Source organism: Pseudooceanicola atlanticus (genome assembly GCF_000768315.1).
In the GTDB taxonomy this organism is placed as follows: domain Bacteria; phylum Pseudomonadota; class Alphaproteobacteria; order Rhodobacterales; family Rhodobacteraceae; genus Pseudooceanicola; species Pseudooceanicola atlanticus.
Map to the genome: position 1 here is coordinate 54,909 of NZ_AQQX01000010.1, position 54,539 is coordinate 109,447.

Genomic DNA, 54,539 nt, shown 5'->3' on the forward strand with positions numbered 1-54,539 from the left:
CAGACCATTCTCACGGGCCGCATCGGCCAGTGCCTTGATCTTGCCGTGGTACAAGAAACCACCGCGGTCGAAGTAAGCTTCTTCCACGCCGGCTTTCTTGGCACGTTCGGCAATCGCCGCGCCGACCTTGGTGGCCGCCTCGACGTTGTTCTTGCCGAAGATACCCAGGTCCTTCTCGAGCGAGGATGCGGACGCCAGGGTGACGCCGTTCACATCGTCGATCAGCTGGACGCTGATGTTCTTGTTCGAACGGTGAACCGAAAGACGAACGCGGCCTGCGTTCACCTTGCGGAGTTTGTTCCGGACGCGCAGGCGGCGCTTCAGGAACAGGGAGCGTTTGCTTGTAGCCATCTGTCGCGTCCTTACTTCTTCTTGCCTTCCTTACGGAAGATGTACTCGTCCTTGTACTTGATGCCCTTGCCCTTGTAGGGCTCCGGCGCGCGCCATTCGCGGATATTCGCCGCGACCTGGCCCACAAGCTGAGGGTCGGAACCCTCGACGATCACTTCCGTCGGCTTCGGGGTCGTGATGGTGACACCCGCCGGAATGGCGAAGTCGACATCATGGGAGTAGCCGAGGTTCAGCTTCAGCACGTTGCCCTGAACAGCGGCACGGTAACCGACGCCGTTGATCTCGAGCTCTTTCTTGAAGCCGTCGGAGACACCCTGGACCATGTTTGCGACCATGGTGCGGGACATGCCCCACTGCTGACGGGCGCGCTTGGACTTGCCGCGCGGCGTCACGGTGATGGCGTTGTCTTCCTGCACGATGGTGACATCGTCCGTGGCGGTGAAGCTGTGGGTGCCTTTCGGCCCCTTCACTTCGACGGTCTGGCCCGAAATCGTCGCGGAGACGCCAGAGGGCAGCTCGACCGGACGTTTACCAATACGAGACATTGCAGACCTCCTTAGAATACGGTGCAGAGCACTTCGCCGCCAACATTCTGGCTGCGTGCTGCTGCATCCGACATCACGCCCTTGGACGTGGAGACAATCGACACACCCAGGCCCTGACGGACCTGCGGGACGTCCTTGACACCCATGTAAACGCGACGGCCCGGCGTGGAAACACGCTTGAGTTCGCGGATGACGGGGGTGCCTTCGTAGTACTTCAGGCTGATTTCGAGGGTCGGGTGACCTTCTGCATTCGTGCCTTTTTCATAGCCGCGGATGTAGCCTTCGTCTGCCAGCACATCCAGGACCCATGCGCGCAGCTTGGATGCCGGCGTGGAGACGGTGGATTTGCCGCGCAGCTGGGCGTTGCGGATACGGGTGAGCATATCGCCGATAGGATCGTTCATATCACAGCCCTCCTTACCAGCTCGATTTCACGAGACCGGGGATCTGGCCGTTGGAGCCCAGTTCCCGCAGCATGATCCGGGAGACCTTGAGCTTACGGTAGTAAGCATGGGGACGGCCGGTCAGCTGGCAACGGTTGTGAAGACGGGTCGGGGACGAGTTGCGGGGCAGCTCGGCCAGCTTCAGGGTGGCGCGGAAACGCTCTTCCATCGGCTTGGACTCGTCGTTGATGATTTCTTTCAGTTCGGCGCGCTTGGCAGCGTATTTCTTCACCAGACGCTCGCGCTTTTTCTCGCGCTCAACCATGGATTTTTTAGCCATAACTCTCTCTCCCGCGTCAGCTGTTGAAGGGCATGTTGAAGTGCTTCAACAGCGCCTTTGCTTCCGCGTCGGTTTTCGCGGTGGTGGCGATCACGATGTCCAGACCCCAGACCTCATCGACCTTGTCGAAGTTGATTTCGGGGAAGACGATATGTTCCTTCATGCCCATGGCGTAGTTGCCACGGCCATCGAAGGATTTGCCCGAGACGCCACGGAAGTCGCGGATACGGGGCATGGCGATGGTGATCAGGCGATCCAGGAATTCGTACATCCGGTCAGCGCGCAGGGTCACCTTGGCGCCCAGCGGCATGTCTTCGCGGACGCGGAAACCTGCGATGGATTTCTTCGCCGTGGTGATCAGGGCCTTCTGGCCGGCGATCAGCGTCAGGTCTTCCTGAGCCGACTTGGCCTTCTTGCTGTCCTTCACCGCTTCGGCGCCGCAGCCAATGTTCAGGACGATCTTGTCCAGGCGCGGGATCATCATGTCGTTCGTGTAGCCGAATTCCTCTTTCATGGCAGCACGGATGCTGTCGTTGTAAGCGGCCTTCAGACGCGGGGTGTAGTTCGCGGTATCAAGCATCGATCACGTCCCCCGTGGTCTTGGCGAAACGAACCTTCTTGTCGCCGTCCATCTTGAAACCGACGCGGGTCGGTTTGCCGTTGGCGTCGACGAATGCCAGGTTCGAGATGTCGATCGGCAGAGCCTTGGGCAGACGCCCGCCCTGCTGGGTCTGGGTCTGACGGGTGTGACGAACGGCCATGTTGATGCCTTCGACCACGGCCTTGCCATCCTGCGGCATGACCTTGGTGATTTCGCCGGTCTTGCCCTTGTCCTTACCGGACAGGACGATGACCTTGTCACCCTTGCGGAGTTTCGCAGCCATTACAGCACCTCCGGAGCAAGCGAGATGATCTTCATGAAGTTCTTGGCACGCAGTTCGCGCACGACCGGCCCGAAGATACGGGTGCCGACCGGTTCACCTGCGTTGTTCAGGATGACGGCGGCGTTGCGGTCGAAGCGGATGGAGGTGCCGTCTTCACGACGAACTTCCTTGGCGGTGCGAACGACGACGGCCTTGCGGACGTCACCCTTTTTCACACGGCCGCGCGGAATGGCTTCTTTCACCGAGACAACGATGATGTCGCCAACCGACGCATAACGACGGTGGGAACCGCCGAGGACCTTGATGCACTGAACCCGGCGAGCACCGGAGTTGTCAGCGACATCCAGATTGGTCTGCATCTGGATCATTTGGTTTCTCCCGACCTTTGGGGAGGGCTGCAGCGCCCTTGTCCCCCAGGGTTTCGATTAAGCTGGATCGTCGACGCCTCAGGCGTTGATGACTTCCCAACGTTTGGTCTTCGATTTCGGTGCGCATTCCTGAATGCGGACCTCATCACCTTTCTTGAAGGTGTTGTTCTCATCGTGAGCCCGGTATTTCTTGGACTTACGGATGGTCTTTTTCAGAACCGGGTGCGTGAAGCGGCGTTCCACCGACACGGTGACGGTCTGGGCGTTGGCGTCAGAAGTGACGACGCCGGACAGGATACGTTTGGGCATCTGGATCTTCCCTTATTCGGCAGCCGAAGCGGCTTTTTCGTTCAGCACGGTCAGGACGCGGGCGGCCTGACGGCGCGCGGCACGCATACGTGCGGGGTTTTCCAGTTGGCCAGTGGCCTGCTGAAAGCGCAGGTTGAACTGCTCTTTCTTCAGATTGGCCAGCTCTTCACGGAGCTGGTCCGGGGTCTTATCGCGGAGCTCTTGCGCGCTCATATCTCTTTCCTTTCAACATCACCGGTAGGCCCCATAGCGCAAAGCGCCGGGTCACCCTGATTCCGGTGGAGTCATGATGAGGGGGCCGTTTACGCGCGATCCGCCAACAAAGCAACCCCCTTGCTGCCACGAAGCCTTTCCACCTGCATTCCAAAGGCCGGAGGCCGTCCGATGAGCGGGTTTCGGCGGTCAGAGCAGCTCGTAAAACTGGGATTGCAGCCCTTCGGACGTGCGATGGCCATGGCAGACCGCACGGATGTCTTTCAGCCAGGCATATTTCTGCGAACAGGTCTCGAAGACCGGATTGATGACATAGCTGGTATCGGATGACCGGTGGAGGTTGCCCTGTTCCATCAGGGCGACCTGTTCGTCGGTGACCATCTGGTGACCGGTGAAACTGATATAGATCAGCGCATCGTCATCCGTGCGCAGCAGGATGCGGGCATCGAATTCAAGCCGTCCGCCGGGGCAGATGGTCACCCAATCCCCGCAGGTCGGCAGGACGGTTCCGCGCAGTCGTTCCCCTTCGAAGGAGCCGCCGCGAACGCTGTAAATCAGACGCCCCGTGTTGCCTTCATCCCGCAGGTCCATTGGCGGCGGCGCATCCGTGAACATGTCGAACAGCAGCCTGGTGCCGTGATCCTTCATTTACCACTCCTCTGCCCCCCGATTCATTAGTTATTCCCACTTATAGTTAAAACTGACCGATATTCGATCCTCTTCGGACATACTCATCGGAACTTCGTGGCGTAACCAGCTTTCCCACAACAGGACGTCCCCGGGAGCGGGGGCGATGTAGACGAAGGGCTTGAGCTCTTCGCGAGCATTTTTCACCCGCGTGGGCGCCGCCATCATCATGGGCAGGCGCGGATCCTCGAGCTTGAGCGCGGAGGCCCCGTCGGGCATCGCGACATAGGTCGTCCCCGAGATCACCGAATGCGGGTGGATATGGCTGGAATGGCTGCCGCCCTCGGGCAGGATGTTGATCCAGAGGTCTTCAAGCTGCAGCTGCTTGTCACCCAGATCCAGCTGACAATGTTCTGCAAAGGCGGCGACATGCTGGTCGAGCGCCTTGACCACATCGGCGAAGATCGGGAAGCGCCAGGGCAGATCGGTCAGCGAGGCGTAGGAGGTGTAGCCGGGATAGCCCTGTTCCTCGCACCAGGTCTGGCCGGCCTCGTCGTCCTCGGCGATCGAATAGCAGGAGGCCTCCAGTTCATCGGTATCCACCTTCGGGTCGAAATCCGAAAGGCGCGCATGGTAAAGCGGCGTGGCGAAGAGAGACTTGAATTCGGGCATGGCGGCCTCTGCTGCGAATGGCGTTTGTGCCGCTCTAGCCGGTTTCGCGCCGCGATGCGAGGGGGCTAGGCGGCCCCCTGCCCCGCCTTGTCCGACGTATCCTCGCGTTCGGCCCAATGGGCGGCGATGCTGGGCAGGCTGGTTTCGATCCAGTCCGCCAGGTCGCGCACCTTGGCCGCGGCCTCCAGCCCAAGGGGCGTGAGACGATATTCGACATGGGGCGGGACCACGTCATATTCGATCCGCTCCACCAGCCCATCCCCTTCGAGCCATTTCAGCGTCTGGGCCAGCATCCGTTCGCTGACCCCGCCGATGCGCCGGCGCAGGGCGCTGAAGCGCAGGGTTTCAGCTTCGAGCGCGATGAGGACCAGCACGCCCCAGCGGCTGGTCACATGTTTCAGCACGTCGCGGGACGGGCAATTGGCGGCCAGCAGGTCGCCCTTTTGCAAGCGGGCGGAGAGGGTTTGAGGATCTTTTTCCATACTTACATTTCTGTGCGTACTTACGATTGATTAGTGGTCAATATATATCGGCGGTCGATCAGGAAAACAACGATCAGATCAAAGGAGAACAAACATGACCATCGCAGTGACCGGCGCCACGGGGCAACTGGGCCGCATCGTCATCGAGAAACTGAAAGCCAAGGTCGACCCGACCAGCATCGTCGCGCTGGCCCGGTCGCCGGAAAAAGCCGCCGAGCTGGGCGTGGAGACCCGCGCCTTCGATTACGACCAGCCCGATCAGCTGGTCCCGGCGTTGCAGGGCGTCGATACCCTGCTGCTGATCTCGGCCAGCGAAATCGGCAAACGCGTGCCGCAGCACCAGGCGGTGATCGATGCCGCCAAGGCCGCGGGCGTCGGCCATGTCGTCTACACCTCGGTTCTGCATGCGGATGCGTCGGAGCTGAGCCTGGCGGGCGAACACCGCGAAACCGAGGCCGCGCTGGCCGCGTCCGGTCTGGACGTCACGCTGCTGCGCAATGGCTGGTACACGGAGAACTACGGCGCCTCGATCCCGTCGGCGCTGGAGCACGGCGCCTTTGTCGGCAGCGCGGGCGACGGGCGCATCGCCTCGGCCACGCGGGACGACTACGCCGAGGCCGCAGTCACCGTGCTGACGGGCGACGGGCACAAGGGCAAGACCTACGAACTGGCCGGAGACAGCGCCTACACGCTGGCCGAGTTCGCGGCAGAGCTGTCGGCCCAGACCGGCAAGGAGGTGCCTTATGTCGACATGCCCGAGGAGGAATACGCCAAGGTTCTGACCGGCGCGGGCTTCCCCGAGCCGATGGCGGCGGCCTTTGCGGGCTTCGACACGGCAGCGAAGAACGGCGCGCTCTACGACAATGGCGGGCAGCTGTCGTCGCTGATCGGGCGCCCGACCACGCCGCTGAAGGACGCGATCGCGGGGCTGCTGTAAGCCCTGCGCCCTCTCCGGCCTGAAACCGAGGCCCCTATAAAGAAAGACCCCCGCAGCCTGGGCTGCGGGGGTCTTTTTGTTCTGATCGTGGAAGACCGGGCTTACCAGTCTTCGCGAACCACGACGCGGGTCTTGATCGGAAGCTTCATCGCGGCGAGGCGCAGGGCTTCGCGGGCGATGTCTTCGTTGACGCCGTCGATTTCGAACATCACGCGGCCCGGCTTGACCTTGCAGGCCCAGCGGTCGACGGAACCCTTACCTTTACCCATACGAACTTCGATGGGCTTGGCCGTCACGGGGACGTCCGGGAAGATACGGATCCAGACACGGCCCTGACGCTTCATGTGGCGCGTCATGGCACGGCGTGCGGCTTCGATCTGGCGTGCGGTGACACGCTCGGGCTGGGTCGCCTTGAGACCGTAAGTGCCAAAGTTCAGATCCGAGCCACCCTTGGCGTCGCCCTTGATCCGGCCTTTGAACTGCTTGCGGAATTTCGTGCGTTTCGGTTGAAGCATCTTTCTGTCTCCTTACCGGTCGCGGCGACCGCCGCCCGCTCCGCGGGGGGCCGGACCATCCTGGAGCTCTTGCGCACGGCGATCACGCGCCTGCGGGTCATGCTCCATGATTTCGCCTTTGAAGATCCACACCTTGATGCCGATGATGCCATAGGGCGTTTCGGCTTCGGAATGGGCGTAGTCGATATCCGCGCGCAGGGTGTGCAGGGGCACACGGCCTTCGCGGTACCATTCGGTCCGTGCGATTTCGGCACCGCCCAGACGGCCAGCGACGTTCACCCGGATACCCAGGGCGCCCATGCGCATGGCGTTCTGCACGGCACGCTTCATCGCGCGGCGGAACGAAACACGACGCTCCAACTGCTGTGCGATGGATTCACCGACCAGAGCGGCGTCGAGTTCGGGCTTGCGAACTTCGACGATGTTCAGGTGCAGTTCGCTGTCGGTCATCGCGGCGATCTTCTTGCGCAGGACTTCGATGTCCGCGCCTTTCTTGCCGATGATGACGCCCGGACGCGCGGTGTGAATGGTCACACGGCACTTCTTGTGCGGACGTTCGATGATGACGCGAGCGACGCCGGCCTGCTTGCACTCTTTCTTGATGAACTCGCGGATCCGGATGTCTTCCAGCAGAAGATCACCGAAATCCTTGGTATCGGCGTACCAGCGGCTATCCCAGGTGCGGTTGACCTGAAGGCGCATGCCGATCGGATTGGTTTTGTTACCCATTAGGCTTGCTCCTCGATCTGACGCACCTTGATGGTGAGTTCCGAAAACGGCTTCACGATGCGGCCATAGCGGCCACGTGCCCGGGGACGGCCACGCTTCATCTGAAGGTTCTTACCCACATAGGCCTCGGCGACGATCAGTTCATCGACGTCCAGGTTGTGGTTGTTTTCGGCGTTCGCAATCGCGGACTGAAGGCATTTCTTCACGTCCTCGGCGATCCGCTTTTTCGAGAAGGTCAGGTCCGTGAGGGCCTTGTCCACCTTCTTGCCGCGGATCAGTGCGGCGACCAGGTTGAGTTTCTGCGGGCTGGTGCGAAGCATGCGCAGTTTTGCCATTGCTTCGTTGTCGGCCACGCGGCGGGGGTTTTGTGCCTTGCCCATGACTTACTTCCGCTTCGCTTTTTTGTCGGCAGCATGCCCGTAATAGGTACGGGTCGGCGAGTATTCACCGAATTTCTGACCGATCATGTCCTCGGACACGTTCACGGGAACGTGCTTCTGGCCGTTGTAGACGCCGAACGTCAGGCCCACGAACTGGGGCAGGATCGTCGAACGGCGGGACCAGATCTTGATGACTTCGTTACGCCCGGATTCGCGCGCCGCTTCGGCTTTCTTCAGCACGTAAGCGTCGACAAAGGGGCCTTTCCATACAGAGCGAGACATAGCTTAGCGCCCTTTCTTCTTAGCGTGCCGCGAGCGGATGATGAGCTTCGAGGACGCCTTGTTCTTGTCGCGGGTGCGTGCACCCTTGGTCGGCTTGCCCCAGGGCGTGACCGGGTGACGACCACCCGAGGTCCGACCTTCACCACCACCATGGGGGTGATCGATCGGGTTCATCACGACACCACGGACGCTCGGGCGGATGCCCTTGTGGCGGTTGCGGCCGGCTTTACCGATGTTCTGGTTGCTGTTGTCGGGGTTCGACACGGCACCGACGGTGGCCTTGCATTCCTGACGGACCATGCGCAGCTCACCGGAGCTGAGGCGGATCTGGGCGTAGCCACCGTCACGGCCGACGAACTGGGCATAGGTGCCCGCGGCGCGTGCGATCTGACCACCCTTGCCGGGCTTCAGTTCGATGTTGTGAACGATGGTACCGATCGGCATGCCGCTGAAGGGCATGCAGTTGCCCGGCTTGATGTCGACCTTTTCGCCTGCGACGATGCTGTCGCCGACGGCCAGACGCTGGGGCGCCAGGATGTAGGCCTGTTCGCCATCTTCATACTTGATCAGCGCGATGAATGCGGTCCGGTTCGGGTCGTATTCGATCCGCTCGACGGTGGCCGCAACATCAAATTTGTTACGCTTGAAATCGACGATCCGGTAGAGGCGTTTCGCCCCACCCCCGCGGCGGCGCGAGGTGATCCGTCCGGTGTTGTTCCGGCCGCCCGATTTCGTCAGACCCTCGGTGAGGGATTTGACGGGGCGTCCTTTCCAGAGCTCCGAACGGTCGATCAGCACCAGCCCGCGCTGGCCCGGCGTCGTCGGCTTATACGACTTGAGTGCCATGCTTTCTGTCTTCCGTTTAGCAGTGCCAGGCGTGAGCGCCCGGCTATGTGTGAGGCCCCCCGAAGGTGACCAATAGAGGGCCCCGAAGGTCCCCGGTTCGTATGGTCTGACGACCAAAAGCAGAGCCCCGGACGAATCCGGGGCTTTGCGGATGGGGTCGTTTAGAGTCACTTGGGGTTCAGGTCAACCCCGTCAGCACCAGATCGCACTGCAAGACCACCGCCTGCAAAAAGGCCCGTGCCGCACCCCGCGCGAAGGCCCTAACAGAAAGCCCCCGCATCGCTACGAAGAGCTTTACCATTTTGTTTGGCGGGGGTTATCCCAATATCCCCAAATGTCGGTCGATACGTCGATCGAATTAACCTGTTCAAGGGTGACATAAGCATTCTTGATTTCCTTACGTGTGCCCATACGGCCTCGGAACCGCTTGGTCTTGCCTTTAGTGATGGTCGTGTTCACGGCAATCACCTTGAAACCAAAGAGCGCCTCAACGGCTTCATGATCTGCGTAGCTCTAAGTATTGACACATTCCAACACATCCCGAAAAATATTTACATGATAACTTTCCACTGAGGGCACAAAGAAATGGGTCGAAAGAACCAAAACCTACTCGAAAAGGTTGGTATTATTTCAGGAATTTTATTCAGCTCTCTCGCGTTTTATCAGTCTATCAACTCCCAAAAACAATCCGAAAGAGCTCTGGAACAGGCTGTCTCTGCCACTTCCTTTGCTGCTTGCATTGAAAAATCGATATTAGAAACTGTCGCGGTGCGAGAGGAACTTTTTGCAGCAGTCGAAGTTTTTCGACTCAACCAAAATGCGTTCATGACATATCAACGCGAATTAATGAAAGACTACGTTTCTGGTCGACAACAAGTAACAGACCTTGAAGCGAACCGTTCCGCGATAATAGAATTATTGCTGCACATGGAGACACTACAAGACCTTAAGTCTGAGATACCAAAAACCGTTAAGCCGATTACTCAAGAAAGAATTCTCAAGATAATTACGGACGCCAATACTGAAAACTTGGAACAAGCAGAATTCTTAGACGGGATTGAAGATGCATATCAGGAAATCATAGAAATATTGAATGTCGAAATATCAGACAGCACGCAGAACAGATCTGAAGAATGCACCGCTTAGCTTAAAAACCATCGAATTAACGCAATATGCTCCAGAGGGCATCCAGAAACGAAAAAGCCCCCCACATTGCTGCGGGGGGCCTTTGAACTCTGGCGGTGAGGTCGTGCCTCACCCGGTCGGATCAGAGACCCGTGGACACGTCGATCGTGTTGCCCTCTTCCAGCGTGACATAGGCCTTCTTGACCTTGTTACGCTGACCCAGGACGCCACGGAACCGCTTGACCTTGCCTTTGGTGACGGTCGTGTTCACGGCCTTCACCTTGACACCGAAGAGAGCCTCGACGGCCTCTTTGATCTGCGGTTTGTTCGCGTCGACCGCCACTTCGAAGACAACGGCATTGGCTTCGGAGGCCATGGTTGCCTTTTCGGTGATGACCGGCTTGCGGATCACGTCGTAATGTTCTGCCTTCGCGCTCATTTCAGTCGAGCCTCCAGTGCTTCGACACCCGCCTTCGTGATCACCAGGGTGTCACGCTTGAGGATGTCATAGACGTTGGCGCCGATCGAGGGCAGCACGTCCAGACCGTCGATATTCGCGGCGGCCTTGGCGAAGCCTTCGTTGACAGCGGCGCCGTCGATGATCAGGGCACGCTTCCAGCCCAGAGCCTTGACCTGCTTGGCCAGGGCGTTGGTCTTGCCTTCGGATTCCGCGGACTCGATGATGACCAGAGAGCCTTCCTTGACCTTGGCGGACAGGGCATGCTTCAGGCCGAGCTTGCGGAACTTCTTGGGCAGGTCGTGGCCGTGCGAACGCGGCGTCGGACCCTTGTAGATACCACCCTTGCGGAAGATCGGAGCGTTGCGGTCACCGTGGCGTGCGCCGCCGGTGCCCTTCTGGCGATAGATCTTCTTGGTCGAATAGGAGGTCTCGGACCGGGTCTTGACCTTGTGGGTGCCCTGCTGCGCGTTGTTACGCTGCCAGCGGACCACACGGTGCAGGATGTCGGCACGCGGTTCCAGGCCGAAGATCTCGTCGCCGAGATCGACGGAACCGGCTGCGGAGCCGTCCAGTTTGATCACGTCGAGTTTCATTCGTCGCCTTCCTTCTTCTCGGCTTCGATGTCAGCCTCGGCTTCTTTCAGAGCGGCTTCCTCGGCGGCGGCGGCTTCTGCGGCGGCTGCCTCTTCGGCGGCTTTGGCTTCGGCTTCGGCCTGGGCAGCAGCTTCTTCAGCGGCCTTGCGGGCTTCTTCAGCGGCGGATTTCAGAGCGGCGGGCAGGATCGCGTTCTCGGGGAACGGTTTCTTGACCGCATCCTTGATCGTCACCCAGCCACCTTTGGAGCCGGGAACGGCGCCCTTGATCATGATCAGGCCACGCTCGCTGTCAGTCTTGACGACCTGCAGGTTCTGCGTGGTGACGCGCACGGCGCCCATGTGACCAGCCATCTTCTTGCCTTTGAAGACCTTGCCGGGATCCTGACACTGACCCGTGGAGCCGTGCGAACGGTGCGAGATCGACACGCCGTGGGTAGCGCGCAGACCACCGAAGTTGTGACGCTTCATGGCACCGGCGAAGCCCTTACCGATCGAGGTGCCGCAGACATCGACGTACTGACCTTCGAAGTAATGGTCAGCCGTGATTTCCTCACCGACATTGATCAAGTTATCGGGATCGACGCGGAATTCCGCGATCTTCCGCTTGGGTTCGACCTTTGCAGCGGCAAAGTGGCCGCGCATCGCCTTGGAGGTCCGCTTGGCCTTGGCCGTGCCGGCGCCCAGCTGGACGGCAGTGTAGCCATGGGCATCAGCGGTCCGCTGAGCGACGACCTGCAGCTTGTCCAGCTGAAGAACGGTCACGGGGATCTGCTTGCCGTCTTCCATGAAGAGACGGGTCATGCCGACTTTTTTTGCGATGATACCGGAACGCAGCATGTTCAGTTGCCTCCCTTACACCTTGATCTCGACATCCACGCCGGCGGCGAGGTCGAGCTTCATCAGCGCGTCCACCGTCTGCGGGGTCGGATCCACGATATCGAGCAGACGCTTGTGCGTCCGGATCTCGAACTGATCGCGGGATTTCTTGTCGACGTGAGGGCCACGGAGAACCGTGAACTTCTCGATCTTGTTGGGCAGCGGGATCGGGCCACGAACGGTAGCGCCGGTGCGCTTCGCCGTGTTCACGATTTCCTGCGTGCTGGTGTCCAGGACGCGGTAATCGAATGCCTTCAGCCGGATGCGAATGGTTTGACCTGACATGTCAATTCAGCCTTCTTCGGCGTTTGAGTTGAGAGGAAGAAACAGGACCACCCTGCCCCTTCGTCGAACCCTTTATTGGATGGAGCCCCGGTTGAACGGGGCTCCGGTATTCAGAGGGGCGCTTGATGCGCCCCGGCGGGGTGCCGATTACTCGATAACCTTCGAGACAACGCCCGAGCCCACGGTCCGGCCGCCTTCACGGATGGCGAAGCGCAGCTGCTCTTCCATCGCGATCGGGGCGATCAGTTCAACGGTGAACTTCAGGTTGTCGCCCGGCATCACCATCTCGGTGCCCTCGGGCAGCTCGACGGTGCCGGTCACGTCGGTCGTCCGGAAGTAGAACTGCGGACGGTAGTTCGCGAAGAACGGCGTGTGACGGCCACCTTCATCCTTCGTCAGGATGTAGGCTTCGGCTTCGAACTTGGTGTGCGGCTTCACGGAACCCGGCTTGCAGAGAACCTGGCCACGCTCGACGGCTTCACGGTCGATGCCGCGCAGCAGGGCGCCGATGTTGTCGCCGGCTTCACCGCGATCCAGCAGCTTGCGGAACATTTCCACACCGGTGCAGGTCGTCTTCTGCGTGTCCTTGATGCCGACGATTTCCAGTTCGTCGCCGACGTTCACGACGCCACGCTCGACACGGCCGGTCACGACGGTGCCGCGGCCCGAGATCGAGAACACGTCTTCGATCGGCATCAGGAACGGCTGGTCCACGGCGCGGGCCGGCTGCGGGATGTACTCATCCACGGCCGCCATCAGTTCGCGGATCTTGTTCTCGCCGATTTCCGGGTTGTTGCCTTCCATCGCCGCCAGCGCGGAGCCCGCGATGATCGGGATATCGTCGCCCGGGAAGTCGTATTCGGACAGCAGCTCGCGGACTTCCATTTCCACCAGCTCAAGCAGTTCCTCGTCGTCCACCTGGTCGACCTTGTTCAGGAACACGACCATGGCAGGGATACCCACCTGACGGCCCAGCAGGATGTGCTCGCGGGTCTGCGGCATCGGGCCGTCAGCAGCGTTCACGACCAGGATCGCGCCGTCCATCTGGGCGGCACCGGTGATCATGTTCTTCACGTAGTCGGCGTGGCCGGGGCAGTCGACGTGGGCGTAGTGACGCGCGTCGGTCTCGTATTCCACGTGGGCGGTCGAGATCGTGATGCCGCGGGCCTTTTCTTCCGGCGCGCCGTCGATCTGGTCGTAGGCGCGGAAGTCACCGAAGTACTTCGTGATCGCCGCCGTCAGCGTCGTCTTGCCGTGGTCAACGTGACCGATCGTGCCGATGTTGCAATGCGGTTTGCCGCGCTCAAACTTTTCCTTTGCCATGATAGGCTCCCTTTTATTTTGGTGACGGGTGGGTGCACCCGTCTGACGGTTTGGGGCGGGCGGCCAGCGCCGCCCCGCCGCTTATGCGTATTTCGACTGGATCTCGTCCGAGATGTTCTGCGGGACCGGGTCGTAATGCGAGAACTGCATCGTGAACTGCGCGCGGCCCGAGGACATGGAGCGCAGGTTGTTGATGTAGCCGAACATGTTGGCCAGCGGCACGTTCGCGTCGATCGCGATCGCGTTGCCGCGCGGCTCCTGACCGGAGACCTGGCCACGACGGGACGTCAGGTCGCCGATGATGCTACCGGTGTATTCTTCCGGCGTGATCACTTCGACCTTCATGATCGGTTCCAGCAGCTTGGCGCCAGCCTTGCGCAGACCTTCACGCATGGCCATCCGGGATGCGATTTCGAAGGCCAGAACCGAGGAGTCCACGTCGTGGAACTTACCGTCGATCAGCGCGACCTTGAAGTCGATCACGGGGAAGCCGGCGAGCGGACCGCTGTCCATGACGGACTGGATGCCCTTTTCGACGCCCGGGATGTATTCCTTCGGAACGGCACCGCCAACGATGCGGGATTCGAAGGAGTAGCCTTCACCTGCCTCGGTCGGCGAGATGATGAGCTTGACCTCTGCGAACTGACCCGAACCACCCGACTGCTTCTTGTGGGTGTAGGTGTGCTCGATCTCGTGGGAGATCGTTTCGCGATAGGCCACCTGCGGTGCACCGATGTTGGCTTCGACCTTGAATTCGCGCTTCAGGCGATCGACGAGGATGTCGAGGTGAAGTTCGCCCATGCCCTTCATGATGGTCTGACCCGATTCCAGGTCGGTTTCCACGCGGAAGGACGGGTCTTCGGCGGCGAGGCGCGCGAGGCCCTGGGACATCTTCTCCTGGTCGCCCTTCGTCTTGGGCTCGACCGCGATCTCGATCACCGGATCCGGGAAGGTCATCGTTTCGAGAACGACCGGCGCCTTGGCGTCGCACAGCGTGTCACCGGTGGTGGTGTCCTTCAGACCCGCCAGCGCGATGATGTCGCCTGCGAAGGCTTCTTCGATCTCTTCACGGTTGTTGGAGTGCATCATCATCATACGACCGATGCGCTCTTTCTTGCCCTTGGTGGAGTTCAGGATCGAGTCACCCTTGTTCATCACGCCGGAATAGATCCGGGTGAAGGTCAGGGAGCCGACGAAGGGGTCGTTCATGATCTTGAATGCCAGGCCGGCAAACGGCATCGAGTCATCCGCGCGGCGCGGGATGTCACGGGTTTCCGTTTCGTCATCGGGGCTGAAGCCCATGTAGTCGACGACGTCCAGCGGCGACGGCAGGTAATCGACAACGGCGTTCAGCAGCGGCTGGACACCCTTGTTCTTGAACGCGGAGCCACACAGAACCGGAACGAATTTCAGGTCCAGCGTACCCTTCCGGATCAGCTGGCGCAGGGTCGGGATGTCGGGCTCGTTGCCTTCCAGGTATTCCATCATCGCGTCGTCGTCCATTTCGACGGCGTTCTCGATGAGTTTACCGCGCCATTCGTCGGCGAGCTCTTTCAGCTCGTCGCGGATCGGCTGACGGGTCCAGGAGGCGCCCAGGTCTTCACCCTTCCAGGTCCACTCTTCCATGGTGACCAGGTCGATGATGCCTTCCAGCTCGTTCTCGGCGCCGATCGGAATCTGGATCGGGGCCGGGATCGCGCCGGTGCGGTCTGCGATCATCTTCACGCAGTTGAAGAAGTCGGCGCCGATCTTGTCCATCTTGTTGACGAAGACGATACGCGGAACCTTGTACCGGTCGGCCTGGCGCCAAACGGTTTCGGTCTGCGGCTCGACACCGGCGTTGGCGTCCAGAACGGCGACGGCACCGTCGAGCACGGCCAGCGAACGTTCGACTTCGATGGTGAAGTCGACGTGACCGGGGGTGTCGATGATGTTCATGCGATACTTGGTATCGTAGGTGCCTTCAGCGGTCGGATCTTCCTGCCACTGCCAGAAGGTGGTCGTCGCAGCCGAGGTGATGGTGATCCCGCGTTCCTGCTCCTGCTCCATCCAGTCCATGGTGGCCGCACCATCGTGCACCTCACCGATGTTGTGAGACTTGCCGGTGTAGAAGAGGATCCGTTCCGAGCAGGTCGTCTTGCCGGCGTCGATATGCGCCATGATACCGAAGTTCCGGTACCGCTCGAGGGGATAATCGCGTGCCATGTTATGCAGCCTTTGGTGGAAGAGTTAGAGGAAGGGTTACCAGCGGTAGTGGCTGAACGCCTTGTTCGCGTCTGCCATCTTGTGCGTGTCTTCACGCTTCTTGACGGCGGTACCGCGCGAATTGACGGCATCCAGAAGCTCACCGGCCAGGCGCTCTTCCATGGTGTTTTCGTTACGCGAACGCGACGCGGTGATCAGCCAGCGGATGGCCAGAGCTTCGCGGCGCTCGGGACGCACTTCGACGGGCACCTGGTAGGTGGCGCCACCAACACGACGGGAGCGAACCTCGACCGACGGTTTGATGTTGTCGAGTGCTTCGTGGAACAGCTCGACCGGGGCGCGCTTGACCTTGGCTTCGATGCGGTCGAGGGCGTTGTAGACGATCTTCTCTGCGACCGACTTCTTACCGTCGACCATCAGGTTGTTCATGAATTTCGTCAGAACCCGGTCACCATACTTGGCGTCGGGCAGGATTTCGCGTTTTTCAGCGGCGTGACGGCGGGACATCTCTCAGGATCCTCTTACTTCGGACGCTTCGCGCCGTACTTCGAACGACGCTGCTTACGGTCTTTGACACCCTGGGTATCCAGGACACCACGCAGGATGTGGTAACGGACGCCGGGAAGGTCTTTCACACGGCCGCCGCGGATCAGGACCACGGAGTGTTCCTGCAGGTTGTGGCTTTCACCCGGGATGTAGCTGATGACTTCGTAACCGTTGGTCAGACGCACCTTGGCCACCTTCCGCATAGCCGAGTTCGGCTTCTTCGGGGTGGTGGTGTAGACCCGGGTGCAGACGCCGCGTTTCTGCGGGCACTGTTCCAGGTGCATGGATTTGGAGCGTTTCACTTTGGGCTGCCGGGGTTTCCGGATCAGCTGTTGGATCGTTGGCATCGGGCGTCGTTCCCCATTCTCTCACATATGCGTGCACCCCGTGGGTGCGGTTTCTCTTGTCTTCACGCTGCGCGCGTCCACGCAACGCACAAAAACCGCATGCGTCCCCTCGTTCGCGGGGAACGACGCGGCGGGTTTTACAGAGGATCGGGGCGTTGCAACCCGGATCTTGACCACTTCGATTCGATAGGCGGCGGGGGCACCCCCAAAGCCGATTGGCGCGCGTATACGGGGAGTCGATTGGGTTGTCAACATACCCTTACCCGCCGGCTTGCCGCGTGTACGGACGGGTGCAATACTCTGCCCAACGGCCGGTCGCAAGCATCTTCGGGCCAGAGGCACCGGCGATCCGCGTCGGGCAGAAAGGGCAAATCATGCAGGTGATAGGGCTGTGCCGCTTCTCCTACCCCGCGCTTGGCGGGTTCCAGGTGATGCATGACAGCGTCGGGGACCGCTCCGCCTACCTCTATGATCCGGCCAGGATGGAAGAACGGTTCCGCTATTTCGAAGCCTTCACCCTGCCCTCCCTCCGGGCCCAGACCGATCCCGATTTCACCTTCGTCATCGTGGTGGGCGACAACCTGCCCGTCGAGGACGGCAACCGGCTGTTCGACCTTGTCGAGGATATCCCCCAGGTCGTCATCCAGGAACACGCCCCCGGCCCGCATCGCGATGTCATGAAGGAGGCGATCAACGCGGTCCGCCAGCATGACAGCGCAACCCTGCAATTCCGGTTGGACGATGACGATGCCGTGGGGCGTGATTTCGTCGCCCGCCTGCGTCAGGAAGGCGAAAAACGCGCCGACGCCCTGAAGGGCAATCGGCATCTCGCGATCGATTTCCGCAACGGATTCATCGCCGCGCCGGGGCCGGAGGGCATCCATGCCATGTCCACCGCCAGGAAGTTCATGACCGCGGGCCTCGCCGTTGCCTTCGAACCGCGGGTCCGGTCCACGGTGATGAACTACAGCCACGTGAAGCTGGGCCGCTTCATGTCCTGTTTCCATGTCGGCGGCCCGCCGATGTATGTGCGTGGCCATAACCGGTGGAACGATTCCCGCCAGGCCGAAGGGGTGGAGCCGGAAGACCTGAGCCTGCTGGATGCCGAGGGCGAGGCGCTGTTTCAGGACCGGTTCGGCATCAATGCCGATCGGGTGCGCGAGATCTTCACGGACGGGTAGACGGCACTGCCGCGCGCCGGGTGACCTGCAATTCGCGGTAGAAGGAATAAAGCCCGGACCCGACCACAATCGCCGCACCCAACAGGGTCAGCGGCGCCGGAAAGTCGCCGAAGACGACAAAGCCCAGCAGCAACGCCCAGAGCAGCGCGGTATAGCGGAAGGGCGAGACAAAGCTGACCTCGCCCACGCGCATCGCCTGGACGGAGCAGATATAGGCGCCGACGATCACCACCACCGCCCCCAGGATCAGGCCGCCGCTGACCGGGGTCAGCGCCACCCATTCGACGTTCACGCTATAAAGTCCGAAGGCCACGCAGACGAGGCCCGAGGTGATCGCCGTCACCAGGAAGGTCGGCGCCTCACGGGACAATTTCCGTGTGACGATGTCGCGCACGGTGATGCACCCCACAGCGATCAGCGTGTAGATGGCGAAGATGTTGAACCCTTCGGGCCCAGGCCGCACGATCAGCAGCACGCCGACGAACCCCGCCGCCACCGCGCTGGCCCGGCGCCACCCCACCGGTTCGTTCAGAAAGATCGCGGCCGCGACCATCACGACGAGCGGGGCCGATTGCAGCACGGCCGTGACATTGGCCAGCGGCATGTTGAACAGCGCGTTCAGGAAGAAATACGCCGTCGCGACCTCGGCCAGTCCTCGGATCACCGCCAGCCCTGCATCGCGCCGGGACAGGCCCCGCCGGAACGCACCGGTCCGCGCGGCCAGCGCCAGCAGCACCAGCGTGACCGCGCCATTGCGCAGCGTCAGGATCTGGTAGAGCGAAACCTCCCCGGCCAGGGATTTCATGAAGACGTCGTTCAGGGTGAAAAGCGCCATGGACAGGGCCATGATCAACGCGCCCTTCATATTGTCGGTCAGGATCACTCGGTCAGCCTCAATTGCATCAGCGCCTCCGCATCCAGGCCGAAATGCCGCCGGATCTGGCGCTGCACCCGGATGGGCGACAATTCCCCGCGCCGCGGTTCCAGCTGTGGGGTCGAGGAATTGCCGGGATGGATCGAGCGGATGAAGCCGGGCAGGGAAATGTCGGAATAGACATTGTAATGCGCGGCGAAATTCTTGTGGTTGTAGCGGTAGGGGTTATGCCCGTCCTCGGGCCGGTGCAGCAGCGTCGTGCCGATGGCCAGCGGGGCCCGCAGATAGGTGTCGGTCAGGCTGTTCTGACCCTCTTCCGCGATCTCGTAGTAGAACCCCTTGTTCCAGCACAGCATCGTCGCGGTTTCATCCTTCTGGAAGGCCAGCAGCTGACGGCTGATCGTCTTGGACCGTTCCACCATTTCCAGGTCGACCGCGTCGTCATCGTCGATCCGGAAGGACAGCCGGTGCCCCGATCCATCGGGTGCGACCCGCCCGAAGCTCTGGCGCAGCAGCCTGTAATGACGATCCACCGGTGCGGGCCAGACCTCGGTTCCGGCATGGGGCGCGACCAGGTCGCGCAATCGGTCGAGGAATTGTTGCGGCATCTGGTCCGAGGTCAGGATCACCAGCCGGAAATCCGGGTCGGTCTGGTTCAACAATGTCGGCAGGGTCAGCGCCTCGAACAGGCGGAACCGCAACTCCATCGCCTCGGGGCGGAAGATCCGCTCGGCGATCTCGTCCGGGGTGCCGCGCCGCAGCGTGGTGAAATCCGTGGTCAGAACGGAAAAGCGCATGACGCCCACCATCTGAACCCCGTTGAATTCGACCACCCGTCTGCTCCTGCTCCGTTCGCTCAAGCCATGGCATGGCGACGACGCAAAGAAAAGCCCCGGCCCGATCCGGACGCGCCGCCCCGCTGCTTCATCTTGCCGGAAATACTCCGGGGTTGGCGGCAAGGCGCAGCCTTGGCGACAAGGGGCAGAGCCCCTTTCCCCGCGCGCCTTCCACGCCCCTGCCCCGCCGCGACAGAACGGCAGGGCCGAAAAGAAAAAGGCCCCCGAAACCGGGGGCCTTTTCATTGTCTCAAGTCAGAGGTCGCGATCAATCGCGGCTTTCCGGGGTTTCGACGAAGGTGTCGAATTCATCCCCGCCCACGACGTCATCGGCAGCAGGCGCGGCCAGGGCGGCGGCCTGTTCGGCCTCCTCGCGGCGCGCTTCCAGCACGACATTGTCACGCTCGGACGCGATGCGGCGCACGCGCTGCGTGGCGCCACCCGTACCGGCCGGGATCAGGCGACCCACGATGACGTTCTCCTTCAGGCCGACCAGCTTGTCGCGCTTGCCCTGGACCGAAGCCTCGGTAAGCACGCGGGTGGTTTCCTGGAAGGACGCGGCCGAGATGAACGACCGGGTCTGCAGCGACGCCTTGGTGATCCCCAGCAGGATCGGCTGGCCTTCGGCCGGGCGACCGCCGCGGGCATGGGCCTTCTCGTTGGCCTCGTCGAACTCGATCTTGTCGACCGTTTCACCCTTGAGAAGCGTCGTGTCGCCCGAATCCGAGATCTCCCACTTCTGCAGCATCTGGCGAACGATCACCTCGATGTGCTTGTCGTTGATCTTCACGCCCTGCAGACGATAGACGTCCTGGACCTCGTTGATCATGTACTCGGCCAGAGCCTCGACACCCATGATCGCCAGGATGTCGTGCGGGGCCGGGTTGCCGTCCATGATGTAGTCACCCTTCTGCACGAAGTCGCCTTCCTGCACCGGGATGTGCTTGCCCTTGGGCACCATGTACTCGACCGGCTCCATGCTCTCGTCCGAGGGCTGGATCGCGATACGCCGCTTGTTCTTGTAGTCGCGGCCGAACCGGACATAGCCGTCGATTTCCGCGATGATCGCGTGGTCCTTGGGACGACGCGCTTCGAACAATTCGGCCACACGCGGCAGACCACCGGTGATGTCCTTGGTCTTGGCGCCTTCACGCGGGATACGCGCGACGACGTCACCGGCCTGGATGGTCTGACCGTCTTCGACGGACAGGATGGCATCCACGGACATCGGATAGGTCACCGGGTTGCCCGCTTCGTTGCGGACCGGTTCGCCATCTTCGCCGACGATCAGCAGTTCCGGCTTCAGCTCGTTGCCTTTCGGCGAACCGCGCCAGTCGGACACGATCCGCTGGGTCATGCCGGTCGCTTCGTCGGTGTCCTCGCGCACGGCGATACCCGTGACCAGGTCGACATAGCGGATCTGGCCCGCCTTCTCGGCGATGATCGGCAGGGTGTAGGGGTCCCATTCGAAGAGCTTGTCGCCCCGCGAGATCTTCTCCCCTTCCTTGACGAAGACCTTGGTGCCGTAGCCCAGCTTGTGGCTGGCGCGTTCGGTCCCGGTATCGTCCATGATCCGCAGCTTCATGTTGCGTCCCATGACCAGCATCTCGCCCGCCGCGTTTTCCAGCAGGTTCGGATATTCGAAGGACACCGTCCCGTCGGCCGACGCCTCGAGGAAGGATTGCTGACCACCCTGGGCAACGCCGCCGATGTGGAAGGTCCGCATCGTCAGCTGGGTGCCGGGTTCACCGATGGACTGCGCCGCGATGATGCCGACGGCCTCGCCCTGGTTCACCATGGTACCGCGGGCCAGGTCACGACCGTAACACTGGGCACAGACACCGTCTTCGGCTTCACAGGTCAGCGGCGAACGGATGCGCATGGACAGCACGTTCGCTTCTTCGATCATATCGGCGGTGCGTTCGTCGATCAGCGTGCCGCGGGTCAGGATGACCTCGTCGGTGCCGGGGCGGAACACGTCCTCTGCCGCGACGCGGCCCAGGATACGTTCACCGATCGTCGCCACGACCTCACCGTCATTGACGGCGGCTTCGGCGGTGACGGCACGTTCGGTGCCGCAATCGACCTCGCGCACGATGCAATCCTGCGCCACGTCGACGAGACGACGGGTCAGGTAGCCCGAGTTCGCGGTCTTCAGCGCGGTATCCGACAGACCCTTACGGGCGCCGTGGGTCGAGTTGAAGTATTCAAGAACGGTCAGACCTTCCTTGAAGTTCGAGATGATCGGCGTCTCGATGATGTCGCCGTTCGGCTTCGCCATCAGGCCGCGCATCCCGCCCAGCTGCTTCATCTGCGTGACCGAGCCACGGGCACCGGAGTGGGCCATCATGTAGACCGAGTTCGGCTCCATTTCGGCGCCGGCCTCGTCCGTCTTCACGGCGGAGATGGTGGACATCATGGCCTCGGTGACATTGTCGTTACATTTCGACCAGGCATCCACGACCTTGTTGTACTTTTCGCCCTGGGTGATCAGGCCGTCCATGTACTGCTGTTCGAAGTCCTTCACCTGTTCGCGGGTGTCTTCGACGATGGTCCACTTGTTGTCGGGGATCACCATGTCGTCCTTGCCGAAGGAAATCCCGGCCTTGAACGCTTCGCGGAACCCCATGGTCATGATCTGGTCACAGAAGATGACCGACTCCTTCTGGCCGCAATAGCGGTAGACGGTGTCGATGACCTGCTGAACTTCGCGTTTGCGGAGCAGACGGTTGACCAGCGAGAACGGCGCCTTGGTGTTCATCGGCAGCAGCGCGCCCAGACGGACGCGGCCCGGCGTGGTTTCGAACCGCACCATGACCTCGTTGCCTTCCTCGTCGATCTGAGGAATGCGCGCGTGGATCTTGGCGTGCAGGTGCACGGCGCCGGAATCCAGCGCGTACTGGACTTCCTCGATCGAGGAGAAGGTCATGCCTTCGCCCTTCATGCCTTCACGCATGATGGTCGTGTAGTAGAGACCAAGGATCATGTCCTGCGACGGAACGATGATCGGCGCGCCGTTGGCGGGCGACAGAACGTTGTTCGTCGACATCATCAGCACGCGCGCTTCCAGCTGGGCTTCCAGCGAGAGCGGCACGTGGACAGCCATCTGGTCACCGTCGAAGTCGGCGTTGAAGGCCGAGCAGACGAGCGGGTGCAGCTGGATCGCCTTGCCTTCGATCAGCGTGGGTTCGAACGCCTGGATACCAAGACGGTGCAGCGTGGGCGCGCGGTTCAGCAGAACCGGGTGCTCGCGGATGACCTCGTCAAGGATGTCCCAGACTTCGGGGCGCTCTTTTTCGACCAGCTTCTTCGCCTGCTTCACGGTGGAGGACAGACCTTTGGCCTCCAGGCGCGAGTAGATGAACGGCTTGAACAGCTCGAGCGCCATCTTCTTGGGCAGGCCGCACTGGTGCAGCTTGAGTTCCGGACCAGTCACGATGACCGAACGGCCGGAGAAGTCGACGCGTTTCCCCAGAAGGTTCTGGCGGAAGCGGCCGTGCTTACCCTTGAGCATGTCCGACAGCGACTTCAGCGGGCGCTTGTTCTGGCCCGTGATGACGCGGCCTCGACGGCCGTTGTCGAACAGCGCATCGACGGATTCCTGCAGCATCCGCTTTTCGTTGCGGACGATGATGTCGGGCGCGCGCAGTTCGATCAGGCGCTTCAGACGGTTGTTCCGGTTGATGACGCGGCGATACAGGTCGTTGAGGTCGGAGGTCGCGAAACGGCCGCCATCCAGCGGAACCAGCGGGCGCAGTTCCGGCGGGATCACGGGGATCACGGTCAGGATCATCCATTCCGGGCGGTTGCCGGATTCGATGAAGTTCTCGACGACTTTCAGACGCTTGATGATCTTCTTGGGCTTCAGTTCGCCGGTGGCCTCGGCCAGTTCGGCGCGCAGATGCTCTGCCTCGGCTTCGAGGTCGATCTTCGCCAGCATCTCACGGATGGCTTCGGCGCCGATATTGGCCTGGAACGCGTCCATGCCATAGGCGTCCTGGGCGTCCATGAACTCTTCCTCGGTCATCATCTGACCTTCGGTGAGGTCGGTGAGGCCCGGGTCGATCACGACGTAGTTTTCGAAATAGAGCACACGTTCGAGATCGCGCAGGGTCATGTCCAGAAGCAGGCCGATCCGGGACGGCAGCGACTTCAGGAACCAGATATGCGCGACCGGCGCGGCCAGTTCGATATGGCCCATGCGTTCGCGGCGGACCTTCTGCAGCGTCACCTCGACACCGCATTTCTCGCAGACGACGCCGCGATACTTCATCCGCTTATACTTGCCGCAGAGGCATTCGTAGTCCTTGATCGGCCCGAAGATACGGGCACAGAACAGGCCGTCGCGCTCGGGCTTGTAGGTCCGGTAGTTGATCGTCTCGGGCTTCTTGATCTCGCCGTAGGACCACGAGAGGATCCGTTCCGGCGACGCCAGCGAAACCTTGATCTCGTCAAAGATCTTCTGCGGCGCGAGGGGGTTGAACGGGTTGTTCGTCAGTTCCTGGTTCATGTCTTTATCCTAAGTGACAGGGCGGGAAGGATGAGGGCGGGCGACCGGATGGCCGCCCAAAGGCATGCGCCTTATTCCTCTCCCTCCGCGTCCAGGAGTTCCATGTTCAGGCCGAGGCCGCGGACTTCCTTGACGAGCACGTTAAAGCTCTCCGGAACGCCGGCTTCGAAGTTGTCCTCGCCCTTGACGATCGATTCATAGACCTTGGTCCGGCCGGCCACGTCGTCCGACTTCACCGTCAGCATTTCCTGCAGGGTGTAGGCGGCGCCGTAGGCTTCGAGGGCCCAGACCTCCATCTCACCGAAGCGCTGACCGCCGAACTGTGCCTTACCGCCCAGCGGCTGCTGGGTGACGAGGCTGTACGGGCCGGTGGAACGTGCGTGGATCTTGTCGTCCACCAGGTGGTGCAGCTTGAGCAGGTACTTCACGCCCACGGTGACAGGCCGTGCGAACTGTTCGCCCGTCCGGCCATCGTAGAGGATCGACTGACCACTTTCGTTGAAGCCGGCACGCTTGAGCGCGTCGTTCACGTCGGGTTCCTTGGCGCCGTCGAAGACCGGGGTCGCGATCGGCACGCCACGGGTGACGTTGCCGGCTGCTTCCAGCAGGTGCTCTTCGTCCATCGGGGCGAACCCCTCTTCGTAGACGTCGTCACCGTAGACGATCTTCAGGGCGTCGCGGACCGGGGTCATGTCGCCGGTGCGGCGGTATTCGTCCAGCGCCTCGTCCACCTTGATGCCCAAGCCACGTGCGGCCCAGCCCATGTGGGTTTCGAGGATCTGACCGACGTTCATCCGCGACGGCACGCCCAGCGGGTTGAGACAGAAGTCGACCGGGGTCCCGTCCTGGAGGAACGGCATGTCCTCCATCGGCACCACGCGCGAAATCACACCCTTGTTCCCGTGACGGCCGGCCATCTTGTCGCCCGGCTGCAGCTTGCGCTTCACGGCGATGAAGACCTTGACCATCTTCATGACACCCGGCGGCAGGTCGTCACCACGGCGCACCTTCTCGACCTTATCCTCGAAACGGGCGTCCAGGGCGCGTTTCTGCACCTCGTACTGCTCGTTCAGGGCTTCGACGATCTGGGCGTCCTGGTCTTCGGCCAGGGCCAGCTGCCACCAATGCGAGCGGGGCAGTGACGACAGCAGCTCTTCGGTGATTTCCGAGTTCGCCTTGACGCCTTTCGGGCCCTTCACGGCGGTCTTGCCGATCACCAGGTCGTGCAGACGCGCGTAGATGTTGCGATCGAGGATCGCCAGCTCGTCGTCCCGGTCACGGCCGAGACGCTGGATTTCCTCACGCTCGATCTGCAGCGCACGTTCGTCCTTTTCCACGCCATGGCGGTTGAAGACGCGCACTTCGACGACGGTACCGTAATCGCCCGGCTTCACGCGCAGCGAGGTGTCGCGCACGTCCGAGGCCTTTTCACCGAAGATGGCGCGGAGCAGTTTCTCCTCCGGCGTCATCGGGCTTTCGCCCTTCGGAGTGATCTTGCCCACCAGGATGTCGCCCGGCTCCACGTCCGCACCGATATAGACGATGCCGGCCTCGTCGAGGTTGCGCAGGGCTTCCTCGCCGACGTTCGGGATGTCGCGGGTGATCTCTTCCGGCCCGAGCTTCGTGTCACGCGCGGCAACTTCGAATTCCTCGATGTGGATCGAGGTAAAGACGTCGTCACGGGCAATCCGCTCGGAGATCAGGATCGAGTCCTCGTAGTTGTAGCCGTTCCACGGCATGAAGGCGACGACCACGTTCTTGCCGAGCGCCAGTTCACCGATATCGGTGGACGGGCCGTCGGCGATCACTTCGCCCTTCTGCACGGTGTCACCCACCTTCACCAGCGGACGCTGGTTGATACAGGTGTTCTGGTTCGACCGCTGGAACTTGCGCATCCGGTAGATGTCGACGCCGGCATCACCCAGTTCGAGGTCGTGGGTCGCACGAACAACGATACGCTGGGCATCGACCTGGTCGATGATCCCCGCCCGCTTGGCCATGATGGCCGCGCCGGAGTCGCGCGCAACGATTTCCTCGATCCCGGTGCCGACCAGCGGCGCCTCGGCCCGCAGAAGCGGAACCGCCTGACGCTGCATGTTCGAACCCATGAGAGCGCGGTTGGCGTCGTCGTTTTCCAGGAACGGGATCAGCGAGGCCGCAACCGACACCAACTGTTTCGGCGACACGTCGATCAGGTCCACGGACTCGTTCGGCGCGAGCGTGTATTCACCGGACTGACGGGTGTTCACCAGCTCGTTCACGAACTTGCCGGTCTCGTCGAGGTTGGCGTTCGCCTGGGCCACGGTGTGGCGCATTTCCTCGGTCGCGGACATGTATTTGACTTCGTCCGTGACCTGGCCGTTTTCGACCCGGCGATACGGGGTTTCGATGAAGCCGTACTTGTTCACGCGGGCATAGGTGGCCAACGAGTTGATAAGACCGATGTTCGGGCCTTCCGGCGTTTCGATCGGGCACATCCGGCCGTAATGGGTCGGGTGAACGTCGCGCACCTCGAAGCCGGCACGTTCGCGGGTCAGACCGCCCGGCCCGAGGGCCGAAAGGCGACGCTTGTGCGTCACTTCGGACAGCGGGTTGGTCTGGTCCATGAACTGCGACAGCTGCGAGGAGCCGAAGAATTCACGCACCGCCGCCGCGGCGGGCTTCGCGTTGATCAGGTCCTGCGGCATCACGGTGTCGATCTCGACCGAGGACATGCGTTCCTTGATCGCGCGCTCCATGCGGAGCAGGCCGACACGGTACTGGTTTTCCATCAATTCGCCGACAGAGCGGACGCGACGGTTGCCCAGGTGGTCGATGTCGTCGATGTCGCCGCGGCCGTCACGCAGGTCGACCAGCGCCTTGATACATGCGACGATGTCTTCCTTGCGCAGGGTCCGCTGGGTGTCTTCGGCATCCAGAGCGAGGCGCATGTTCATCTTGACGCGACCCACGGCCGAGAGGTCGTAGCGTTCGCTGTCGAAGAACAGGCTGTCGAACAGGGCCGAGGCCGCTTCGACGGTCGGCGGCTCGCCCGGGCGCATGACCCGGTAGATGTCCATGAGCGCGGTATCGCGGTTCATGTTCTTGTCCTGCGCCATGGTGTTGCGCATGTATGGACCGACCGAGATGTTGTCGATGTCGAGAACCGGGATATCGGTGATGCCGGCATCCAGCAGGTCCTGCAGGGTGCCGCCGGTGATCTCGCCGTTCTTGTCGTATTCCAGGGTCAGCTCGTCCCCTGCCTCGACATAGATGGCGCCGGTTTCCTCGTTGATGATGTCCTTGGCGACGAACTTGCCGACGATGCGGTCGAACGGCACCAGCAGGTTCTGGACCGAGCCCTCGTCGATCAACTTCTTCACCGCGCGCGGGGTGATCTTCTTGCCGGATTCGGCAACGATCTCTCCGGTGTCGGCATCGACCAGGTCATAGGTCGGACGGGTGCCGCGCACGCGTTCCGGGAAGAACTTCGTGACCCAGCCCTGACCCTTGCGCAGGGTGTAGTCGACCGTGTTGTAGTAAGCATCCATGATGCTTTCCTGGTCGAGGCCAAGCGCATAGAGCAGCGTCGTCACCGGCAGTTTGCGGCGACGGTCGATGCGGGCGAACACGATGTCCTTGGCGTCGAACTCGAAGTCCAGCCAGGAGCCGCGATACGGGATGATGCGGCAGGCGAACAGCAGCTTGCCCGAGGAATGGGTCTTGCCCTTGTCGTGGTCGAAGAACACGCCCGGCGAACGGTGCATCTGGGACACGATCACGCGTTCGGTGCCGTTCACGATGAACGTCCCGTTCGGGGTCATCAGGGGCATGTCGCCCATGAAGACGTCCTGTTCCTTGATGTCCTTGACCGACTTGGCGCCGGTATCTTCGTCGATATCGAACACGATCAGGCGCAGGGTGACCTTCAGTGGTGCCGAATAGGTCATGTCGCGCTGCTGGCATTCCTCGACATCATATTTCGGCTTTTCGAGTTCGTACTTCACGAATTCGAGGATCGAGGTTTCGTTGAAATCCTTGATCGGGAAGACCGACTGGAAGACACCCATGATGCCTTCGCCGTCCATGGGATCGAGCTGGTCGCCGGATTTCAGGAAGAGATCGTAGGAGGCTTTCTGAACCTCAATGAGGTTCGGCATTTCAAGAACTTCACGGATTTTACCGTAATATTTCCGAAGACGTTTCTGACCGAGGAAGGTCTGAGCCATGACGTAAGTCACCTTTCGTTTCACATCAGGGTGCGAATGCCGTCGGGCCCCGGCACTGCGCCCTTAGAAACAGGGGGTTCGGATCCATGCCTGGCCACCTTCCCGAATGGTGACCTCCCGATCCAGCGAACCTCGCCTTAGAGAGGGGTTTCGCGAAACCCTTCTCTGAGACAGGTTCGGCTGGACCCGGAATTTACCGGGTCCAGCCTTGAAATTGACGCGTCAGGCAGGGTGTCCCATGCCCTCCGCACCCAATTACTTGAGCTCGACTTCAGCGCCTGCTTCTTCGAGCTTCTTCTTGATCTCTTCGGCTTCGTCCTTGGAGACGCCTTCCTTGACCGGCTTGCCGCCAGCTTCGACCAGCTCTTTGGCTTCTTTCAGGCCCAGGCCGGTGATGCCGCGAACTTCTTTGATGACGTTGATTTTCTTGTCACCAGCAGCTTTGAGGATGACGTCGAATTCCGTCTTCTCTTCTTCAGCTGCGCCGCCGGCGTCGCCGCCTGCGGGGCCGGCCATCATGACAGCGCCGCCAGCTGCGGGCTCGATGCCGTATTCGTCTTTCAGGATGGTTTTCAGTTCTTGTGCTTCGAGAAGGGTCAGACCAACGATCTCTTCAGCAAGTTTCTTCAGATCAGCCATTTTACTGTTTCCGTATCTTTAAGATGTGTTCCAACGATGGGGTGTTCAACCCTACGCCGTCTCAGAGGTTGCTTACGCCGCCTTGTCCTCGATCGTGGACAGGATGGAGGCGATGTTCGAAGCAGGGGCGCCAATGGCACCGGCAATGTTGGACGCGGGCGCGCCGAGCATGCCTGCGATGGTAGCGATAAGCTCCTCGCGGGACGGCATTTTCGACACATCCGTGACACCTGCACGGTCCAGTGCGTTCTCACCCATTGCACCGCCCAGGATCTCGAATTTCGAGTTTTCCTTGGCGAAGTCCTCGGCCACTTTCGCTGCTGCGACAGGGTCCTCGGAGAAGGTCAGAACAGTCATACCCGACAGAAGGTCGGCAATGCTTTCGCAAGGCTTTCCATCCAGGGCGATCTTGGCGAGCCTGTTCTTTGCGACGCGAACGCTGGCATCGGCTTCACGAGCCTTTGCGCGCAGCGACTGCATCTCGGCAACCGTGAGGCCGGTGTAGTGGGCAACCACCACAACGCCAGAGCTTTCGAAGATTTGGCCGAGTTCCTCGACCACTTTCTCTTTCTGGGCTCTATCCACAGTTTCACTCCAGTTCGTGGAGGGTCAGACCCTCCGGCTCAGTTCAGCCGGGTCAGAAGTCCCGGCCATGCGGGTCCTTACGGGTCCGTCCAATCTCGCCCCGGGCGCTCTTGCGGAGCATCCGAAGAAACTTGGGTCTTTCCCGTCTCAGGCAGGAATTATGGACCTCGTATCAGGGCCACCCACCGTCTCGGACGAATCGTCTTGAAAGGCGCACTGCACCTCACCAGACAGAAGCGCTAGCTACGTCCTAATGAAACACTTGTAAACCCCCTCGTACGGCAAAAGCGCACGGTGGCGGCGAAGCGCCCAGGTCAGGCCCTGGTTCCGCATCCTGGTCCGGGACCCGGCGCGGCGCCTGGGTCACTGGACAGGGGGTTGAGCGAAACTATACTGCGCAATTCCTTTCACCGCCATATCAAAGATTTTCCGGGCAGGAGAACGCCATGAGTGACAACAAGGCCCGCAACGACAGGCGCGGCAAGACGCGGGCCGGTGCAGGCCGCACCCCCGACATCGCCACACTGCGTCGCAAGCTGGCGCGCAGCCGCGCAAAGGGCCTGCCCAAGGACCTGGAGGCGCGGGGACGCCGTGTTCTGGACGCTTACCTCGGCGCGCTCGAATCGCGGGACGTGCCCGCAGATGCGGTCCTGTCGGAACTGGCCAGCGGTGAGGCCGCGCGCAAACTGGCCGAGATGACGGGACAGGAGCTGCGCGCCCAGCAACCCGCGATCCTGGCCTCGGCCGCCTGCGGGGCGGGCTGTGCCTATTGCTGCATCCTGCTGGACGGCGATGGCGGCCTGATCACCGAGGCCGAGGCGCAGCGCCTGCATGCGGCGCTTGGCCCCGTCGCAGGGGCCGCCGATGGGCGCGACTGGCATCCCCGCGCCTGCCCTGCCCTGGACCCGGCGACGCAGAATTGCCGCGCCTACGACGCGCGCCCGACGGTCTGCCGGTCCTTCCTGTCGACCGATGTCGATGCCTGCCGGACCAATGCAGCCGGCGGCAGCGCGGACGGGTCGGGCATGCTGGGCAATCACCTGGATTATCTGGCGGTGATCGCGCTCAGTCGCGATCTGCTGAAGGGCACGCGGCGCGTTGCCACCTACAGCCTGGAAAACCTAGCCAAGGCCGCGGTCGAAGGCCTGCCCCTGGACGAAGCGCTGTCCGCCGCCCGCCACAAGAGCGCCGAACTGGAACATACCTGCCGCGATATCGGCCGCTCCTGACCCACGACACCCCAAAACGAAAAGGGGCGGCCCGATGGACCGCCCCGTTTCAATCTGTGTTCAGACGGCTCAGTTGCCGGTCGCGTTCTCGACGCTGACCGACACGCCCGGGCCCATGGAGGAGCTCAGCGAGACCTTCTTCATGTAGGTGCCCTTGGCGCCAGCCGGCTTCGCCTTGGAGACGGCATCCACGAAGGCGCGGATGTTCTCGACCAGCTTGGCCTCGTCGAAGGAGACCTTGCCGACACCGGCATGAACGACGCCGGCCTTCTCGGCCTTGAACTGCACTTCACCGCCCTTGGCGGCCTGAACGGCCTCGGCGACATCCATGGTCACGGTGCCAACCTTGGGGTTCGGCATCAGGTTCCGGGGGCCCAGCACCTTACCCAGACGACCGACGATCGGCATCATGTCCGGGGTTGCGATGCAGCGATCGAATTCGATCGTGCCGCCCTGGATGGTTTCCATCAGGTCCTCGGCCCCGACGATGTCGGCGCCAGCGGCCTTGGCTTCATCCGCTTTCGGGCCACGGGCGAAGACGGCAACGCGCACGTCCTTGCCGGTGCCGTTCGGCAGGCCGACAACGCCGCGGACCATCTGGTCGGCGTGGCGCGGGTCGACGCCCAGGTTCATCGCGATCTCGACGGTTTCGTCGAATTTCGTCTTGGCGTTCGCCTTGATCAGCGCAACGGCTTCCTCGACCGACAGGTCTTCCTTGCCGGCAAAGGCTTCGCGGGCGGCGCGGGTACGTTTTCCAAGCTTAGCCATATTACTTCACCTCGATGCCCATGGACTTGGCAGAGCCAAGGATGATCTTCATGGCCTGGTCGATATCGTTTGCCGACAGGTCCTTCATCTTCGCTTCGGCGATCTCGCGGACCTGGGCAGCGGTCACGGTGCCCACGGTTTCACGGCTCGGCGTCTTGGCGCCGGATTTCACCTTGGCGGCCTTCTTCAGGTAATAAGACGCGGGCGGCGTCTTGATATCCATCGTGAAGGATTTGTCCTGGTAGTAGGTGATCACGGTCGGGCACGGCGCACCGGGCTCCATGTCCTGCGTCTTGGCGTTGAACGCCTTGCAGAATTCCATGATGTTGATCCCGCGCTGACCCAGTGCGGGGCCAACCGGCGGGGACGGGTTTGCCTGCCCGGCAGGCACTTGCAGCTTCATGCTGCCAACGAGCTTCTTGGCCATTGGCTTTCCTTTCTCGACACCCCTCGGACGCGTCTTCGGGGATATGTGTGACGTGGTACGGTCCGGATCACGCGTGACCCTCGCCTTCCACGGGGGGAAGACGCCCCGAGTCGCTGGACCGGAGCATCAGGTTGCGGCCTTTACAGCCTGACCTGCGGTTTGACAAGGGGCGTGCGGGTCACGCACGGCCAGATCAGGACATCGGAGCCGCACAGGGCATCGCGGTGACGAATGCGATAAGCTGCATCGCGCGGGATGGTGACGCGATTTCGACTGCGGAAAAGCCCGGAGAATCACGCCCTGCAACCATCTCGTATGCTTGAAATGTCGTCCCATGGGCAGGCCAGCGGTTCTGCACACCGATCAATGTCCCATCCTCCTCGTAGAACGAGAACCTGACATTGATCTGATTGCTTCCCGGCGCGGAGATACTGACCGACATGCCGATCACGCAAAGTGGAATTTCGGAGGTCACCACCACCGAGGCGCCCTTTTCAGGACCGGTTACGAGGGAGGGAGGCGCGTCGCGGCTGATCTGGCGACCGGAGGACAAGACGAGCCTGCCGTCCTCGGATTGGACCTCTTGCGCGTCCCCTGTGTCCACACCGCCCGGCACAGTCAGGGCAACCCGATGATCAATATGCTGAAAGTTCGTCTCGCGGATGTCCTCGGCCAGTACGCCCGTCACCGAAAGGATGAAACCGGCGACCGGAAGGAAGACGCGGCCGCCGAACACCGTACTCAGGCCTGCTTGGTGACCTGGGTGTATTCCAGCTCGACCGGGGTTTCGCGACCGAAGATCGACACGGACACCTTGAGGCGCTGGTTGTCGTCGTCGACCTCTTCGATCATGCCGGTGAAATCCTCGAAGGGGCCATCGTTGACTTTCACCTTCTCGCCGACCTCGAAATGAATCAGGGTGCGCGGCGCTTCCTCGCCCTCGGCGACGCGGCCCAGGATCGCGGAGACCTCGGCATCGCGCATCGGCATCGGACGGCCCTGCGGCCCCAGGAACCCGGTGACACGGTTGATCGAGTTGATCAGGTGATAGCCCTTGTCCGACATCTCCATGCGCACCAGCACGTAGCCGGGCATGAAGCGCCGTTCGGTCGTGACCTTCTTGCCGCGGCGGATCTCGATGACCTCTTCGGTCGGAACCAGGACTTCTTCGATCTCGTCCTCGAGCCCGTTCTCGATCACCGAGGTCCGGATCTGCTCAGCAATCTTCTTCTCGAAATTCGAGAGAACAGAGACCGAGTACCACCGTTTCGCCATCTCGCCTTGATCCTTTTCCGCCCGGCATAGGTGCCGGAAAATTCCGTTTTCACAGGGACTTGCCCCGCGTTCCCCCAAAGCAAATCGGCGCGCAACTCGAATCGCGGCGCGCCATGTCGGGGGAAGTAGGGCGTGACCTACCCATTTGCGGGGCTCAAGGCAAGGGCGGCCCTGCGATTTTGGCCGCAATCGCCCGCCGTCAGACCATCGGCACGATCAGCCGAAGAGGCTGAGCACACCCTGCAGGCCGGTGCGGATCAGCAGGTCCACCAGCGCGAAGAACACCGCCGTCAGCGCCGCCATGATGAAGACCATGACCGTGGTCAGCAGCACCTCGCGGCGGGTCGGCCAGGTGATCTTGTCGATCTCGGCGCGGGTCTGGTTGATGAACTGGATCGGGTTGGCCATGTCGTAAAATCCGTCTCGGTAGCACGTCGGTACCACGTCGGTACCATGTCGGTATCACGTCGGTGCGCAGGGGCGCCCGGCAAGTCACCCGGTCACATAACCGCGCCCCGCCCCGATTTCAAGCAAGGATACCCGGCCAGGGCCGCACACCTGCAGCCAACCATGCCCGCCGCACCGCTTCATCTTGCCGGAAATACTCCGGGGGGTGAATTGAGCCGCAGGCTCAAGAGGGGGGCAGAGCCCCCCACCGGTCGGACAGGCGCAGCCTGTTCGACACCGAGACGGCTCCGCGGCCATGCGCGGATCGGATCGTGCGGATTGGTCTGGAAAACACCCGTACGGGCGACTGGCAGGGGCAGCAGGACTCGAACCCGCGACCCTCGGTTTTGGAGACCGATGCTCTACCAACTGAGCTATACCCCTAGGCCGTGTCGTGGGATAGGGCAGCGCGGAAGCAAGATCAAGCGGGTTTTGCACGGGAAGTCGAAATCCTTTGCGCCCCGGTCGTGACCACCCTGCCCCAACCCGGTTTTTGCTCCCGGTGATCCGGCGGGCCAAGTCCGCCTCGGATCGGAAACGCGCCCACCAAGGACTGCATCGGGGCCTTGGACGTAGACATCGCGCGCCCTGACCGCATGCCGCCTAACCGGCTGCGCCGGCGTCAGAGCCAACGGGCACGGCGCAGGATCAGAAGCTGTAGCAGCACGACGACCAGAAGGCCGCCGCAGACATACCAGAAGGCCATCGGATTATCGGCGCCCGGCATCCCGCCCACGTTGATTCCCAGCAGGCCGGTTAGGAAGCCCAGCGGCAAAAAGATCGCCGACAGGATCGACAGGATGTACATGTGCCGGTTCAGCCGGTCGGACAGCTGGCCCGACAATTCCTCGCGCAGAACGGCGAGGCTGTCGCGCATCTCGTCGAGGTTTTCGACCAGGCGGGTCAGCTTCTCCCGGGCCTCGCGCATGTGGCGGCGGTCATTCTCGTCGAAGAAGCCGATATCGGTGCCTTCCAGCCGTTGCAGCGCCTCGCGCTGCGGGGCGGTGTGGCGGCGCAGTTCGATCACCTGCAGGCGCATGGCCACGATGCGATGGCGCAGCTCCTGGTCAGGCTGGCCGATCACGTGGCTTTCCAGCGCATCGGTTTCGAGGTCGAGATCGGTGATCAGCGGCTCGAGCCGGGCATTCAGCCGTTCGGCCAGCAAGGCCAGGAAATCGCCCGTGGTCTCCGGCCCCTCCCCGTCGACGATGGACTGGCCGATATCCTCCAGCGCGCGGACGCGCTGACGCGACAGGGTGACGATCCGCTCTGCCTCGGCCCAGACGCGGATGGCGACCATGTCTTCGGGATCCTTGCCCTCGTTGAGGTTCAGCCCGCGCAGGACCGCCAGAACGCCGTCGCCGATACGCGAGGCGCGGGGGCGCGTTGCCGGCTGGGTCAGCGCCTCGGGCACGGTGTCGTCGAGATAGGGCATCTGCTCGGCGATCCAGCCGGGCGTTTCGGGGTCGTCGGCAGAGAGGTGAACCCAGGCCAGGACCGGATCGCGCAGGTTGCTGGCGATATCCGCCCCTTCAAGGCGCTGGCCCGCCTGCGGGCCGGACAGGGCGTAGGAGAAAAGAACGGGGTCGGTCATCTGGGTCGGCTCTGTTGCTGTCCGTCAGAGGTTAGGGCTTTGGCGGAAAAGGGAAAGAGGCCTTTGCCGTGCCGCGCGGCGGGCCAGCAACCGGGACGTCGCCCGACCATGCGACCATGGACACGAAAAGAGCCCCGCCTTCGCAGGCGGGGCTCCGGTATTCAGAGGGGCGCTTGATGCGCCCCGGCGGGGTGCCGATTACTCGATAACCTTCGAGACAACGCCCGAGCCCACGGTCCGGCCGCCTTCACGGATGGCGAAGCGCAGCTGCTCTTCCATCGCGATCGGGGCGATCAGTTCAACGGTGAACTTCAGGTTGTCGCCCGGCATCACCATCTCGGTGCCCTCGGGCAGCTCGACGGTGCCGGTCACGTCGGTCGTCCGGAAGTAGAACTGCGGACGGTAGTTCGCGAAGAACGGAGTGTGACGGCCACCTTCATCCTTCGTCAGGATGTAGGCTTCGGCTTCGAATTTGGTGTGCGGCTTCACGGAACCCGGCTTGCAGAGAACCTGGCCACGCTCGACAGCTTCACGGTCGATACCGCGCAGCAGGGCGCCGATGTTGTCGCCGGCTTCACCGCGATCCAGCAGCTTGCGGAACATTTCCACACCGGTGCAGGTCGTCTTCTGGGTGTCCTTGATGCCGACGATTTCCAGTTCGTCGCCGACGTTCACGACGCCACGCTCGACACGGCCGGTCACAACGGTGCCGCGGCCCGAGATCGAGAACACGTCTTCGATCGGCATCAGGAACGGCTGGTCCACGGCGCGGGCCGGCTGCGGGATGTACTCATCCACGGCCGCCATCAGTTCGCGGATCTTGTTCTCGCCGATTTCCGGGTTGTTGCCTTCCATCGCCGCCAGCGCGGAGCCCGCGATGATCGGGATATCGTCGCCCGGGAAGTCGTATTCGGACAGCAGCTCGCGGACTTCCATTTCCACCAGCTCAAGCAGTTCCTCGTCGTCCACCTGGTCGACCTTGTTCAGGAACACGACCATGGCAGGGATACCCACCTGACGGCCCAGCAGGATGTGCTCGCGGGTCTGCGGCATCGGGCCGTCAGCAGCGTTCACGACCAGGATCGCGCCGTCCATCTGGGCGGCACCGGTGATCATGTTCTTCACGTAGTCGGCGTGGCCGGGGCAGTCGACGTGGGCGTAGTGACGCGCGTCGGTCTCGTATTCCACGTGGGCGGTCGAGATCGTGATGCCGCGGGCCTTTTCTTCCGGCGCGCCGTCGATCTGGTCGTAGGCGCGGAAGTCACCGAAGTACTTCGTGATCGCCGCCGTCAGCGTCGTCTTGCCGTGGTCAACGTGACCGATCGTGCCGATGTTGCAATGCGGTTTGCCGCGCTCAAACTTTTCCTTTGCCATTCGTCTCAGGCGCCTCGTGGTTTGGGGGGCCGCCCGCGGCCCGGTTTTACTCCGCGGGCCGTTTATGGCCTTCGAAGCAGAAAATCAAGCGGTGAACGGTATCTCAGCCCGCGGTGGCGGCATTCTCCGCCGGTGCGTCATCCGTGGTCTCGGCGGTGGCGCCAAGACCCGGGAACCATTCAGGGTTCTGCAGCATCCAGGTCTGGATCATCTTCGCGGCGCTGCGCGACAGGTTCTGCATCTGCTGTTCCTTGGTCTGGGTCAGACCCGACCCCACCAAAGTCTCGCCCGAGAAGGTTTCGAACACGGTGAATTGCTTTGCTTCCTCGTTGAGCTTGGCACCCTGCTCGTCGTCCCAGAGCGTCACGCGGATGATCAGCACGGATTTCGGCGAGGCGACCAGAGGCACGCCTGCGGGTGCGATCGAGAAGCCCTCGACCGAGATACCGAGATGATAGAGCCGTTCGCCGTCATAGCGCCCGAAGCGTTCGTCGATGGCAGAGGTCAGGGCGGCGACCCATTCCTCCTCGCTGGCCTCGCGGGACAGCAACGCCTGGCGCATCTTGGTGGCGACAACGACATTGTGGCCCAGCTTGAACTGGCCCAGATCGGCGGGTGCCTCGTTCAGGTCGGAAATATCGGCGCAGGCGGCAAGAAGACCCAGCATGGCCACGGCGAAGAGTTTACGCAACATCGAGATCCCCCAGATAGGCCCGGACCGGGCGCTTGGCGCAGAGCCTGACCCGGATAGCCGATGGCGGGCGCGGTTGCAAATGCTGATGGGCACAGGATTGTCTGGCATGGCAGGCCCCCTATCTTGGATACAGGGCCCGATAGATTGCGGCACGCAGACGCGTTCGGTCGCACGGGCCCCCGACCGATGGGGAGGTTCAGGATGGGCGACATGCAGGCGATCACGCGCGAGCCGGTTAAGGCGCCGCTGGTGACGGAACCGCTGGGCTTTTTCGGCTCACTCCAGGCGGCGCGGAGCAATCTTCTGGGCATCCTGCCGCAGATCTCGGTGACGCAACCGATGGTGTCGGGCAAGACCGGGCTGCGCTGGCACATGGTGATGGACCCGCCCTCGATCCGGCGCATGCTGCTGGAAAAGGTCGACGCCTACCCGAAATCCGTGGTGACCAAGAACCTGCTGCGCCCGGCCATCGGCGAAAGCATGTTCGTGGCCGAGGGCGCCCATTGGCGCTGGCAGCGCCGCGCCGCCGCGCCCGCCTTTTCCCACCGAAATATCAAGAACCTGGCCCCGATCATGACCCGATCCGCCGAGGCCGCCGCAGACAGGATCGGCGCTGGCGGGGGCAAACGCGCGGTCAATGTCCACGAGGAAATGGTGCGCGCGACCTTCGAGGTGATCTCGGACGTGACGCTGTCGGGGGACAGCCAGTTCGACCAAGGCGCGATGCACAAGGCCATCGACAATTACATCGACGCCGCGGGCCGGGTGTCGCTGTTCGACATGCTGGGCATGCCCGGCTGGGTGCCGCGCCCGGGCCGGGTGCTGACCGGCAACGCGGTCAAGAGGATGAAGAGCTTTGCCGACGACGCCATTGCCAAGCGGCAGGCGGTCGGCCCCCGCGACGTGCCCGACCTGCTGGACCTGCTGCTGGCGGGCGAGGACCCGGAAACTCAGCGCAGCATGCGCAGCGCGGAACTGCGCGACAACCTGCTGACCTTCATCGTGGCCGGCCACGAGACGACCGCGCTGACCCTGGCCTGGGCGCTGTATCTCTGCGCCTATGACCCCGACGTGCAGGAGGCCGCGGCGGCCCAGGCGCGCGAGGTGCTGGGCGACCGTCCCGCCACGGCGGATGACGTGGCCAACCTGCCGCTGATCCGTGCGATCGTGGACGAGGCCTTGCGGCTGTATCCCCCGGCGGGGCTGATCTCGCGTACGGCGCTTGAGGCGGACGAGCTGTGCGGGCGCGAGATCAAGCCGGGCGATTCGGTGATGATCCCGATCTATGCGCTGCACCGGAACCAGCTTCTGTGGGCCGATCCCGACCGGTTCGACCCCGGCCGGTTCGCCGATGGCGTGCCGGTGGACCGCTATGCCTACCTGCCCTTCGGTGACGGACCCCGCATCTGCATCGGCGCGGGGTTCGCCGTGCAGGAGGCCGTCATCATCCTTGCGACCCTGCTGGCGCGGTTCCGGTTCTCGGAAGTGGCAGGCCGGGAGCCGAAGCCGGTGATGATCATCACGCTGCGCCCCGAGGGCGGGGTCTGGCTGATGGCAGAGCCGCGCTGAGGCCCGAAAACAGGGCATTTCCCGTGGATAAGCCCTTCTTGGACGTTATGGTTAACGCCTTCTTAACCTTTCTGACCAAAGGCTGAACGCACCAAGCTGCGTGTTTACATCCTCGACACCACATTCCAGTCTGCTGGCCAAGGTGGAGGGGTCCAGGGAAGAGGCCCCATGACAGTGCCGATCGCGAAAGGCGTTCCCATGACCCCGAGCATGGCGGAGTCGGAACTCGAATTGTTGTTGAACGTGATCCGGGAAACCGCGCAGATCACGACCTCGGCCACGGCGTGCGCGCTGGTGATGGATGCCGAGATTCCCGTTTCGATGGAGCCGGAGCTGATGCTGACCTCGTCCGGGCAGCTGGGCGCGGCGTTGCGGGATTTCTGCCGCAAGCTGGACACCGAACCCGACGCGGAAGAAACGCTGCGCCCGCCCAACAAGGTGGCGCATTACATGGCCCGGCGCGAGATCGAGGGGCAGGACTATGTCTTCCTTTGCTTCCCGCTATCGGCGCAGGACGCCTATGCCTCGGGCACGATCGGCTTTGCCTACCGGGCGGAGGACTGGCGCCCCGAGCGCAATTTCGACGCCTGCATGTGGCTGTCGCGCTGTGCCGAGACAATGCTGGTCACCTTCGAGAACATGGCGGGGCTGGAATTCGACCTGCTGACGCTGAGCAACCGGGCCGCGCGGCTGCAACGGATTGCCGAGATCGACCCGCTGACCCAGCTGGAGAACCTGGCCTCGTTCGAGGAAAAGGCCCGGACGATGCTGGAACAGGGGCCCGCCAACGCGACCTTCGTGATCGTCGATATCGACCACTTCAAGGCGGTCAATGACCTCTATGGGCACCAGTTCGGGGATATCTACCTCAAGACCGTGGCCAAGGCGCTGAAATCGTCGTTTGCGGAGGGCAGCGTGGTGGGCCGTCTGGGCGGGGACGAGTTTGGCATCGTGGCGGAACTGCCGCCCGCCGGGCGGTCCTACCTGGACGGGCTGCTGTCGCGCTGCCGCAGCAACGTGCAGCGGGCGACCGCGCTGCTGGGCAAGCCGGATCTGGGCAAGGTCAGCATGGGGGCCAGCCAGTTTCCCGATCACGGCACGGATTACACGACGCTGTATGAACTGGCAGATGCGGCGCTGTATGCGGCGAAGGACCAGGGCCGGTCGGTCAGCACCGTGTTCCAGCCCGCGCGGCACGGGCGCTACAACAACGTTGAGCTGGGCAAGAAATTCCTCGATGCGGTAAAGCAGGACCGGATCCTGCCGGTGTTCCAGCCGATCGTGTCGCTGAAGGACGGAACCTGCCAGGGCTTCGAGGTGCTGGCGCGGTGGCGGGACGAAAACGGCATCCTGCTGACGCCTGCGGATTTCTCGGCCATCTTCCGGGATCATTCACTGGCCGAGACGATGACACGGGTCATCATGCGCCGCGCCTTCGCCGACTTCGTGCGGGATGTGAAGCCGCGGGGCGGACGACACCGGCTGTCCCTGAACGTGACCTATTTCGACCTGATGAACCCAGAATTCGCCTTCGAGGTGCAGTCGGCCGCGACGGATTACGGGCTGGATTGGAACCAGCTGACGATCGAGGTCACCGAACAGACGATGCTGGGCGAAACCACGGGCCAAGTCTTCCGTTCGCTGAAGGAGTTGCGCACGCGCGGCGCGCGGATCGCGCTGGACGATTTCGGCACCGGCTATGGCGGGTTGCGCCACCTCGCCAGCTGGCCGGTGGACAGCCTGAAGCTGGACAAGTTCTTTGTCGACGGGCTGATGGCCGGGCCGCGCGACCGGGTCGTGCTGGAAGCGATGGTGTCGATGTCGAAAAAGCTGGGCTACCAGATCGTGGCCGAGGGGATCGAAACGCGTCGCCAGGTCGACATGCTGCGCGAGATGGGCTGCCAGAGCGGCCAGGGCTACGTGCTGGCCAACCCGTTGACGGGCGATCAGCTGAGCCGATTCAGGGACCGCTACGAATTGCCGGAACCGGCCTGAGCTTCACCCGTGCCGTTTGATCTGGGCTGGGTCTGCATGGCCAGCAGCAGGGTATGGGTCAGCGGGGCGATCTGCACGGGTTTGCGCAGTAGAAGGCCCGGCACCGGCGCATCCCATGCGACATTGGCGTCGATATAGCCCGACAGGTAGACCACCCGCAGATCGGGGCGCAACGCCACCGCCTGCACCGCCAGGTCGCGCCCGTTGGAGCCGCCCGGCAGGTTGATGTCGGTCAGCATGATGTCAAAGGGCTGGGGGGAGGCGAGGTGTTCCATCGCCTCGCCGATATCGGCCGCGCGGGCGACCTGCGCCCCCAGGACGATCAGCGTGTCGGCCAGCATATCGCGGAACTGCTCGTCATCCTCGACCATCAGGATCGACAACCCGTCGAGCGAGGCGGCGCTGTCGGGATCGGCCACCGGGGTCACGTCGCCTTCGGTCGCGACGGGCAGGACGAGGGTCGCCGTCGTGCCCTGCCCCGGCGTGGAGTCGAGCTCGAACCGGCCCCCGATACGGCGGGCAAAGCTTTCGATGATCGAAAGGCCCAGCCCGGTTCCGCCGGCCTGCCGGCGAGTGGTGAAGAACGGCTCAACCGCGCGGCGCAGGGTCGCGTCGGACATGCCGGGGCCGTCATCCGTCACGCAGAGGCGGAAGGTGGTGCGGTCGTCCCTGAGGGCCACGGTGATCCGGCCCGAGGGCGTGAACGTCCCCTCAATCGCGTTGCGCGCGTTCAGGACGAGGTTCACCACGGCCATTTCCAGATCGACCGGATCGCAGGCCACGGGGATCTCTCCATCCGGCGGCTGCCAGTCGAGCGGGATGTCCGGCGACAGCGCGCTGCGGGCCAGCTCCACCGCGCCGCTGACGGTTTCACGGGCGTCGATGACACCGCCCATCCAGACGGAATCCCGTGTCAGCGCCAGCATGCGATCGGCCAGCGCGCCGCCCCGGCCCGTGGCCTTGGCCACCGCCTCGAAGGCCTTGGGATCCGAGATCGTGCCGCGCAGTTGGGCCGCATCCAGCGCCAGGCGGATCACGCCAAAGATGTTCGCCATCTCGTGCGCGACCCCACCGGCCATCTGGCCGATCGCGTCGAACCGTTCGCCACGCGCCAGGTTTTCGCGCAATTGCCAGGGTTCGGTCACGTCGTAGATCGCGAGGATCAGGCGCCCCGGCGATCCGTTGCGGCGTTCGGCCTGCACCAGCGTGAAGCGCAGGATATGCTCGGCCCCGACATCATCGACCCAGCCGGCAAAGATGTCCTCCTCTCCGGCCAGGAGGCGCGGGAGGGGCCGTTCGGCCTGGGTCAGCGGGCGGCGGTCGGCCAGCGCATGAAAGGGCGCGGAGGCGATCCAGTCCTCGGCGCGCACGTCGCGGCCTGCCAGCGCCTGCGCCTTTTCATTGGCCATCACCGGGTGCCCGCCCATGTCGAGGACAAAGATCGACACGTCGAGCCCCGAAAGGATGTCGCGCGTGCGGTCCAGTTCGTTGCGGTCGCGGCGGGCGATCTCGTTCTGGTAGCGGGCGGAATAGAGAACGGCGACGCCGGTGACGGTCATCAGGGCGACCGCGAGTGCCGAGAACCGGAGGCTGTCGGTGATCTGGCCCGTCTGGGTCGAGACATAGGCGATGGCGCAGAAGGCCGCAGGCAGCAGCAGCGCCCAGGGCAGCGTGCGGCGCGCCATGCGCCCGCCGGGATGGCGCGAAAAGAGCGTCGCGATCCAGGTGCCATCCGGTCGAACCAGCACGACGGACAGGTTGAGACAGGTCAGCACCAGAGCGGTGAGGATGGAATGGCCATTGAAGAACGCCACGTCCTCCAGCGCGGCCGCACCGGTCGCGTAGCCGCTGACCCCCAGCAGGGCGAGGTAGGCCCCCAGCCCCGCGATCAGCGCATGTGCACCCCAGCGGGCGAGCTTCGGAACCTCTGCGGCGAACTGCGCCAGGGCGACGAGCAGAAGCCCCGTGATCGTCGCCACCGACATGCGGTCGCCGTCCGGATAGGTCTGTATACCGGTGACGAAGACCAGCACCGCGAAGGCCGAGGTCACCCCCAAAACGGCGAGCCCGACCTTGCGCCGACCTTCGTTCAGCAGGACCTGCCCGACCGCCAGCCCCCCGGCCCCGAACGCGGTGCCGGGCACCATGGCGGGTAGCCCCGGCAGGACGCGGATGAATAGGTCGACCCCCAACACCCAGCCCAGCAGCAGGTTTTCGGCAATCAGGGCCAGCGTCACGCCCAGCAGGATGCGGGCCCAGACTGCGGGCCGAAGCCACCAGGGCGGCGGGGTCATGATATCGTTCTGAACGATCATGGCGGTACCCTAAGGGCGAGTTCCCCCGGCACGCGAGTGCTTTTTAACGCGCAATTCGGAATTCAGCCCAGAATGGATTGCACCAGGCTATTCATTTGTGACAGAGATGCCGTTTTGCGAATGCGGGCTTGCGAAAACCCCATACCTTCGCGAAACACGGGGCTATCAATCAATTCGGTCCTTCCAGAAATTACAATAATTGGGAGGTCGGGGTGAGTCTTGCGAATCTCGTGCAACAAGGAAATCGCGCCGCCCCCCTTCATCACGACATCCAGAAAGACAACATCGAAAGAAGTTTCTCCAACCCTGTCAACAGCTTCGACACCGGTTAATACACCTTCGACCTCGTGGCCGAGCGCTGTCATCCCGCCGATGAACGCATCAAGATAATCAGGATCATCATCGGCGATGAGAATTCGGGCCAATGGCGCGCACCTTCTTCCAATTTCGCATCAATATGTTCTAATAGACCGGGGAGCTCAAGTAACGGAGTAGGGGCATTGGCGGAAATTGGCGATATAGATCGAACCGGCGACGGTTCGGTAATGCCCTTGATCGCCCTTGGGGCGAGTGCCGGGGGGCTGGAAGCGCTGGAAGCCTTCTTCAACGCGGCCCCGACGGATGAAGGATGGTGCTTTGTCGTGATCCAGCATCTGTCACCGGATTACCGGTCCATGATGAAGAACCTGCTGGAGCGTCAATCATACCTCAAGATCCGCCATGTCGAGGAAGGCCTCAAGCTGGAGCCGAACACGGTCTACCTGAACAAGCCCAGCGAATTCGTGAAGCTTCAGGACGACCGCTTCACGATCCGCGCCTATGACGAGGCCGATGGGCTGCCGCATCTGCCCATCGACTATTTCTTCAATTCGCTGCGCGACCGGGTGCCGAACCGTACCTTCGGTGTGGTCTTGTCCGGCTCGGGATCGGACGGGACACGCGGGGCCGTTTCGATGCACAGCGCCGGCGCCGCAATCCTGGTGCAGACGCCGCACGAGGCCGGGTTCGATTCCATGCCGCAATCGGTGCTGAAATCCGGCGCTGTTGACCGGATCCTGACGGCCAACGAAATGCCCGATGCGATCGCCGACATCCTGCGCAACGGCAAGGATACGGATCGCAAGAATGCCGAGCTGACGTCGCAGATCTCCCTGGAGATCCAGGACATCCTGAAGCGTCAGACCGATATCGACTTCAGCGCCTACAAGCCCGACCTGGTCCTGCGGCGGATCGAGAGGCGGCAGCAATTGCTGGGCTTCACCAATATCGAGGAATACCGCCAGCTGCTGATCGCCAACAGCACCGCCCTGGACGAGCTTTATCAGGACCTGCTGATCGGCGTGACGGAGTTCTACCGCAACCCCGAGGCCATCGCCGCGCTGAGGACCAATGCGCTGGACCGGCTGGTGCACGGCAAGCAGGATGACGACCCGATCCGCGTCTGGGTGCCCGCCTGCGCGAGCGGCGAAGAGGCCTACACCATCGCGATCGAGCTGAGCGAGTCGATGCGCCAGGCCGGGGTGGACCGCAAGTTCCGGGTGATCGCCACGGATGTGCACCGGCGGTCGATCGACATCGCCTCGGCCGGGATCTACGACGAGGACGCACTGGCCAAGATGGACCCCGCCCTGCGCGACCGCTATTTCGTCTCGCATATGGGCCAGTACATCGTGGACCCGAGCCTGCGCCAGAAGCTGATCTTTTCCGTCCATGATGCGCTGAGCGATCCGCCCTTCATGCACCTGGACCTGATTTCCTGCCGCAACCTGCTGATCTACCTGAATTCCGAACCGCGGGCGCGTATGATCTCGATGTTCATGTTCGGGCTGCGCAAGGACGGCTACCTGCTGCTTGGCCCGTCAGAGACGCTGGGGCCGCACAGCGACGATTTCGAACCGGTGAACCAGCGCTGGCGGCTGTATCGCAAGGCGTCGGCGCATCACGGGCTGGACCGGGCACTGCTGACCGACCGTCAGCGCCACACGCCCCGCATGTCGGAACCCTATCGGAACGTACCCGAGGCCCGACGCCCGCTGCACATGCCGACGGTGGACAGCCTGGAGCTGCGCAACCGCGACACGCTGATCAAGAGCTATGACGCGCTGCTGAAACGCTATGCGCCGTCGTCGATCCTGATCTCGGCCGATGGGCGCGTGCTGAGCTGGTTCGGCGCCGCCTCGGCCTTCATCGACACGATGAACAACCTCGCTGAATGGACGATCGAGGATATCGTCCACCCGTCGCTGCACTTCGCCATCAATGTCGGCATGGAGAAACTGCGCCGCAACAAGATGGACAAGTACAGCCGCCGGGTGAAGGTCGAGTTCGACAATCAACAATCGCAATTCTGCGCCCTGACCATCGAACCGCTGGAGCAGACGTCAAGCGCCCGGTTCCTGCTGGTGTCGATCAAGCTGGAGGACGAAAACCCCCTGCCCGAACCGGACGCGAAGGAGGCCGCGCTGCTGGCTTCGGGCGACGACGGGGCGCTGCTGTCGCGCCGCATCACCGAGCTCGAGCGTGATCTGCGCCTGACCGAGGAGACCTTGCAGCAGGTGACCGAACGGCTGGAGGCCAGCGGCGAGGAGCTGCAGGCGTCGAACGAGGAATTGCAGGCCTCCAACGAAGAGCTTCAGGCCTCGAACGAGGAATTGCAGAGCTCGAACGAGGAACTGCACGCAGTGAACGAGGAACTGGTCACCGTCACCGCCGAACATGAGCTGAAGATCGAGGAATTGTCGGACCTCAACAGCAACATGGAACTGGTGCTGGGCCTGCTGAAAGTGGGTGTGCTGATCCTCGATTCCAGCGGTCGCATCCGCCGGTTCAGCAAGCTGGTGGGGCGCGAATTCCAGATGGAAGGGCACGACGTGGACCGGACGCTGGACGTGGTCGGCCCACGGTTCGATTTCGTCGACCTGAAGAAGATGTCGGATGCCACGCTCATGACGGGGACAAGCGATTCCGCCAGCGGCCAACATGCAGGCCTGGACCTGACCGTGGAAACCCATCCCGTGGACCGCAGCGAGGACGAGGGCCACGGGGTCGTCCTGATCTTCCGCGGGTTCAGGTAACCCGCTCTTCAACCGTTTCGGCAAAAACGAAGGGCCGGTCCATCCGGGCCGGCCCTTCGTTTTTCGGTGATCCCAATCCCTCAGGTGAAGGTGTTGTTACGCGGGAAGCCACGCGGCGCCATGCGACCGGAGGAGGCGCGCTTGGCCAGCCATTCGTCCAGCTCCGTCTCGGTGCGGGTGCGGCCGGCGGGGTCGTGCCAGCTCAGCCCGTCGGCGAGGGTGAAGGTGGTCAGGTCAGACAGGCCGCCATCCTTGTATTTCTGCAGGCGGACACCCTTGCCACGATTCATCTCGGGCAGTTCGTCCAGCTTGAAGATCAGCACCTTGCGGTTTTCGCCGACCACAGCCACGGCATCGCCGGTGACCGGTTTGCAGATCAGTGCGCGGGCGCCGTCCTTGACGTTCAGCACCTGCTTGCCCGAACGGGTCTGGGCCAGCACCTCGTCCTCGGGCACGATGAAACCATCGCCGACAGACGATGCCACGATCAGACGCTGGCCGGGGCGGTGGATCAGGATATCCACGATCTCGGCCTCGTTCGGAAGGTCGACCATCAGGCGCAGCGGCTCGCCGGTGCCGCGCCCGCCGGGCAGGTTCGCCGCGGACATGGTATAGAACCGCCCGTTCGATCCGAAGACCAGCAGGCGGTCGGTGGTTTCGGCATGGAAGATGAACCGGCCCTCGTCGCCATCCTTGAACTTCAGCTGCTGGTTCAGGTCGATATGGCCCTTCATGCCCCGCACCCAGCCCATCTTGGAGCAGACGACGGTGATCGGTTCGCGTTCGATCATCGCCTCGAGCGGGACCTCTTCGACCTCGGCGGCCTCTTCGATCAGGGTGCGACGGGCGCCGCCCTCGGACTTGGCACCGAAGGTCTTCTTGACCTCCTTGATCTGCTCGCCGACGCGGGACCATTGCAGGTCTTCGCTGTCGAGCAGGTCTTCCAGCCCGGCGCGTTCCTCCATCAGGGCGTCGCGCTCGCGGATCAGCTCCATCTCTTCCAGGCGGCGCAAGCTGCGCAGGCGCATGTTCAGGATGGCCTCGGCCTGGACCTCGGTCAGCTCGCCCTCGGCATCGAGCCCGATGGGGCTGACATAATCCGCCTCGGAGGAGGCGCGTCCGCGTTCGACCGACCAATCCTCGGCCATCAGCGCGGCCTTGGGGTCGTCGTCGTAGCGGATGATGTCGATCACGCGGTCGAGGTTGAGGAAGGCGATGATGAAGCCTTCGAGCACCTCGAGGCGGTGGTCGATCTTTTCCAGCCGGTGCTGCGAGCGGCGCAGCAGCACCTCGCGCCGGTGATCGAGGAAGGCGCGCAGCACTTCCTTGAGCGAGCAGACCTTGGGCGTCACGCCGTCGATCAGCACGTTCATGTTCAGGCTGAACCGGGTTTCGAGGTCCGAATTACGGAACAGCATGTTCATCAGGACATCCGGGTCCACGGCCTTGGAGCGCGGCTCCAGCACCATGCGGATGTCATCGGCGCTTTCGTCGCGGATATCGGCGAGGATCGGGACCTTCTTGGTCTGGATCAGGTCGGCCAGCCGTTCGATCAGCTTGGATTTCTGCACCTGGTAGGGGATTTCCGTGACCACGATCTGCCACTGGCCCCGGCCCAGGTCCTCTTTTTCCCACTTGGCGCGCAGGCGGAACGATCCGCGCCCGGTGCGATAGGTTTCCGCGATGCTGTCGCGCGGTTCGACAAGGATGCCGCCCGTGGGGAAATCCGGACCCGGCACGTAGTTCAGCAGCGTCTCGTCCCGGGCATCGGGCGTCTTGATCAGGTGCAGCGCGGCGTTGCACAGCTCGTCGATATTGTGCGGCGGGATGTTCGTGGCCATACCGACCGCGATCCCTGAAGAACCGTTGGCCAGCAGGTTCGGGATCGCCGCGGGCAGCACCACCGGTTCGGTCAGGGTGCCGTCGTAATTGTCCCGGTAGTCGACCGCGTTCTCGGACAGCCCTTCCATCATCGCCTCGGCGATGGCGGTCAGCCGGGCCTCGGTGTAGCGGCTGGCGGCGGGGTTGTCGCCGTCGACATTGCCAAAATTGCCCTGCCCGTCGACCAGCGGATAGCGGACGTTGAAATCCTGCGCGAGGCGCGCCATCGCGTCGTAAATCGCCTGGTCGCCATGGGGGTGGTAATTGCCCATCACGTCGCCCGAGATCTTGGACGACTTCCGGAACCGCCCCCCTGCCGTCAGGCGAAGTTCCCGCATGGCATAGAGAATCCGGCGGTGCACAGGTTTGAGCCCGTCGCGCGCATCGGGCAGCGCACGGTTCATGATGGTCGACAGCGCGTAGGTCAGATACCGGTCACCGATCGCGCGGGAGAGCGGTTCGGACGTGTCGGCACCGCCCATGTTGGGGTCATCGATCAGGTCGCTCATAGATCATGTGTACCCGCGTCGATTGTCACCGTAAAGACGACACAGCGTCTTTTCCGGTTTTCCTTACTCAATCAGATAGTCGAATCGGTATATAAGGAAACTATTACCTTTACAGTGCGTTACACCGATAGCTGCCAACATCGGATCGGATCATGAAAAAGTTTATCTTCCTCACCTTCGCCTTTCTCGCCTGGGCCTTTTACGAAATGAGCGGGGGGGACGAGTTCCAGCCGCAGGCCGCCGTCGCCGCCGAAGAACCTGTTGCCGAGGTTGTCAGCACGTCCGGTTCCGAACCGGCCGTCAACGTCCCGGTCGCCGCCAAGGCCGAACCGATCGAGCCGCAGGTGACCCGCGCCTCCTTCACCAACCCCAATGTCGCCCTTAGCAAACCGAGCGAGGACCAGCTGGCCGCGCTCGACCCCGAGGTGCTGGATTCCTTCGCGGCCGTGCTCAAGGACGAACCGCAGCCCGTCGCGGCGGATGGCGGCCTGGTGGCCGGCAAGATCGCACTGGACCTGCGCGAAGTGTCTGGCAACCGCGTGAACATGCGCAACGGGCCGGGCACCAACTTCTCCATCGTCGACCGTCTGACCCGCGGTGAACAGGTCGAGGTTCTGGCCGAGCCGGGCAATGGCTGGCTGAAACTGCGCGTCTCCGACAGCGGGCGCGTCGGCTGGATGGCCGATTTCCTGGTCACCGCCGCGGCGGAATAAACCGCCCCACTTGCATCGCCCCCGCCTGCTGGTCATAGCGGGGGCATGACCCAACGTTCCCTCCTGATAACGGGCTGCTCTTCCGGCATCGGTTATGATGCGGCCCATGGCATGGCGAAGCGCGGCTGGCGCGTCTTCGCCACCTGCCGCAACCCCGATGACGTGGCGCGCCTGCGCGACGAGGGGCTGGAATGCTTTCACCTCGATTACCGCGATAGCGACACGATCCGATCGGCCCTTTCAGCGGTGCTGGAGGCGACGGGCGGGACGCTGGACGCGCTTTACAACAACGGCGCCGTCGCCCTGCCCGGCGCAAACGAGGATCTGCCCCGTGAGGCCCTGGCGCTGGTGATGGAAACCAACCTCTACGGCCCGCACGAACTGACCCGTGCGGTGATCCCGGTGATGCGGCGACAGGGACATGGTCGGATCGTCAATTGCTCGTCCGTGCTGGGGCTGGTCGCGGCGCCGTGGCGTTCCGCCTATATCGCATCGAAATTCGCGCTGGAGGGGCTGACCGACACGCTGCGGATCGAAATGCGCGACACCCCTATCGAGGTCATCCTGCTGGAGCCGGGCCCGATCACATCGCGGATCCGGGAAAACGGTGCGGCGCTTTTCGAGGAATGGATCGACTGGGAAAGCTCTGCCCGCGCGGATCAGTACAAGGGACAGCTGCTGCAACGGCTGTATCGCGCGCCGGGGCGCGACCGGTTCGAACTGCATCCATCGGCCGTGACCGAGGCGCTGAGCCGGGCGCTGGAGGCGAAACGCCCCCGCCCGCGCTACCGCGTGACGGTACCGACCCATGCGATGGCGCTGGCGCGGCGGGTGCTGTCGTCGCGCGCTTTGGACTGGGTGCTGGCCAAGGGCTGAGCCTGCGCGGAAATCTCGCGTTCGCTTTTCCCGTCCGGGCCGCTACATGAGGAGCGTGTTGAAGGAGAGCATGCATGTTTGACGATCCGCTGTTTATCATCGTGGCGCTGGCCGTGCTGGCCGTGGCCGCGATCCTGCTGGTCGGGATCGGTGGGTTCGCCGCTGGAGCCGACGGAAAGAAATCCAACAAGATCATGCAATTGCGTATCGTCGCACAGCTGGTGGCCGTCGTGCTGATCCTGCTGTTCGTCTGGCTGCGCAGCGGAGGTTGACCATGGTAGTCCTGTCGAAAATCTACACCCGGACCGGCGATGCGGGCGAAACCGCACTTGGCGACGGAACCCGCGTGCCCAAGCCCTCCCTCCGGGTCGAGGCTTACGGCACCGTGGATGAAACCAATGCGACGATCGGCCTCGCGCGGCAGCATTCCGAGGGCGACATGGACGCGGCCCTGGCGCGGATCCAGAACGACATGTTCGACCTGGGGGCCGATCTGTGCCGGCCCAACATGGAGGCCGACGCGGATGCCGAATACCCGCCGCTGCGGATCATCGCCAGCCAGGTGGAGCGACTGGAGTCCGAGATCGACGCAATGAACGCCGACCTGACCCCGCTGCGCAGCTTTGTCCTGCCGGGCGGATCGGCGCTGGCCGCGCATCTGCACCTGTGCCGCACCGTGTCGCGGCGGGCAGAGCGGTTGTCGGTGGCGCTGCTGGCCGAAGAGGGCTGCAACCCGGAGGCGGTGAAATACCTCAACCGCCTGTCTGACTGGTTCTTCGTGGCCAGCCGCATCGCCAATGACGCTGGCAAGGCCGACGTCCTGTGGGTTCCTGGCGGCAGCCGCTGACCGTCAGGACGCGCGGGCGATCTTTGTCGACGGGTCGTCGGGGCCCGACTTGGTTCGGGCCTTGTCGGCGTACATCCGGCGGTCCGCGCATTCCAGCAGGGCCGTCAGGGTTGCACCATCCTTCGGGAACCTGGCTATGCCGATGGCGGGCTGAACCGTCAGTATGCGCGTCCCACCATTGCCGGTCAGAACCGGGAAGCGACGCGACATCGCCTTGCGCAGGCGGTCTTGGCCTTGCGGGTCTTCGGACAGATCGCAGCTCGGCATGTAGACGGCGAATTCATCGCCCCCCATGCGCCCCGCGATATCGCCGGAGCGGATCGTCGCATTCAGTGACTGGGCAATTTCGTGCAGCAGCTTGTCCCCTGCCGAATGTCCCATGCAATCGTTGACCGATTTGAACCCGTTCAAATCGGCGTAGAGGATGGTCGCACTCGCCTGCCCCGCCAGCCTTTCGGACACCCGATCACGGAAACCGGTCGCATTCAGCAGCCCGGTCATCCGGTCGGTCATCGACAAATGGCGCCAGCGCGCGACCTCGGCCCGCATCTTGGCCTCGGCTCGGGCGACGCGGTCCTGCATCAGGCGGCTTTCCTGGATCTGGCGGTGCGCCTGGACAAATTTCGACGCGATGCTGGCGCCGTTGCTTTCCTGGACAAGGATGTAGGGGCCGCCCGCATCCTCTGCGCTGACCCTGGTGCAGGATACGTTCAGCCGATCGCCCTCGGGCGTCGTGAAGACATGAAACACCGCCTGATCCGAGCCGAGGATATCGTCCAGCACATCGGGGCGGATGGGGAGGCAGGTACTGTCCGGTTCGGGTCCGATACCAAACACGTTCCGCCCGACGCGGTTCGCGGCAACGACCCGCCCCTTGGCGGTGATCAGGAAGGCAGCCCCGCTGAGCCCGCCCAACATGGCGAGCATGCCTGACAGGAATGCAGACGTCTCAGGCAAAGAATTCCTGACCATCTTCGGCCTCTGACCGGGAGAGATTGACGGTGACCAGACAGCGATTGTCACCCTTGGCCAGCGATTCCTTGACATGGACACGGGCATAACCGGTGGCATTGGCGGCGATGCGACCAAAGACATTGGTGGTCATCATGCACAGCGAGGGACGCCCCCCCGCCTCAGCACCGAAGGGGCAGCGGCAATTGGTGAAGGTGACGCTGTCTTCGGCCACGTCTTCAACCACGAATTCGCCGCCGATCTGCGCCTTGAACTGCTGGAGGTAATCGGCCAGCTGCGCCGACGAGGCGCCGCAGAGCGTTTCAGCGCGGGCAAGGTCGCTATTGCCGATCTGGCGGCCGACGATGCCGATGAAGGCCTCCGCATCCTCGACGCCGACGACATCCTCGATCGTGCCGCAGAGCGTCCCGATCATCTGGTTGAAGAAGGCCTCACGGTTGAGATCGGCTGAGGGGGCCAGCTGCGGCGCCGGCTTCGTGGGAATATCGGCAAGTTTGTTCATTTTGGTTTCCTGTCCGTTCACAGACAGAATCCCAGCAAATTACAAACCAAAGATTAACGCGGACCGGTCTGACGCAGATTTTCTGGTCTCCGGCCGATCCGCCACGCGGGACGCGTCAGAGCATGCCCGGCACGATCTGGTCCGGCGGCCGGTGACCGTCGGCGAAGGTCTTGATATTGATGATGACTTTCTCACCCATCTCAGCCCGCCCCTCGCGCGTGGCCGAGCCCATATGCGGCAGCAAAACGACGTTCTTGAGCTCTCTCAACTCGGCATTGGCCTCTTCGCCATATTCATAAACGTCGAGCCCGGCACCGGCGATTCCCCCGGCCTTGAGCAACCGCGTCAGCGCATGTTCGTCGATCACCTCCCCGCGGGAGGTGTTCACGATCACCGCCTCGGGCTTCATCAGCTTAAGGCGACGGGCGTTCATCAGGTGGAAGGTGGAGGGCGTGTGCGGGCAGTTGATCGACAGCACGTCGACCCGCGCAACCATCTGGTCGAGGCTTTCCCAATAGGTCGCGCCCAGCTCTGCCTCGGTCTCTTCGCGCAGGCGGCGGCGGTTGTGGTAATGCACCTGCATGCCGAAGGCATTGGCGCGGCGTGCCACGGCCTGCCCGATGCGGCCCATCCCGAGGATGCCCAGCCGGCGTCCGGCGATCCGACCGCCCAGCAGGGCACCGGGGCTCCAGCCTTCCCAGTTGCTGGACTGCATCTGCGCCAGGCCTTCGGGAATGCGGCGGGTCACAGCGAGGATCAGCGCCATGGTCATGTCAGCGGTGTCATCGGTGACGACGCCCGGCGTGTTCGACACGAGGATGCCGCGCGCCCGGCAGGTGGCAACGTCGATATGGTCGACGCCCGCCCCGTAATTGGCGATCAGGCGCAGGTTCGGCCCGGCCTGCCCGACCAGCCCGGCGTCGATCCTGTCGCGCAGGTTGGTGACAAGCACATCGGCATCCTGCACCGCCTCGGCCAGCTCGGCGCGGGTCATCGGGCGGTCCGCCGGGCCCAGCGTGACGTCGAACAATTCGCTCAGACGCTCTTCGACCTTCTTGGGCAAGCGTCGCGTAACAACAACACTCAGACGTTGAGTTGGCATGCGGGCCCTCCCCTGGCTTCCGTCGGTCGCAAATCACTGGCAAAGTGGCGCAAAGAGAGCGGAGGCACAAGAACCGCCGCTCATTCCGAGGCAGATTCAGGCGGACCCATGAGGCAGAGCTGGACCGGCGCGCTTGCGCTTCTTCTCTCGATCGCGATTTTCCCGGTCAATCCGGCCGCGGCAGATAGCAAGGTATTGAAAACGAGCGCGACTCAAGAGGTCGGGCCGGTGACCCACCTGCCCCTGCCGCGCTACGTCTCCATGAAGGCCTCCAAGGCCAATGTCCGCCGCGGGCCCAGCCGGACCCACCGGATCGACTGGGTCTACATGCGCCGCAACATGCCGCTGCAGATCACCGCCGAATACGGCCACTGGCGCCGCGTGCGCGACCAGGAAGGCGTGGGCGGCTGGATCCATCATTCCCTGCTGTCCGGCGTGCGCACGGTGCTGATCGAACAGGACATGCTGGAATTGCAGGTCCGCCCGCACGAAACCGCCGCCGTCAGCGCCGAGCTGGAACTCGGCGTCGTCGCCCGGCTGGAGGAATGCCTGCCGGATTGGTGCCGCCTGTCGGTCGCGGGCTTCCGCGGCTGGGCGCCGAAATCGGCGCTGTGGGGCGTGGACCCGGACGAGCTGCGCGACTGATCGGGCGGGACCCTCGCCCGGATCCCTCGCGTCACCACGGGCGCCGACCTCGCCAACCTGCGACGATTTCACCCGGCCTGCCCTCCCGGATCCCCCGACCGACGCATTGTCGTTGAACCGGCCCCGGTTTCGGCTAGGATCGCGGATATTCTTTAACCGATTTCAGGCCCCTGATGATCCGTCTTCTTCTCGTGGCGCTTGTCGCGCTGACCCTGACCCATGCCCCGGCCGCCGCGCAGGAGACCGCCCAGCCCACCGGCACGATCGGCGTGG

The 54,539-nt window shown here is 62.9% G+C and carries 58 protein-coding genes, 1 tRNA gene and 1 pseudogene (2 of these 60 cut by a window edge); 13 read left to right on the top strand and 47 right to left on the bottom strand.

From position 1 onward, the window contains the following. From rplR to ATO9_RS17640, 12 genes are all read right to left on the bottom strand, one after another. On the bottom strand, positions 1-351 hold the 5' portion of the coding sequence (gene rplR, locus ATO9_RS17585; protein ID WP_043752413.1) for a 50S ribosomal protein L18. 9 nt of this gene lie to the left of the window's left edge; only the first 351 of its 360 coding nucleotides appear in the window; its start codon is at positions 349-351; the stop codon falls past the left edge of the window. An 11-nt stretch (positions 352-362) separates the two neighbouring features. Beyond that, entirely contained in the window at positions 363-896 is a 534-nt protein-coding gene (rplF, locus tag ATO9_RS17590; RefSeq protein ID WP_043752416.1) for a 50S ribosomal protein L6, read from the bottom strand. Between the two features lie 11 nt (positions 897-907). Beyond that, positions 908-1,300: a 30S ribosomal protein S8 gene (gene rpsH / locus ATO9_RS17595; protein WP_043752420.1), complete on the bottom strand. Its 393-nt coding sequence runs from the start codon at positions 1,298-1,300 to the stop codon at positions 908-910. 13 nt (positions 1,301-1,313) lie between these two features. Beyond that, positions 1,314-1,619: a 30S ribosomal protein S14 gene (rpsN, locus tag ATO9_RS17600; protein WP_043752423.1), complete on the bottom strand. Its 306-nt coding sequence runs from the start codon at positions 1,617-1,619 to the stop codon at positions 1,314-1,316. Between the two features lie 16 nt (positions 1,620-1,635). After that, positions 1,636-2,199 carry a 50S ribosomal protein L5 gene (gene rplE, locus ATO9_RS17605; protein WP_043752426.1) on the bottom strand — a complete coding sequence of 188 codons (564 nt, stop codon included), beginning with the start codon at positions 2,197-2,199 and terminating at the stop codon, positions 1,636-1,638. Further along, entirely contained in the window at positions 2,192-2,503 is a 312-nt protein-coding gene (rplX, locus tag ATO9_RS17610; RefSeq protein ID WP_043752428.1) for a 50S ribosomal protein L24, read from the bottom strand. The genes rplE and rplX overlap by 8 nt, the downstream gene beginning before the upstream one ends. After that, positions 2,503-2,871 (bottom strand): 50S ribosomal protein L14, encoded by a 369-nt coding sequence (rplN, locus tag ATO9_RS17615; protein ID WP_009805806.1) that lies wholly within the window; start codon positions 2,869-2,871, stop codon positions 2,503-2,505. Before rplN ends, rplX begins: the two co-directional genes overlap by 1 nt. A gap of 78 nt (positions 2,872-2,949) precedes the next feature. Beyond that, positions 2,950-3,180, bottom strand: a complete 231-nt coding sequence (gene rpsQ, locus ATO9_RS17620; protein WP_043752432.1) for a 30S ribosomal protein S17 — start codon at positions 3,178-3,180, stop codon at positions 2,950-2,952. Positions 3,181-3,192: 12 nt separating this feature from the next. Further along, on the bottom strand, positions 3,193-3,393 hold the full coding sequence (gene rpmC, locus ATO9_RS17625; protein WP_043752437.1) for a 50S ribosomal protein L29: 201 nt from the start codon (positions 3,391-3,393) through the stop codon (positions 3,193-3,195). A 189-nt stretch (positions 3,394-3,582) separates the two neighbouring features. After that, positions 3,583-4,041 (bottom strand): DUF3237 domain-containing protein, encoded by a 459-nt coding sequence (locus tag ATO9_RS17630; RefSeq protein WP_052418439.1) that lies wholly within the window; start codon positions 4,039-4,041, stop codon positions 3,583-3,585. Between the two features lie 30 nt (positions 4,042-4,071). Further along, positions 4,072-4,692, bottom strand: a complete 621-nt coding sequence (locus ATO9_RS17635; protein WP_043752440.1) for a TIGR02466 family protein — start codon at positions 4,690-4,692, stop codon at positions 4,072-4,074. A 65-nt stretch (positions 4,693-4,757) separates the two neighbouring features. Continuing rightward, positions 4,758-5,174 (bottom strand): winged helix-turn-helix transcriptional regulator, encoded by a 417-nt coding sequence (locus tag ATO9_RS17640; protein WP_043752443.1) that lies wholly within the window; start codon positions 5,172-5,174, stop codon positions 4,758-4,760. 94 nt (positions 5,175-5,268) lie between these two features. Here ATO9_RS17640 and ATO9_RS17645 point away from each other — a divergent pair, with 94 nt between their 5' ends. Next, positions 5,269-6,111 (top strand): SDR family oxidoreductase, encoded by an 843-nt coding sequence (locus tag ATO9_RS17645; RefSeq protein ID WP_043752446.1) that lies wholly within the window; start codon positions 5,269-5,271, stop codon positions 6,109-6,111. 101 nt (positions 6,112-6,212) lie between these two features. Here ATO9_RS17645 and rplP read toward each other — a convergent pair whose 3' ends face one another. From rplP to rplW, 6 genes and pseudogenes are all read right to left on the bottom strand, one after another. After that, the gene (gene rplP / locus ATO9_RS17650; RefSeq protein WP_043752450.1) at positions 6,213-6,626 is read right to left on the bottom strand and encodes a 50S ribosomal protein L16; all 414 of its coding nucleotides are present in this window, start codon (positions 6,624-6,626) and stop codon (positions 6,213-6,215) included. Positions 6,627-6,638: 12 nt separating this feature from the next. Further along, positions 6,639-7,355 carry a 30S ribosomal protein S3 gene (rpsC, locus tag ATO9_RS17655; RefSeq protein ID WP_043752454.1) on the bottom strand — a complete coding sequence of 239 codons (717 nt, stop codon included), beginning with the start codon at positions 7,353-7,355 and terminating at the stop codon, positions 6,639-6,641. After that, positions 7,355-7,735, bottom strand: a complete 381-nt coding sequence (gene rplV / locus ATO9_RS17660; protein WP_043752457.1) for a 50S ribosomal protein L22 — start codon at positions 7,733-7,735, stop codon at positions 7,355-7,357. The genes rpsC and rplV overlap by 1 nt, the downstream gene beginning before the upstream one ends. A gap of 3 nt (positions 7,736-7,738) precedes the next feature. Next, positions 7,739-8,017 carry a 30S ribosomal protein S19 gene (gene rpsS, locus ATO9_RS17665; protein WP_043752460.1) on the bottom strand — a complete coding sequence of 93 codons (279 nt, stop codon included), beginning with the start codon at positions 8,015-8,017 and terminating at the stop codon, positions 7,739-7,741. 3 nt (positions 8,018-8,020) lie between these two features. Then, entirely contained in the window at positions 8,021-8,863 is an 843-nt protein-coding gene (gene rplB / locus ATO9_RS17670) for a 50S ribosomal protein L2 (protein ID WP_043752462.1), read from the bottom strand. Positions 8,864-9,157: 294 nt separating this feature from the next. Next, positions 9,158-9,361, bottom strand: a pseudogene (gene rplW, locus ATO9_RS23940) (50S ribosomal protein L23); the annotation flags it as partial. Positions 9,362-9,448: 87 nt separating this feature from the next. On the opposite strand from rplW, the gene ATO9_RS17675 reads away from it, so the two are divergent. Continuing rightward, a complete protein-coding gene (locus tag ATO9_RS17675) occupies positions 9,449-10,009 on the top strand; it encodes a hypothetical protein (RefSeq protein ID WP_043752465.1) in 561 nt (186 codons plus the stop codon). Between the two features lie 121 nt (positions 10,010-10,130). Here ATO9_RS17675 and ATO9_RS17680 read toward each other — a convergent pair whose 3' ends face one another. From ATO9_RS17680 to rpsL, 8 genes are all read right to left on the bottom strand, one after another. After that, a complete protein-coding gene (locus ATO9_RS17680; RefSeq protein ID WP_043752467.1) occupies positions 10,131-10,427 on the bottom strand; it encodes a 50S ribosomal protein L23 in 297 nt (98 codons plus the stop codon). Then, complete coding sequence (gene rplD / locus ATO9_RS17685) at positions 10,424-11,041, bottom strand: 50S ribosomal protein L4 (RefSeq protein ID WP_043752470.1); 618 nt, start codon at positions 11,039-11,041, stop codon at positions 10,424-10,426. The genes ATO9_RS17680 and rplD overlap by 4 nt, the downstream gene beginning before the upstream one ends. After that, a complete protein-coding gene (gene rplC / locus ATO9_RS17690; protein WP_043752473.1) occupies positions 11,038-11,880 on the bottom strand; it encodes a 50S ribosomal protein L3 in 843 nt (280 codons plus the stop codon). The genes rplD and rplC overlap by 4 nt, the downstream gene beginning before the upstream one ends. 15 nt (positions 11,881-11,895) lie before the next feature. Then, positions 11,896-12,204, bottom strand: coding sequence for a 30S ribosomal protein S10 (rpsJ, locus tag ATO9_RS17695; RefSeq protein WP_043752478.1), 309 nt, complete (start codon positions 12,202-12,204; stop codon positions 11,896-11,898). Between the two features lie 147 nt (positions 12,205-12,351). Continuing rightward, a complete protein-coding gene (gene tuf, locus ATO9_RS17700; RefSeq protein ID WP_043752481.1) occupies positions 12,352-13,527 on the bottom strand; it encodes an elongation factor Tu in 1,176 nt (391 codons plus the stop codon). Between the two features lie 81 nt (positions 13,528-13,608). After that, positions 13,609-15,732: an elongation factor G gene (fusA, locus tag ATO9_RS17705; RefSeq protein ID WP_043752485.1), complete on the bottom strand. Its 2,124-nt coding sequence runs from the start codon at positions 15,730-15,732 to the stop codon at positions 13,609-13,611. Between the two features lie 36 nt (positions 15,733-15,768). Further along, entirely contained in the window at positions 15,769-16,239 is a 471-nt protein-coding gene (gene rpsG / locus ATO9_RS17710; RefSeq protein ID WP_043752488.1) for a 30S ribosomal protein S7, read from the bottom strand. A gap of 14 nt (positions 16,240-16,253) precedes the next feature. Continuing rightward, positions 16,254-16,625, bottom strand: a complete 372-nt coding sequence (gene rpsL / locus ATO9_RS17715) for a 30S ribosomal protein S12 (RefSeq protein ID WP_005980675.1) — start codon at positions 16,623-16,625, stop codon at positions 16,254-16,256. Positions 16,626-16,999: 374 nt separating this feature from the next. On the opposite strand from rpsL, the gene ATO9_RS17720 reads away from it, so the two are divergent. Continuing rightward, positions 17,000-17,806 (top strand): glycosyltransferase, encoded by an 807-nt coding sequence (locus ATO9_RS17720; protein ID WP_043752493.1) that lies wholly within the window; start codon positions 17,000-17,002, stop codon positions 17,804-17,806. Here the strand turns inward: ATO9_RS17720 and ATO9_RS17725 are convergent. From ATO9_RS17725 to rplJ, 6 genes are all read right to left on the bottom strand, one after another. Then, a complete protein-coding gene (locus tag ATO9_RS17725) occupies positions 17,793-18,689 on the bottom strand; it encodes a DMT family transporter (protein WP_156127903.1) in 897 nt (298 codons plus the stop codon). The genes ATO9_RS17720 and ATO9_RS17725 overlap by 14 nt on opposite strands. After that, on the bottom strand, positions 18,686-19,513 hold the full coding sequence (locus tag ATO9_RS17730; protein WP_052418440.1) for a glycosyltransferase: 828 nt from the start codon (positions 19,511-19,513) through the stop codon (positions 18,686-18,688). The genes ATO9_RS17725 and ATO9_RS17730 overlap by 4 nt, the downstream gene beginning before the upstream one ends. Positions 19,514-19,784: 271 nt before the next feature. Next, positions 19,785-24,026 carry a DNA-directed RNA polymerase subunit beta' gene (gene rpoC, locus ATO9_RS17735; RefSeq protein WP_043752496.1) on the bottom strand — a complete coding sequence of 1,414 codons (4,242 nt, stop codon included), beginning with the start codon at positions 24,024-24,026 and terminating at the stop codon, positions 19,785-19,787. Positions 24,027-24,097: 71 nt separating this feature from the next. Beyond that, positions 24,098-28,234 carry a DNA-directed RNA polymerase subunit beta gene (gene rpoB / locus ATO9_RS17740; protein ID WP_043752499.1) on the bottom strand — a complete coding sequence of 1,379 codons (4,137 nt, stop codon included), beginning with the start codon at positions 28,232-28,234 and terminating at the stop codon, positions 24,098-24,100. A 255-nt stretch (positions 28,235-28,489) separates the two neighbouring features. Next, on the bottom strand, positions 28,490-28,873 hold the full coding sequence (gene rplL, locus ATO9_RS17745; RefSeq protein WP_043752502.1) for a 50S ribosomal protein L7/L12: 384 nt from the start codon (positions 28,871-28,873) through the stop codon (positions 28,490-28,492). Between the two features lie 72 nt (positions 28,874-28,945). Further along, positions 28,946-29,458 carry a 50S ribosomal protein L10 gene (gene rplJ, locus ATO9_RS17750; protein ID WP_043752504.1) on the bottom strand — a complete coding sequence of 171 codons (513 nt, stop codon included), beginning with the start codon at positions 29,456-29,458 and terminating at the stop codon, positions 28,946-28,948. Between the two features lie 446 nt (positions 29,459-29,904). On the opposite strand from rplJ, the gene ATO9_RS17755 reads away from it, so the two are divergent. Next, positions 29,905-30,687, top strand: a complete 783-nt coding sequence (locus tag ATO9_RS17755; RefSeq protein ID WP_043752507.1) for a YkgJ family cysteine cluster protein — start codon at positions 29,905-29,907, stop codon at positions 30,685-30,687. Between the two features lie 69 nt (positions 30,688-30,756). Here ATO9_RS17755 and rplA read toward each other — a convergent pair whose 3' ends face one another. The 9 genes from rplA to ATO9_RS17800 form a co-directional block, all read right to left on the bottom strand. Continuing rightward, on the bottom strand, positions 30,757-31,455 hold the full coding sequence (gene rplA / locus ATO9_RS17760; RefSeq protein WP_043752510.1) for a 50S ribosomal protein L1: 699 nt from the start codon (positions 31,453-31,455) through the stop codon (positions 30,757-30,759). Between the two features lies 1 nt (position 31,456). Then, positions 31,457-31,882, bottom strand: coding sequence for a 50S ribosomal protein L11 (rplK, locus tag ATO9_RS17765; protein ID WP_043752513.1), 426 nt, complete (start codon positions 31,880-31,882; stop codon positions 31,457-31,459). A gap of 193 nt (positions 31,883-32,075) precedes the next feature. Continuing rightward, positions 32,076-32,618, bottom strand: a complete 543-nt coding sequence (locus tag ATO9_RS17770) for a hypothetical protein (protein ID WP_043752516.1) — start codon at positions 32,616-32,618, stop codon at positions 32,076-32,078. A gap of 5 nt (positions 32,619-32,623) precedes the next feature. Next, positions 32,624-33,157 carry a transcription termination/antitermination protein NusG gene (gene nusG / locus ATO9_RS17775; RefSeq protein ID WP_043752519.1) on the bottom strand — a complete coding sequence of 178 codons (534 nt, stop codon included), beginning with the start codon at positions 33,155-33,157 and terminating at the stop codon, positions 32,624-32,626. 216 nt (positions 33,158-33,373) lie between these two features. Then, entirely contained in the window at positions 33,374-33,565 is a 192-nt protein-coding gene (secE, locus tag ATO9_RS17780) for a preprotein translocase subunit SecE (RefSeq protein WP_043752521.1), read from the bottom strand. Between the two features lie 347 nt (positions 33,566-33,912). Then, positions 33,913-33,988 (bottom strand) — tRNA-Trp (locus tag ATO9_RS17785). 238 nt (positions 33,989-34,226) lie between these two features. Next, entirely contained in the window at positions 34,227-35,198 is a 972-nt protein-coding gene (locus ATO9_RS17790; RefSeq protein ID WP_043752524.1) for a zinc transporter ZntB, read from the bottom strand. Positions 35,199-35,396: 198 nt separating this feature from the next. Continuing rightward, positions 35,397-36,572: an elongation factor Tu gene (gene tuf / locus ATO9_RS17795; RefSeq protein ID WP_043752481.1), complete on the bottom strand. Its 1,176-nt coding sequence runs from the start codon at positions 36,570-36,572 to the stop codon at positions 35,397-35,399. A gap of 103 nt (positions 36,573-36,675) precedes the next feature. Then, positions 36,676-37,266, bottom strand: a complete 591-nt coding sequence (locus tag ATO9_RS17800; protein ID WP_043752528.1) for a hypothetical protein — start codon at positions 37,264-37,266, stop codon at positions 36,676-36,678. Positions 37,267-37,467: 201 nt separating this feature from the next. Between ATO9_RS17800 and ATO9_RS17805 the strand changes: the two genes are divergently transcribed. Then, positions 37,468-38,835 carry a cytochrome P450 gene (locus tag ATO9_RS17805; RefSeq protein WP_238318799.1) on the top strand — a complete coding sequence of 456 codons (1,368 nt, stop codon included), beginning with the start codon at positions 37,468-37,470 and terminating at the stop codon, positions 38,833-38,835. A 168-nt stretch (positions 38,836-39,003) separates the two neighbouring features. After that, positions 39,004-40,830, top strand: a complete 1,827-nt coding sequence (locus tag ATO9_RS17810; RefSeq protein ID WP_052418441.1) for a putative bifunctional diguanylate cyclase/phosphodiesterase — start codon at positions 39,004-39,006, stop codon at positions 40,828-40,830. Here the strand turns inward: ATO9_RS17810 and ATO9_RS17815 are convergent. Both ATO9_RS17815 and ATO9_RS17820 read right to left on the bottom strand, forming a co-directional pair. Further along, positions 40,806-43,145 carry an ATP-binding protein gene (locus ATO9_RS17815; RefSeq protein ID WP_043752534.1) on the bottom strand — a complete coding sequence of 780 codons (2,340 nt, stop codon included), beginning with the start codon at positions 43,143-43,145 and terminating at the stop codon, positions 40,806-40,808. The two genes, ATO9_RS17810 and ATO9_RS17815, sit on opposite strands and share 25 nt — an antisense overlap. Before the next feature lie 62 nt (positions 43,146-43,207). Continuing rightward, positions 43,208-43,570, bottom strand: a complete 363-nt coding sequence (locus tag ATO9_RS17820; protein ID WP_043752537.1) for a response regulator — start codon at positions 43,568-43,570, stop codon at positions 43,208-43,210. Between the two features lie 120 nt (positions 43,571-43,690). On the opposite strand from ATO9_RS17820, the gene ATO9_RS17825 reads away from it, so the two are divergent. Further along, positions 43,691-46,219, top strand: coding sequence for a chemotaxis protein CheB (locus tag ATO9_RS17825; RefSeq protein WP_043752620.1), 2,529 nt, complete (start codon positions 43,691-43,693; stop codon positions 46,217-46,219). A gap of 80 nt (positions 46,220-46,299) precedes the next feature. Here the strand turns inward: ATO9_RS17825 and ATO9_RS17830 are convergent, their stop codons facing one another. After that, positions 46,300-48,609 (bottom strand): DNA topoisomerase IV subunit A, encoded by a 2,310-nt coding sequence (locus ATO9_RS17830; RefSeq protein WP_043752539.1) that lies wholly within the window; start codon positions 48,607-48,609, stop codon positions 46,300-46,302. Positions 48,610-48,761: 152 nt separating this feature from the next. On the opposite strand from ATO9_RS17830, the gene ATO9_RS17835 reads away from it, so the two are divergent. From ATO9_RS17835 to ATO9_RS17850, 4 genes are all read left to right on the top strand, one after another. After that, entirely contained in the window at positions 48,762-49,322 is a 561-nt protein-coding gene (locus tag ATO9_RS17835; protein ID WP_043752542.1) for an SH3 domain-containing protein, read from the top strand. A gap of 45 nt (positions 49,323-49,367) precedes the next feature. Next, positions 49,368-50,198 (top strand): SDR family NAD(P)-dependent oxidoreductase, encoded by an 831-nt coding sequence (locus tag ATO9_RS17840; RefSeq protein ID WP_043752544.1) that lies wholly within the window; start codon positions 49,368-49,370, stop codon positions 50,196-50,198. Positions 50,199-50,272: 74 nt separating this feature from the next. Continuing rightward, a complete protein-coding gene (locus ATO9_RS17845; RefSeq protein WP_043752546.1) occupies positions 50,273-50,470 on the top strand; it encodes a twin transmembrane helix small protein in 198 nt (65 codons plus the stop codon). 2 nt (positions 50,471-50,472) lie between these two features. Beyond that, a complete protein-coding gene (locus ATO9_RS17850; RefSeq protein ID WP_043752549.1) occupies positions 50,473-51,045 on the top strand; it encodes a cob(I)yrinic acid a,c-diamide adenosyltransferase in 573 nt (190 codons plus the stop codon). 3 nt (positions 51,046-51,048) lie between these two features. Here ATO9_RS17850 and ATO9_RS23630 read toward each other — a convergent pair whose 3' ends face one another. From ATO9_RS23630 to ATO9_RS17865, 3 genes are all read right to left on the bottom strand, one after another. Further along, a complete protein-coding gene (locus ATO9_RS23630) occupies positions 51,049-52,017 on the bottom strand; it encodes a GGDEF domain-containing protein (RefSeq protein WP_162183083.1) in 969 nt (322 codons plus the stop codon). Further along, the gene (locus tag ATO9_RS24495; protein ID WP_043752553.1) at positions 51,995-52,519 is read right to left on the bottom strand and encodes a methanogen output domain 1-containing protein; all 525 of its coding nucleotides are present in this window, start codon (positions 52,517-52,519) and stop codon (positions 51,995-51,997) included. The genes ATO9_RS23630 and ATO9_RS24495 overlap by 23 nt, the downstream gene beginning before the upstream one ends. 115 nt (positions 52,520-52,634) lie before the next feature. Continuing rightward, the gene (locus ATO9_RS17865; protein WP_043752556.1) at positions 52,635-53,621 is read right to left on the bottom strand and encodes a 2-hydroxyacid dehydrogenase; all 987 of its coding nucleotides are present in this window, start codon (positions 53,619-53,621) and stop codon (positions 52,635-52,637) included. A 108-nt stretch (positions 53,622-53,729) separates the two neighbouring features. On the opposite strand from ATO9_RS17865, the gene ATO9_RS17870 reads away from it, so the two are divergent. Next, entirely contained in the window at positions 53,730-54,266 is a 537-nt protein-coding gene (locus ATO9_RS17870) for an SH3 domain-containing protein (protein ID WP_043752559.1), read from the top strand. A 173-nt stretch (positions 54,267-54,439) separates the two neighbouring features. Next, a protein-coding gene (locus ATO9_RS17875) for a mechanosensitive ion channel family protein (RefSeq protein ID WP_043752562.1) crosses the window boundary here: on the top strand, positions 54,440-54,539 show its 5' portion. It continues 1,250 nt past the right edge of the window; 100 of the gene's 1,350 nt are visible here — the first part of the coding sequence; it begins with the start codon at positions 54,440-54,442; its stop codon lies off the right edge, out of view.

What these genes read in the sequence shown, in the direction of transcription:
- ATO9_RS17680 (WP_043752467.1), bottom strand. Translation starts at nt 10,427, where the DNA reads ATGAGCGCGAAGGCAGAACATTACGACGTGATCCGCAAGCCGGTCATC.
- rplX (WP_043752428.1), bottom strand. Translation starts at nt 2,503, where the DNA reads ATGGCTGCGAAACTCCGCAAGGGTGACAAGGTCATCGTCCTGTCCGGT.
- ATO9_RS17825 (WP_043752620.1), top strand. Translation starts at nt 43,691, where the DNA reads ATGCCCTTGATCGCCCTTGGGGCGAGTGCCGGGGGGCTGGAAGCGCTG.
- ATO9_RS17840 (WP_043752544.1), top strand. Translation starts at nt 49,368, where the DNA reads ATGACCCAACGTTCCCTCCTGATAACGGGCTGCTCTTCCGGCATCGGT.
- ATO9_RS17635 (WP_043752440.1), bottom strand. Translation starts at nt 4,692, where the DNA reads ATGCCCGAATTCAAGTCTCTCTTCGCCACGCCGCTTTACCATGCGCGC.
- ATO9_RS17805 (WP_238318799.1), top strand. Translation starts at nt 37,468, where the DNA reads ATGGGCGACATGCAGGCGATCACGCGCGAGCCGGTTAAGGCGCCGCTG.
- rpsQ (WP_043752432.1), bottom strand. Translation starts at nt 3,180, where the DNA reads ATGCCCAAACGTATCCTGTCCGGCGTCGTCACTTCTGACGCCAACGCC.
- ATO9_RS17830 (WP_043752539.1), bottom strand. Translation starts at nt 48,609, where the DNA reads ATGAGCGACCTGATCGATGACCCCAACATGGGCGGTGCCGACACGTCC.
- rplA (WP_043752510.1), bottom strand. Translation starts at nt 31,455, where the DNA reads ATGGCTAAGCTTGGAAAACGTACCCGCGCCGCCCGCGAAGCCTTTGCC.
- rplL (WP_043752502.1), bottom strand. Translation starts at nt 28,873, where the DNA reads ATGGCTGATCTGAAGAAACTTGCTGAAGAGATCGTTGGTCTGACCCTT.
- rpsH (WP_043752420.1), bottom strand. Translation starts at nt 1,300, where the DNA reads ATGAACGATCCTATCGGCGATATGCTCACCCGTATCCGCAACGCCCAG.
- rplE (WP_043752426.1), bottom strand. Translation starts at nt 2,199, where the DNA reads ATGCTTGATACCGCGAACTACACCCCGCGTCTGAAGGCCGCTTACAAC.
- rpsN (WP_043752423.1), bottom strand. Translation starts at nt 1,619, where the DNA reads ATGGCTAAAAAATCCATGGTTGAGCGCGAGAAAAAGCGCGAGCGTCTG.
- ATO9_RS17835 (WP_043752542.1), top strand. Translation starts at nt 48,762, where the DNA reads ATGAAAAAGTTTATCTTCCTCACCTTCGCCTTTCTCGCCTGGGCCTTT.
- tuf (WP_043752481.1), bottom strand. Translation starts at nt 13,527, where the DNA reads ATGGCAAAGGAAAAGTTTGAGCGCGGCAAACCGCATTGCAACATCGGC.
- fusA (WP_043752485.1), bottom strand. Translation starts at nt 15,732, where the DNA reads ATGGCACGCGATTATCCCCTCGAGCGGTACCGGAACTTCGGTATCATG.
- secE (WP_043752521.1), bottom strand. Translation starts at nt 33,565, where the DNA reads ATGGCCAACCCGATCCAGTTCATCAACCAGACCCGCGCCGAGATCGAC.
- rpoB (WP_043752499.1), bottom strand. Translation starts at nt 28,234, where the DNA reads ATGGCTCAGACCTTCCTCGGTCAGAAACGTCTTCGGAAATATTACGGT.
- rpmC (WP_043752437.1), bottom strand. Translation starts at nt 3,393, where the DNA reads ATGAGCGCGCAAGAGCTCCGCGATAAGACCCCGGACCAGCTCCGTGAA.
- nusG (WP_043752519.1), bottom strand. Translation starts at nt 33,157, where the DNA reads ATGGCGAAACGGTGGTACTCGGTCTCTGTTCTCTCGAATTTCGAGAAG.
- ATO9_RS17845 (WP_043752546.1), top strand. Translation starts at nt 50,273, where the DNA reads ATGTTTGACGATCCGCTGTTTATCATCGTGGCGCTGGCCGTGCTGGCC.
- rpsS (WP_043752460.1), bottom strand. Translation starts at nt 8,017, where the DNA reads ATGTCTCGCTCTGTATGGAAAGGCCCCTTTGTCGACGCTTACGTGCTG.
- ATO9_RS17800 (WP_043752528.1), bottom strand. Translation starts at nt 37,266, where the DNA reads ATGTTGCGTAAACTCTTCGCCGTGGCCATGCTGGGTCTTCTTGCCGCC.
- ATO9_RS17865 (WP_043752556.1), bottom strand. Translation starts at nt 53,621, where the DNA reads ATGCCAACTCAACGTCTGAGTGTTGTTGTTACGCGACGCTTGCCCAAG.
- ATO9_RS17640 (WP_043752443.1), bottom strand. Translation starts at nt 5,174, where the DNA reads ATGGAAAAAGATCCTCAAACCCTCTCCGCCCGCTTGCAAAAGGGCGAC.
- rpsL (WP_005980675.1), bottom strand. Translation starts at nt 16,625, where the DNA reads ATGCCAACGATCCAACAGCTGATCCGGAAACCCCGGCAGCCCAAAGTG.
- rpoC (WP_043752496.1), bottom strand. Translation starts at nt 24,026, where the DNA reads ATGAACCAGGAACTGACGAACAACCCGTTCAACCCCCTCGCGCCGCAG.
- ATO9_RS17645 (WP_043752446.1), top strand. Translation starts at nt 5,269, where the DNA reads ATGACCATCGCAGTGACCGGCGCCACGGGGCAACTGGGCCGCATCGTC.
- rplF (WP_043752416.1), bottom strand. Translation starts at nt 896, where the DNA reads ATGTCTCGTATTGGTAAACGTCCGGTCGAGCTGCCCTCTGGCGTCTCC.
- tuf (WP_043752481.1), bottom strand. Translation starts at nt 36,572, where the DNA reads ATGGCAAAGGAAAAGTTTGAGCGCGGCAAACCGCATTGCAACATCGGC.
- rplN (WP_009805806.1), bottom strand. Translation starts at nt 2,871, where the DNA reads ATGATCCAGATGCAGACCAATCTGGATGTCGCTGACAACTCCGGTGCT.
- ATO9_RS24495 (WP_043752553.1), bottom strand. Translation starts at nt 52,519, where the DNA reads ATGAACAAACTTGCCGATATTCCCACGAAGCCGGCGCCGCAGCTGGCC.
- ATO9_RS17870 (WP_043752559.1), top strand. Translation starts at nt 53,730, where the DNA reads ATGAGGCAGAGCTGGACCGGCGCGCTTGCGCTTCTTCTCTCGATCGCG.
- ATO9_RS17675 (WP_043752465.1), top strand. Translation starts at nt 9,449, where the DNA reads ATGGGTCGAAAGAACCAAAACCTACTCGAAAAGGTTGGTATTATTTCA.
- ATO9_RS17630 (WP_052418439.1), bottom strand. Translation starts at nt 4,041, where the DNA reads ATGAAGGATCACGGCACCAGGCTGCTGTTCGACATGTTCACGGATGCG.
- rpsJ (WP_043752478.1), bottom strand. Translation starts at nt 12,204, where the DNA reads ATGTCAGGTCAAACCATTCGCATCCGGCTGAAGGCATTCGATTACCGC.
- ATO9_RS17790 (WP_043752524.1), bottom strand. Translation starts at nt 35,198, where the DNA reads ATGACCGACCCCGTTCTTTTCTCCTACGCCCTGTCCGGCCCGCAGGCG.
- ATO9_RS17850 (WP_043752549.1), top strand. Translation starts at nt 50,473, where the DNA reads ATGGTAGTCCTGTCGAAAATCTACACCCGGACCGGCGATGCGGGCGAA.
- rplB (WP_043752462.1), bottom strand. Translation starts at nt 8,863, where the DNA reads ATGGCACTCAAGTCGTATAAGCCGACGACGCCGGGCCAGCGCGGGCTG.
- rplV (WP_043752457.1), bottom strand. Translation starts at nt 7,735, where the DNA reads ATGGGCAAGGCACAAAACCCCCGCCGCGTGGCCGACAACGAAGCAATG.
- rplC (WP_043752473.1), bottom strand. Translation starts at nt 11,880, where the DNA reads ATGCTGCGTTCCGGTATCATCGCAAAAAAAGTCGGCATGACCCGTCTC.
- ATO9_RS17755 (WP_043752507.1), top strand. Translation starts at nt 29,905, where the DNA reads ATGAGTGACAACAAGGCCCGCAACGACAGGCGCGGCAAGACGCGGGCC.
- rplK (WP_043752513.1), bottom strand. Translation starts at nt 31,882, where the DNA reads ATGGCCAAGAAGCTCGTTGGCAGCATGAAGCTGCAAGTGCCTGCCGGG.
- ATO9_RS17810 (WP_052418441.1), top strand. Translation starts at nt 39,004, where the DNA reads ATGACAGTGCCGATCGCGAAAGGCGTTCCCATGACCCCGAGCATGGCG.
- rplP (WP_043752450.1), bottom strand. Translation starts at nt 6,626, where the DNA reads ATGCTTCAACCGAAACGCACGAAATTCCGCAAGCAGTTCAAAGGCCGG.
- rplD (WP_043752470.1), bottom strand. Translation starts at nt 11,041, where the DNA reads ATGAAACTCGACGTGATCAAACTGGACGGCTCCGCAGCCGGTTCCGTC.
- ATO9_RS23630 (WP_162183083.1), bottom strand. Translation starts at nt 52,017, where the DNA reads ATGGTCAGGAATTCTTTGCCTGAGACGTCTGCATTCCTGTCAGGCATG.
- rpsC (WP_043752454.1), bottom strand. Translation starts at nt 7,355, where the DNA reads ATGGGTAACAAAACCAATCCGATCGGCATGCGCCTTCAGGTCAACCGC.
- rpsG (WP_043752488.1), bottom strand. Translation starts at nt 16,239, where the DNA reads ATGTCCCGCCGTCACGCCGCTGAAAAACGCGAAATCCTGCCCGACGCC.
- ATO9_RS17720 (WP_043752493.1), top strand. Translation starts at nt 17,000, where the DNA reads ATGCAGGTGATAGGGCTGTGCCGCTTCTCCTACCCCGCGCTTGGCGGG.
- ATO9_RS17815 (WP_043752534.1), bottom strand. Translation starts at nt 43,145, where the DNA reads ATGATCGTTCAGAACGATATCATGACCCCGCCGCCCTGGTGGCTTCGG.